General features: G+C 73.6%; 58 protein-coding genes and 1 pseudogene (2 of these 59 running past the window's edge). 20 read left to right on the forward strand and 39 right to left on the reverse strand.

Annotation, left to right across the window (positions count from 1 at the left end):
• Positions 1-98, forward strand: the end of a protein-coding gene (locus FHX31_RS20665; protein WP_091329141.1) for a hypothetical protein. Its footprint begins 607 nt before the window's first position; the window shows 98 of its 705 coding nt (coding positions 608-705); its start codon lies beyond the left edge, outside the window; it ends in the stop codon at positions 96-98.
• A 9-nt stretch (positions 99-107) separates the two neighbouring features.
• Here FHX31_RS20665 and FHX31_RS20670 read toward each other — a convergent pair whose 3' ends face one another.
• The 4 genes from FHX31_RS20670 to FHX31_RS20685 form a co-directional block, all read right to left on the reverse strand.
• The gene (locus FHX31_RS20670; RefSeq protein WP_123109577.1) at positions 108-590 is read right to left on the reverse strand and encodes a hypothetical protein; all 483 of its coding nucleotides are present in this window, start codon (positions 588-590) and stop codon (positions 108-110) included.
• Between the two features lie 57 nt (positions 591-647).
• Positions 648-1,601, reverse strand: a complete 954-nt coding sequence (locus tag FHX31_RS20675) for an FAD-dependent oxidoreductase (protein WP_184977033.1) — start codon at positions 1,599-1,601, stop codon at positions 648-650.
• Positions 1,602-1,671: 70 nt separating this feature from the next.
• Positions 1,672-2,586 (reverse strand): CU044_5270 family protein, encoded by a 915-nt coding sequence (locus FHX31_RS20680; protein ID WP_013285196.1) that lies wholly within the window; start codon positions 2,584-2,586, stop codon positions 1,672-1,674.
• Positions 2,579-3,193 carry an RNA polymerase sigma factor gene (locus tag FHX31_RS20685; protein ID WP_013285195.1) on the reverse strand — a complete coding sequence of 205 codons (615 nt, stop codon included), beginning with the start codon at positions 3,191-3,193 and terminating at the stop codon, positions 2,579-2,581. The genes FHX31_RS20680 and FHX31_RS20685 overlap by 8 nt, the downstream gene beginning before the upstream one ends.
• Before the next feature lie 178 nt (positions 3,194-3,371).
• Here FHX31_RS20685 and FHX31_RS20690 point away from each other — a divergent pair, with 178 nt between their 5' ends.
• From FHX31_RS20690 to FHX31_RS20715, 6 genes are read left to right on the forward strand one after another with little or no spacing between them, the layout of a single operon-like run.
• A complete protein-coding gene (locus FHX31_RS20690) occupies positions 3,372-3,785 on the forward strand; it encodes a YbaB/EbfC family nucleoid-associated protein (protein WP_114919886.1) in 414 nt (137 codons plus the stop codon).
• A complete protein-coding gene (locus tag FHX31_RS20695; RefSeq protein WP_013474680.1) occupies positions 3,782-4,111 on the forward strand; it encodes a hypothetical protein in 330 nt (109 codons plus the stop codon). The genes FHX31_RS20690 and FHX31_RS20695 overlap by 4 nt, the downstream gene beginning before the upstream one ends.
• Positions 4,112-4,114: 3 nt before the next feature.
• Positions 4,115-4,609, forward strand: coding sequence for a WXG100-like domain-containing protein (locus FHX31_RS20700; RefSeq protein ID WP_114919885.1), 495 nt, complete (start codon positions 4,115-4,117; stop codon positions 4,607-4,609).
• Positions 4,602-5,129, forward strand: a complete 528-nt coding sequence (locus FHX31_RS20705) for a hypothetical protein (protein WP_013285191.1) — start codon at positions 4,602-4,604, stop codon at positions 5,127-5,129. Before FHX31_RS20700 ends, FHX31_RS20705 begins: the two co-directional genes overlap by 8 nt.
• Positions 5,126-5,671, forward strand: a complete 546-nt coding sequence (locus tag FHX31_RS20710; RefSeq protein ID WP_114919884.1) for an SUKH-4 family immunity protein — start codon at positions 5,126-5,128, stop codon at positions 5,669-5,671. The genes FHX31_RS20705 and FHX31_RS20710 overlap by 4 nt, the downstream gene beginning before the upstream one ends.
• Entirely contained in the window at positions 5,668-6,204 is a 537-nt protein-coding gene (locus FHX31_RS20715) for an SUKH-4 family immunity protein (protein WP_114919883.1), read from the forward strand. Before FHX31_RS20710 ends, FHX31_RS20715 begins: the two co-directional genes overlap by 4 nt.
• A 2-nt stretch (positions 6,205-6,206) precedes the next feature.
• On the opposite strand, the gene FHX31_RS20720 is transcribed toward FHX31_RS20715, so the two are convergent.
• The 3 genes from FHX31_RS20720 to FHX31_RS20730 all read right to left on the reverse strand — a co-directional run bounded on the left by FHX31_RS20720 (position 6,207) and on the right by FHX31_RS20730 (position 8,379).
• Positions 6,207-7,097 (reverse strand): hypothetical protein, encoded by an 891-nt coding sequence (locus tag FHX31_RS20720; RefSeq protein ID WP_114919882.1) that lies wholly within the window; start codon positions 7,095-7,097, stop codon positions 6,207-6,209.
• Between the two features lie 47 nt (positions 7,098-7,144).
• A complete protein-coding gene (locus FHX31_RS20725; RefSeq protein ID WP_013474676.1) occupies positions 7,145-7,759 on the reverse strand; it encodes a dihydrofolate reductase family protein in 615 nt (204 codons plus the stop codon).
• Positions 7,760-7,842: 83 nt separating this feature from the next.
• The gene (locus FHX31_RS20730; RefSeq protein ID WP_013474675.1) at positions 7,843-8,379 is read right to left on the reverse strand and encodes a DinB family protein; all 537 of its coding nucleotides are present in this window, start codon (positions 8,377-8,379) and stop codon (positions 7,843-7,845) included.
• Between the two features lie 90 nt (positions 8,380-8,469).
• Between FHX31_RS20730 and FHX31_RS20735 the strand changes: the two are divergent.
• A pseudogene (locus FHX31_RS20735) lies at positions 8,470-8,577 on the forward strand (ADP-ribosylation/crystallin J1); the annotation flags it as partial.
• A 48-nt stretch (positions 8,578-8,625) separates the two neighbouring features.
• Here FHX31_RS20735 and FHX31_RS20740 read toward each other — a convergent pair.
• The gene (locus tag FHX31_RS20740) at positions 8,626-9,363 is read right to left on the reverse strand and encodes a VOC family protein (protein WP_184977034.1); all 738 of its coding nucleotides are present in this window, start codon (positions 9,361-9,363) and stop codon (positions 8,626-8,628) included.
• A gap of 144 nt (positions 9,364-9,507) precedes the next feature.
• On the opposite strand from FHX31_RS20740, the gene FHX31_RS20745 reads away from it, so the two are divergent.
• On the forward strand, positions 9,508-9,933 hold the full coding sequence (locus FHX31_RS20745) for an iron chaperone (protein ID WP_184977035.1): 426 nt from the start codon (positions 9,508-9,510) through the stop codon (positions 9,931-9,933).
• Positions 9,934-9,958: 25 nt separating this feature from the next.
• On the opposite strand, the gene FHX31_RS20750 is transcribed toward FHX31_RS20745, so the two are convergent.
• Together FHX31_RS20750 and FHX31_RS20755 are read right to left on the reverse strand one after the other, a co-directional pair.
• The gene (locus FHX31_RS20750; RefSeq protein ID WP_091329155.1) at positions 9,959-10,912 is read right to left on the reverse strand and encodes an FAD-dependent oxidoreductase; all 954 of its coding nucleotides are present in this window, start codon (positions 10,910-10,912) and stop codon (positions 9,959-9,961) included.
• A 70-nt stretch (positions 10,913-10,982) separates the two neighbouring features.
• Positions 10,983-11,705: a hypothetical protein gene (locus FHX31_RS20755; protein WP_091329157.1), complete on the reverse strand. Its 723-nt coding sequence runs from the start codon at positions 11,703-11,705 to the stop codon at positions 10,983-10,985.
• A gap of 215 nt (positions 11,706-11,920) precedes the next feature.
• On the opposite strand from FHX31_RS20755, the gene FHX31_RS20760 reads away from it, so the two are divergent.
• From FHX31_RS20760 to FHX31_RS20770, 3 genes are read left to right on the forward strand one after another with little or no spacing between them, the layout of a single operon-like run.
• Positions 11,921-12,253 (forward strand): ArsR/SmtB family transcription factor, encoded by a 333-nt coding sequence (locus FHX31_RS20760; RefSeq protein WP_013474669.1) that lies wholly within the window; start codon positions 11,921-11,923, stop codon positions 12,251-12,253.
• A complete protein-coding gene (locus FHX31_RS20765; protein WP_071095976.1) occupies positions 12,250-12,726 on the forward strand; it encodes an SRPBCC family protein in 477 nt (158 codons plus the stop codon). The genes FHX31_RS20760 and FHX31_RS20765 overlap by 4 nt, the downstream gene beginning before the upstream one ends.
• Complete coding sequence (locus tag FHX31_RS20770) at positions 12,704-13,072, forward strand: nuclear transport factor 2 family protein (RefSeq protein ID WP_013285180.1); 369 nt, start codon at positions 12,704-12,706, stop codon at positions 13,070-13,072. Before FHX31_RS20765 ends, FHX31_RS20770 begins: the two co-directional genes overlap by 23 nt.
• Here FHX31_RS20770 and ftrA read toward each other — a convergent pair.
• Positions 13,039-14,040, reverse strand: coding sequence for a transcriptional regulator FtrA (gene ftrA / locus FHX31_RS20775; RefSeq protein ID WP_145822750.1), 1,002 nt, complete (start codon positions 14,038-14,040; stop codon positions 13,039-13,041). The genes FHX31_RS20770 and ftrA overlap by 34 nt on opposite strands.
• A 62-nt stretch (positions 14,041-14,102) precedes the next feature.
• Here ftrA and FHX31_RS20780 point away from each other — a divergent pair, with 62 nt between their 5' ends.
• Positions 14,103-14,567: a rhodanese-like domain-containing protein gene (locus tag FHX31_RS20780; protein ID WP_013285178.1), complete on the forward strand. Its 465-nt coding sequence runs from the start codon at positions 14,103-14,105 to the stop codon at positions 14,565-14,567.
• A 54-nt stretch (positions 14,568-14,621) separates the two neighbouring features.
• Positions 14,622-15,200, forward strand: a complete 579-nt coding sequence (locus tag FHX31_RS20785; protein ID WP_091329161.1) for a dihydrofolate reductase family protein — start codon at positions 14,622-14,624, stop codon at positions 15,198-15,200.
• On the opposite strand, the gene FHX31_RS20790 is transcribed toward FHX31_RS20785, so the two are convergent.
• Positions 15,182-15,892: a helix-turn-helix domain-containing protein gene (locus tag FHX31_RS20790; RefSeq protein ID WP_184977036.1), complete on the reverse strand. Its 711-nt coding sequence runs from the start codon at positions 15,890-15,892 to the stop codon at positions 15,182-15,184. The genes FHX31_RS20785 and FHX31_RS20790 overlap by 19 nt on opposite strands.
• 21 nt (positions 15,893-15,913) lie before the next feature.
• Positions 15,914-16,789 carry a sulfotransferase domain-containing protein gene (locus FHX31_RS20795; RefSeq protein ID WP_184977037.1) on the reverse strand — a complete coding sequence of 292 codons (876 nt, stop codon included), beginning with the start codon at positions 16,787-16,789 and terminating at the stop codon, positions 15,914-15,916.
• A 243-nt stretch (positions 16,790-17,032) separates the two neighbouring features.
• On the opposite strand from FHX31_RS20795, the gene FHX31_RS20800 reads away from it, so the two are divergent.
• Positions 17,033-20,305 (forward strand): hypothetical protein, encoded by a 3,273-nt coding sequence (locus FHX31_RS20800; RefSeq protein ID WP_184977038.1) that lies wholly within the window; start codon positions 17,033-17,035, stop codon positions 20,303-20,305.
• A 45-nt stretch (positions 20,306-20,350) separates the two neighbouring features.
• On the forward strand, positions 20,351-20,776 hold the full coding sequence (locus FHX31_RS20805) for a VOC family protein (RefSeq protein ID WP_047891832.1): 426 nt from the start codon (positions 20,351-20,353) through the stop codon (positions 20,774-20,776).
• A gap of 3 nt (positions 20,777-20,779) precedes the next feature.
• Here FHX31_RS20805 and FHX31_RS20810 read toward each other — a convergent pair whose 3' ends face one another.
• The 3 genes from FHX31_RS20810 to FHX31_RS20820 form a co-directional block, all read right to left on the reverse strand.
• A complete protein-coding gene (locus tag FHX31_RS20810; protein WP_184977039.1) occupies positions 20,780-21,769 on the reverse strand; it encodes a BtrH N-terminal domain-containing protein in 990 nt (329 codons plus the stop codon).
• A complete protein-coding gene (locus FHX31_RS20815; protein ID WP_184977040.1) occupies positions 21,766-22,848 on the reverse strand; it encodes a DUF3800 domain-containing protein in 1,083 nt (360 codons plus the stop codon). Before FHX31_RS20815 ends, FHX31_RS20810 begins: the two co-directional genes overlap by 4 nt.
• A 77-nt stretch (positions 22,849-22,925) precedes the next feature.
• Positions 22,926-23,495 carry a DUF4240 domain-containing protein gene (locus FHX31_RS20820; protein ID WP_184977041.1) on the reverse strand — a complete coding sequence of 190 codons (570 nt, stop codon included), beginning with the start codon at positions 23,493-23,495 and terminating at the stop codon, positions 22,926-22,928.
• 93 nt (positions 23,496-23,588) lie between these two features.
• On the opposite strand from FHX31_RS20820, the gene FHX31_RS20825 reads away from it, so the two are divergent.
• Positions 23,589-24,530, forward strand: a complete 942-nt coding sequence (locus FHX31_RS20825; RefSeq protein WP_013285168.1) for a daunorubicin resistance protein DrrA family ABC transporter ATP-binding protein — start codon at positions 23,589-23,591, stop codon at positions 24,528-24,530.
• A complete protein-coding gene (locus FHX31_RS20830) occupies positions 24,527-25,273 on the forward strand; it encodes an ABC transporter permease (RefSeq protein ID WP_013285167.1) in 747 nt (248 codons plus the stop codon). The genes FHX31_RS20825 and FHX31_RS20830 overlap by 4 nt, the downstream gene beginning before the upstream one ends.
• Here the strand turns inward: FHX31_RS20830 and FHX31_RS20835 are convergent.
• Genes FHX31_RS20835 through FHX31_RS20850 form a run of 4 tightly spaced genes read right to left on the reverse strand, consistent with a single transcriptional unit; the run spans position 25,257 to position 30,286 of the window.
• Positions 25,257-28,394: a BTAD domain-containing putative transcriptional regulator gene (locus FHX31_RS20835; RefSeq protein WP_184977042.1), complete on the reverse strand. Its 3,138-nt coding sequence runs from the start codon at positions 28,392-28,394 to the stop codon at positions 25,257-25,259. The genes FHX31_RS20830 and FHX31_RS20835 overlap by 17 nt on opposite strands.
• Before the next feature lie 52 nt (positions 28,395-28,446).
• A complete protein-coding gene (locus tag FHX31_RS20840; RefSeq protein ID WP_013474656.1) occupies positions 28,447-29,133 on the reverse strand; it encodes an ABC transporter permease in 687 nt (228 codons plus the stop codon).
• Positions 29,130-29,951, reverse strand: coding sequence for an ATP-binding cassette domain-containing protein (locus tag FHX31_RS20845; protein WP_013285164.1), 822 nt, complete (start codon positions 29,949-29,951; stop codon positions 29,130-29,132). Before FHX31_RS20845 ends, FHX31_RS20840 begins: the two co-directional genes overlap by 4 nt.
• On the reverse strand, positions 29,948-30,286 hold the full coding sequence (locus FHX31_RS20850) for a PadR family transcriptional regulator (protein WP_013285163.1): 339 nt from the start codon (positions 30,284-30,286) through the stop codon (positions 29,948-29,950). The genes FHX31_RS20845 and FHX31_RS20850 overlap by 4 nt, the downstream gene beginning before the upstream one ends.
• A 146-nt stretch (positions 30,287-30,432) precedes the next feature.
• On the opposite strand from FHX31_RS20850, the gene FHX31_RS20855 reads away from it, so the two are divergent.
• Both FHX31_RS20855 and FHX31_RS20860 read left to right on the forward strand, forming a co-directional pair.
• Entirely contained in the window at positions 30,433-31,410 is a 978-nt protein-coding gene (locus tag FHX31_RS20855) for a hypothetical protein (protein WP_184977043.1), read from the forward strand.
• A 143-nt stretch (positions 31,411-31,553) separates the two neighbouring features.
• Positions 31,554-32,189 (forward strand): helix-turn-helix domain-containing protein, encoded by a 636-nt coding sequence (locus tag FHX31_RS20860; RefSeq protein ID WP_221488115.1) that lies wholly within the window; start codon positions 31,554-31,556, stop codon positions 32,187-32,189.
• 74 nt (positions 32,190-32,263) lie between these two features.
• On the opposite strand, the gene FHX31_RS20865 is transcribed toward FHX31_RS20860, so the two are convergent.
• The 19 genes from FHX31_RS20865 to FHX31_RS20955 form a co-directional block, all read right to left on the reverse strand.
• Positions 32,264-33,355 (reverse strand): alpha/beta hydrolase, encoded by a 1,092-nt coding sequence (locus FHX31_RS20865; RefSeq protein WP_396784556.1) that lies wholly within the window; start codon positions 33,353-33,355, stop codon positions 32,264-32,266.
• Between the two features lie 5 nt (positions 33,356-33,360).
• Positions 33,361-34,359: an LLM class flavin-dependent oxidoreductase gene (locus FHX31_RS20870; RefSeq protein WP_013474653.1), complete on the reverse strand. Its 999-nt coding sequence runs from the start codon at positions 34,357-34,359 to the stop codon at positions 33,361-33,363.
• Complete coding sequence (locus FHX31_RS20875; protein ID WP_013285158.1) at positions 34,356-34,685, reverse strand: TIGR04076 family protein; 330 nt, start codon at positions 34,683-34,685, stop codon at positions 34,356-34,358. The genes FHX31_RS20870 and FHX31_RS20875 overlap by 4 nt, the downstream gene beginning before the upstream one ends.
• Entirely contained in the window at positions 34,682-35,686 is a 1,005-nt protein-coding gene (locus FHX31_RS20880; protein ID WP_013285157.1) for a zinc-binding dehydrogenase, read from the reverse strand. Before FHX31_RS20880 ends, FHX31_RS20875 begins: the two co-directional genes overlap by 4 nt.
• Positions 35,683-36,096, reverse strand: coding sequence for a nuclear transport factor 2 family protein (locus FHX31_RS20885; RefSeq protein ID WP_114919870.1), 414 nt, complete (start codon positions 36,094-36,096; stop codon positions 35,683-35,685). The genes FHX31_RS20880 and FHX31_RS20885 overlap by 4 nt, the downstream gene beginning before the upstream one ends.
• Positions 36,093-37,358 carry an amidohydrolase family protein gene (locus FHX31_RS20890; RefSeq protein ID WP_123109557.1) on the reverse strand — a complete coding sequence of 422 codons (1,266 nt, stop codon included), beginning with the start codon at positions 37,356-37,358 and terminating at the stop codon, positions 36,093-36,095. Before FHX31_RS20890 ends, FHX31_RS20885 begins: the two co-directional genes overlap by 4 nt.
• A complete protein-coding gene (locus FHX31_RS20895; RefSeq protein ID WP_184977045.1) occupies positions 37,355-39,025 on the reverse strand; it encodes a hydantoinase B/oxoprolinase family protein in 1,671 nt (556 codons plus the stop codon). Before FHX31_RS20895 ends, FHX31_RS20890 begins: the two co-directional genes overlap by 4 nt.
• Positions 39,018-40,706, reverse strand: coding sequence for a hydantoinase B/oxoprolinase family protein (locus tag FHX31_RS20900; protein ID WP_184977046.1), 1,689 nt, complete (start codon positions 40,704-40,706; stop codon positions 39,018-39,020). The genes FHX31_RS20895 and FHX31_RS20900 overlap by 8 nt, the downstream gene beginning before the upstream one ends.
• Entirely contained in the window at positions 40,703-42,754 is a 2,052-nt protein-coding gene (locus FHX31_RS20905; RefSeq protein ID WP_184977047.1) for a hydantoinase/oxoprolinase family protein, read from the reverse strand. Before FHX31_RS20905 ends, FHX31_RS20900 begins: the two co-directional genes overlap by 4 nt.
• Positions 42,751-44,784: an ABC transporter ATP-binding protein gene (locus tag FHX31_RS20910; RefSeq protein WP_184977837.1), complete on the reverse strand. Its 2,034-nt coding sequence runs from the start codon at positions 44,782-44,784 to the stop codon at positions 42,751-42,753. The genes FHX31_RS20905 and FHX31_RS20910 overlap by 4 nt, the downstream gene beginning before the upstream one ends.
• Before the next feature lie 2 nt (positions 44,785-44,786).
• Positions 44,787-45,671: an ABC transporter permease gene (locus FHX31_RS20915; RefSeq protein ID WP_184977048.1), complete on the reverse strand. Its 885-nt coding sequence runs from the start codon at positions 45,669-45,671 to the stop codon at positions 44,787-44,789.
• Complete coding sequence (locus FHX31_RS20920) at positions 45,671-46,681, reverse strand: ABC transporter permease (protein WP_013285149.1); 1,011 nt, start codon at positions 46,679-46,681, stop codon at positions 45,671-45,673. The genes FHX31_RS20915 and FHX31_RS20920 overlap by 1 nt, the downstream gene beginning before the upstream one ends.
• Before the next feature lie 15 nt (positions 46,682-46,696).
• On the reverse strand, positions 46,697-48,352 hold the full coding sequence (locus tag FHX31_RS20925; protein WP_145822765.1) for an ABC transporter substrate-binding protein: 1,656 nt from the start codon (positions 48,350-48,352) through the stop codon (positions 46,697-46,699).
• A gap of 278 nt (positions 48,353-48,630) precedes the next feature.
• On the reverse strand, positions 48,631-49,419 hold the full coding sequence (locus tag FHX31_RS20930) for an ATP-binding cassette domain-containing protein (protein ID WP_013285147.1): 789 nt from the start codon (positions 49,417-49,419) through the stop codon (positions 48,631-48,633).
• Entirely contained in the window at positions 49,419-50,681 is a 1,263-nt protein-coding gene (locus FHX31_RS20935) for an alanine racemase (RefSeq protein ID WP_184977049.1), read from the reverse strand. The genes FHX31_RS20930 and FHX31_RS20935 overlap by 1 nt, the downstream gene beginning before the upstream one ends.
• A 19-nt stretch (positions 50,682-50,700) precedes the next feature.
• A complete protein-coding gene (locus FHX31_RS20940) occupies positions 50,701-51,681 on the reverse strand; it encodes an ABC transporter permease (protein ID WP_013474643.1) in 981 nt (326 codons plus the stop codon).
• Complete coding sequence (locus FHX31_RS20945; RefSeq protein ID WP_184977050.1) at positions 51,682-52,659, reverse strand: ROK family protein; 978 nt, start codon at positions 52,657-52,659, stop codon at positions 51,682-51,684. It lies immediately after the preceding gene.
• Positions 52,659-53,651 carry a phosphotriesterase family protein gene (locus FHX31_RS20950; RefSeq protein ID WP_071096016.1) on the reverse strand — a complete coding sequence of 331 codons (993 nt, stop codon included), beginning with the start codon at positions 53,649-53,651 and terminating at the stop codon, positions 52,659-52,661. The genes FHX31_RS20945 and FHX31_RS20950 overlap by 1 nt, the downstream gene beginning before the upstream one ends.
• 109 nt (positions 53,652-53,760) lie before the next feature.
• A protein-coding gene (locus FHX31_RS20955) for a substrate-binding domain-containing protein (protein WP_013285142.1) crosses the window boundary here: on the reverse strand, positions 53,761-54,625 show its 3' portion. The gene runs 251 nt beyond the window's last position; the window shows 865 of its 1,116 coding nt (coding positions 252-1,116); its start codon lies off the right edge, out of view; the stop codon is at positions 53,761-53,763.

Consider the following 54,625-nt stretch of genomic DNA (forward strand, 5'->3'; position numbering starts at 1 on the left):
ACGGCGCCGGGCACGTGCCGGCGATCGTGCGCGGGCTCTTCGAGCTGCACGGATACCGTCCCCGCGCCGCGGAATGGCTGACCGTCCTGGAGCGGTGAACAGAGCGCTCAGGCGGTGTCGGAGCGCCGGACGAACCCGGCAACAGCGAGCGCGCTGATCGTGGTCGCCACGGCCGCGGCGAGCACCAGAAGGGTGGTCTCCACCTGCACCGTACGCATGTATTCGCCGCCCTCGGCGGTGGCCGACGCGTAGCGCACGGCCGCCAGCGGGTTGAGCAGCACCGCGGCGATACCGGCGGTCCACGCCCTCGCCGGAAGCCGCTCGTCGTCGGGGCGGACGGTCCGCCGGACGGCCCACCGGCCGAGAGCCGCGAACGTGACGAGCAGCGTGACCGGCAGCAGCCAGAGCACGGCGGGCAGCAGGTCACGCAGGGGCACCACGGCGTCGAGCAGCTCCACCAGGAAACCGGAGCCGTCGTGGGTCACCAGGCCGATCCGGTGGCTGTAGGCCGCGAGCGCGACAAGCGTGCAGCCGATGTGGACGGCGATCAGGGCGACGAGGGCGAACAGTGGGGCGCGGCGGGCGGACACCGGGCCGAGGTTACCGCCCGCCGAGCCCCGACTGTGGACCGTCGCGCGCCGGGGCGGTCAGACGCCCAGGGCCAGGTCGGCCACCTCGGCGGCGCAGCCCCAGGACAGCGTCACCCCGGCGCCGCCGTGCCCGTACGCGTGCACCAGCCGCCCGTCCGCCGGGTCCACCTCCACCCGGGGGCCGCCGTGCCGGGCCGGCCGCAGCCCGATCCGCTCCCCCAGCACCGGCGCGTCCGCGAGCTGCGGCACCAGCGCCACGCACCGGCGCCGGATCGCCGCCGCCTCCTCCGGGTCGGGGCGGGTGTGTCCCACCCCGGCCTCGTAGGTGCCGCCGAGCACCACGTCGTGGCGGCGCGGATGCACGTACGTGACTCCTGCCGGGTCGTCCTCGTCGCGTACCGAGACGGTCAGGCCCGGGTTCGCCACCAGCAGGACGTGCCCGCGCGCCGGGTACACGGCCGGGTCGGCGGCGAGCCCGCCGGCGGCCAGGCCGGTCGCGTTCACCACGACCGGGGCGACCTCGTACGCCTCGGCGAGCGTGCCCAGCGCGCGGCGGACGACCCGGCCGCCGCCCGCCTCCAGGCGCTGCCGGAGCCAGGCGAGGTACGGGGTCATCTCCACCGACGGGGCGGTGAACCGCAGCAGCGCCGTGTACGGCGGCTCCGCCGGCTCGGCCGTCAGGTCGCCGCAGGCGTCGGCCCACCAGGGCGGCCCGGTGTAGCGGTGGCGCAGCCACATCCGGGTGGGCCGGTCGACCACCCCCGGCACCCCGTCGGCGGCCTGGCGGCGCAGCTCGGCGTGGGTGTCCCGGGCCCAGCGCAGCACCCGGGGATCCTCCTCGGTGTGGCTCGGGTACCAGACCGCGGCGGCCACCGTCGACACCGTGTCGGCCGGGTCGTGGGCGGTCAGGACGGTGACGTGTGCGCCCCGCCGCTGGAGCGTGAGCGCCGTCGTCATCCCGATCACCCCGCCGCCGACCACCACCACGTCCGCCTTCGTCATGACGCCCATGATGGCGCAGGCCCCGGACGGACGACCGGAGCGGGCGGGCCGCCCAGGGAGGCGACCCGCCCGGTGGGCGTCAGCCCTTCTGGCCGACCCGGTCCACGACGGCGACGGACAGCACCGCGGACGTGCCCGCCTCCCCGCCCACGCCGAGGAACGCGTACGTCCGCGGGTCGAACACCAGCACCATCAGAGCTGGACTGCGCCCCGGGGAGGGCCAGCTGACGCCCACACCGGAGCGGCCCGCGCCGTCAGTGGCCTTCTCCACCACCTCCAGGCCCGGTGTCGCGGCGGCGGCCTCGAAGAGCGCGGCCCGCGAGCGCGGCCTCAGGTACGAGTCGCCGAGCAGGGACAGCACGTCCTTGGCGGCGGCGTTGACGTCACCGGGCTCGCCGCTGCGGTGCTTGTCCAGGTAGGCGCGCATCGCTGTGGCGTCGGTGGGCACGGCCGGGTCGTAGGCCGGGCTCGGCACGCACGGTTCGGTGCCCGGCAGGAGCTGCCCGCCCTTGTACATCTTCGCGCGGCCGTCCCGGCAGCCGGGGAGCACGAACTCCTGGCGGCCGCCCGCCGGGTGCTCGACGACCAGGCCGTCCCTCGTCCCGTCCACCGACGCCCAGCTCTCCCGCAGCTGCGGACCGTCCTGCATCCGGGTGTAGACGAACTGGTCGGGCCGGGGCTCGACGTCCGGCAGCCGCAACGCCGCCGCCGCCGCGTCGCGCAGCACCTGCCGGGCGTCGGCCCGGGCGGCCGGCGCGCTGCCGCCGATCCGGTCCGGCGCCAGCACCAGCACCGCGGCCAGCGACGCCGCCACCGACGCCGTCGCGACGCCGGTGAGGACCAGCCGCCAGGCCGGCCGTCGTGCCCGCCGAACCGGCGCGGCCTCCGTCGTGGTCATCGCGCCGACCAGCCGGGTACGCGCCGCACCGAGCCGTTCGTCCGCCGGCAGCTCGGTCTCGTCGCCGAGCCGCTGGAGCAGTCTCATCTCATCCATTACTCAGTACCTCCTCGATGGTGTCGGCCGGTTCGCCACCGAGCCGTTCCCGCAGCAGCCGGCGCGCCCGGTTCAGCCGCGACCGAACGGTGCCGACCGGGATCGCCAGCGCGGCGGCGACCTCCTCGTACGTCAGGTCCTCCCAGGCGACGAGCAGCAGCACGTCGCGGTCGCCGTCGGCGAGCCCGGCCAGCGCGTCCAGCAGGTGCCGGCGCAGCGACCGCGCGGTCACCTCGGCGGCTACCCGGTCGGCGGGGGACGCCTCGGACGTCGCCGGGTGGTACGCCTGCCGCAGCCGGTACTCCCGTTCCTCGGTGCGCCGCTGCTGGGCGACGAGGTTGGTGGCGATCCCGTACAGCCAGGGGCGGGCGTTCGGGCAGCCGGTGTCGAACCGGTCCCGGCGCCGGAACGCGGCGAGGAACGTCTCCGCGACCAGGTCGTCGGCTGCCGCGGAGCCGAGGCGGCGCGCCAGGTAGCGGTGGATGTGCGGCGCGTGCCGGTCGAAGATCGCGGCGAAGGTCTCCGGTTCCCGTACGGACCGGGCGACGACCTCGGCGTCGGTGAGCGCGCCGACGTCGGCATCCGTCGCCCGTCTCAGTCTTCTCATGCGCGGCCTCTCGGCGAGTGGGGACGTGTCACCTGTTGTCCGCTGCTCGCGTCCGGACGGTTCACGCCCGTGACGGTAGGCCGGTCGGACGGTCCGTCGTGGACCGCGCGGTCGTACGGGGCGGAATCGCTTTGTCCCTCTCGGTTACGCTCGTGGCGTTTGGCCTTGGGGAGGGCTCATGAGTGCGGATTCTTCGATGAGCGGCGACTTCACCCGCATGCTCGACGCGACGATGGCGGCACTTCGGACGGTGGGTCCGCCACCGGAGGGTGAGGCGGAGACGCCCGCGGTCGGCGAGGCCGCCGACGGGCAGGTACGCGCCGAGATGGGCCGCGACGGCCGGCTCCACTCGCTGCACGTCGAGCCGCGGCTGATGCGGCTCGGCTCCGAGGAGCTGACCGCGCACATCGTCACCGCCGTCAACGCGGCGATCGACGGGCTGCGGACCGGCCCGGCTCCGCAGGTCGCGGACATGTCGCAGTTGCGGGAGCAGTTGCAGGAGGTACGGGACACGGCCGTACCCCGGCTCGGGTCGTTCCTCGACGCGCTCACCGAGGCGCAGGAGCGGCTGGCGCGCGGCGGGCAGCGATGAGCGGCGGCGGCTTCGAGGTGCACCCGCCGCTGATCCGGGCCGCCGGGCGCGGCGTCACCGACGTGGCCAAGCGGTTCACCGGCGAGCTGGAGGCGTTCGAGGCGCGGATGCAGGGCTACGGCGAGCCGTGGGGCGCCGACGACATCGGGTCGCTCATCGGCATCGCGTACACCGAGGTGGCGAACTACATCTTCGACTGCCTCGGCATGGCCGCCGACGAGTTCACCTCGGCGGGCGCCGACATCGCGGGGATGGCCGACTCGTACGAGCGGGTCGACGAGGACGGCGCGGGCACCATGCGCTCGCTGGCCGGCGGGCTGGGGTGAACCGTGGGACTGCAACTACCCGGTGAGCTGGTCACCGCGCTCGGCTGGATCGGCTACACCTGGCCGGCCGCCGACGAGGAGAAGCTCTTCGAGATGGGCCAGGCGTGGCTGGAGTTCGGCGGCCGGCTCGGGGCGGCGGCCGGCGAGGCGGACGCGGCCGCCGCGCAGGTGTGGACGCAGAACGTCGGCCCGGCGATCGCGGCGTTCCAGAAGTGGTGGGGCGGCGAGCAGAACGGGCCGCTCGTGCTGCACGACAGCATGCCCGCGGCGATGCTGCTGGGCGCCGGGCTGATCATCTGCGCGGCGATCGTGCTGGCGCTGAAGATCGCGGTGATCGTGCAGCTCGCCATCCTCGCGTTCCAGGTCGCCCAGGCGATCGCCACCGCCGTGGTCACGTTCGGCGCCTCGCTGGCCGAGATCCCGATCTTCCAGATCATCACCCGGGAGATCGTCGGCGCGCTCATCGACCAGGTCATCGGGAGACTGCTCGATGCCTAGCCCGAGGCGCGGCCGGGGCGCCGCCGCGAAACCGGCCGCCGGCAAGATCGTCCGCAAGGCGGTCGAGAAGCTGGAGAAGCCGATCGTCCGGGTCACCGGACCGAACCGGAGCCTGCCCACGAAGGTGGTCCGGGTGGAGCGCCGCGACTTCCACGCCACCGCCCAGTTCCGGCGCAAGATGGCCGCGCTGAAGAAGCTCAGCGACGAGGGCAAGCTCTACAAGGCCACCAACCCGGTGCAGCGCGACAAGAGCATCACCGACGGCTACAAGGACCGGATCCGGCAGAAGATCTGGGACAAGTACTGGCCGCACGACAAGGACCTCGCCAACCGGCTCAGTCAACGGCTCAGCGACTACCATCCCGACCACGTGTGGGAACTGCAGCTCGGCGGGCCGGACACCGTCGACAACCTCAAGCTGCTGCATGGTAGAACCAACACGGACATCGGCTCCCAGATCTGGGGGCAGATCCAGAATCTGCCGGACGGAACCCCGATCCGAATAGAGGTAGTGGATTGACTTCCGATCTCGCGCAGCTTCTCGACGAACTCCGCGCCGACCTGGCCGCGGACGAGCCGGCGAGTCTCGCGTACGCGCAGATCGGCGCGCCCGCCGACGCCGGTGACGTGCCGGCGGAGCTGCCGGCCGGCCTGCGTGATCTGCTGCTCGCCGCCGACGGCCTGCGGGCCGGGGCGTTCGAGCTGGCCTCGGCCGGCCGGCTCGCCGGGGTGCAGTACTTCCTCGACTACGCGCCCGACTTCTCCCCCATCCCGCAGGACAAGACCGGCTGGCTGGTCGTCGGCACGCGCAGCGACGAGCCGATCTTCCTGGAGCGGGCGACCGGCGGGGTGTGGTACTTCCCGCCGACCGGCACCGAGTGGTTCATGGGCGACGCGTTCGAGGAGCTGGCGCCCGACCTCGACTCGTTCGTGCACTACTACGTGCTCGGCCCCGGCTACGCCGAGCTGGTCACCGACGACGACGCGTGGTACGCGTTCCTCGACCGGCAGGGCCTGCTCGACGACGCGGACGAGGTCGACGAGGACGAGGCGCAGCCGTGACCGTGACCCGGGAGCAGCTCACCGCGCTGTGGGGTGAGCGGGGCGTCATCTACTTCCCCGACCAGCGTTTCGACGCGGTCCTCGGGCCGCTCGGGCCGGAGGTGTTCCCGCCCGACGGTGTGCTGCCGGTCGAGGTGCCGATCCTGTTCACGGTCGACGTCTCGGTCCCCGACGTCGAGCTGTTCTCCACGCTGTCGATCGAGCTGGGCGACCAGGGCCCCCGCCCGTACGTCGTGCTCGGCGCCTCGCCGGAGGACCCGGCGCTGCTGTTCTGCCTGGACGCGGGCACCGGCGCGGTGATCCTGCTCGACCTGGAGACGCCGAACCTGGAGACGGTGAACAGCACGTTCGCCGCGTTCGTGGAGTTCCTCTACCGGCTCGGGCAGCTCATCGCCACCGACCCGGGCGGGCGGGAACGGGCCGCACGGGCGGCGGCGATCCGCGACGACCTGCGCCCGGTCGACCCGGTGGCGTTCGCGGAGCCGGAGTCGTGGTGGAACATGGCCTTCGACGAGCTGGAGTCGACCGCCTGACGTCAACCGGCCGCCGGCGCGGGCACCGCCGGTGCCGCGCGGTCCGCGCCGGTCAGCCCGGCGACGAGCAGCAGGTACGCGGCCAGCTCCACCACCGCCGTGAGGGCCGTCATCGGTTGCGGCATCGCGATCGTGGGTGTGATGGCGTACCAGGCGAACAGGGCGGTGCCGTCGGCCGAGACCGGCAGGCGCACGGCCTCGATGGCCGCGTCGAGCAGCGGCAACGCGAGCACCGCCAGCAGTGCCGCGCCGGTGGCGGCGAGCCGCCGGCCCCGTCCGGCCAGCAGCGCGGCGAGCGCCAGCGCGGCGAGTGCGAGCGCCAGCGGCGGCAGCACCGCGAGGACGAGCGCGGGCACGACATCGGCCTGGTCGTACCCCGGGCTGTCCACCCTGATCAGCGTGTTCCGGCTGCGGGTCTCCACGACCCGGGTACCGGCGGCGACGCCGATGTCGGCGACCCGGACGGCCGCGTACCCGACGACGGGCGCGGCGGCGACCGCCGCGGCGATCAGGTGCCGCCGCCGTCCACGACCCCGGTACGCGAGCAGCAGCACCGCCACCGCGACCAGCGCCGCCCAGCTCCCGGCGAGCGCCGCGTCGAAGCCGGCCGTCCGGTCGACGGCGCTGTCGCCGCTGCCGTACACCGTCCAGCCGACGTCCCCGGCGCCCGGCTCGGCCGGCATGGTGCGGACCGCGTCCACGATCAGCGGTACGAGCGCCGCCGGCACCGCCCAGCGCGGCGCCGGCAGTCCGGCGGCGACGGCGTAGCCGAGCAGCAGCGCCAGGCTCAGCACCTCCGCGCCGCGCCAAAGCGGTGCGGCCGTCAGGACGCCGACGACGTGGGCGACGGCGGACACGGCCGCGAGGATCAGCAGCAGCGGGGCGCGACGCACGCGGCGGATCCTTTCACGGCATGCCGCCTGCCGCCGCCCCGTGATCGTCAGCTGCCGGCCGGCACCTGGTCCTTGACGTCGTCGTAGCCGACAGCGCCCGGCGCCGGGGCCGGGGTGTAGATCACCCGGATCACGCCGGTCGGGTACGCCTCGGTCGCGGCCACCCGCAGGTGGTACGGCGCGTCGCCCTCGTCGAACAGCCGGCGGCCCTTGCGGGCGGCGACCGGGTGCACCAGCAGCCGCAGCTCGTCCACCAGGCCCGCGGCGAGCAGTTGCTGCACCACCGAGATCGAGCCGGGGATGAGGACGCCCTTGATGCCGGCGTCGGCCTTGAGCGCGCGCACGGCGTCCACCAGGTCGCCCTGGATCAGCTCCGAGTTGCGCCAGGAGAACTCCAGCGGCTGGCGGGACACGACGACCTTGCGCATGTCGCCGAGCTGCTTGGCGAACGGCGCGTCCTCGCCGCCGGCTGCCTCCCGGTCCGGCCAGGCGCCGGCGAAGCTGTCGTACGTCTCCCGGCCGATCAGCAGCACGTCGGAGGTGTCGTAGTCCTCGGTGACGGCGCGGCCCATGTTCTCGTCGAAGTACGGGAAGTGCCAGTCGGGGTCGATCTCGGCGACACCGTCGGCCGAGATGAACAGCGTGGAGATGACAGTGGCCATCGCGGTGCTCCTTCGCAGTGGGTTCGACGGGTTGACCGCCGCACCGTGTCAAACTCATCGGCCCGCGACGACGTCACCCGGGATCAGAACGGGAAATCCGGTGGCGCGCCCTCGCCCACGCGCCCGTCGACCGCCTCGCGGAGGAGGTCCGCGTGACCGGTGTGCCGGGCGTACTCCTCGATCATGTCGAGGAGCATCCTGCGGACGGTGGGGGTCCGGCCGTCCGGCCAGGTGAACGACGACGGCCCGGCCAGTCCACGTTCGGCGACGACGGCGTCGACCAGCCCGCGCGACCGCTGCACCGCTGCCCGCCACAGGGCGTACACGTCGTCCGGTGCGGCCTGCGCACCGAAGCGCCAGTCCCAGTCGGGTTCGGCATCGAAGTCGACGCCGTCCCACGGCGATCCGTATGCCTGACCGGCCACCTTCACGGCCAGCCAGTCCGCCTCGACCAGGGCCATGTGCGCGATCAGGCCGCCGAGCGTCATGGTGCTGGCGGCGGTGACCGCGCGCAGGCCCGTCTCGTCGAGCCCGTCGGTCTTCCAGGCGAACGTCCGCCGGTTGCGCTCCAGGACGGCCAGCAGCGCCTCGGCCTCGCTCTCGGTGGTCGCATCGTCCATCGCCGAAGCATAGGCAGCCGGCGAAATCCATGGGGGGCGGCGACGGTCCGCCGGTACGGTTCGCGGGACGAGACGCGAGAGGGGTACGCGATGACGGAGACGACGACGCTGTGGCGCCCGACCGGCCCGCGGGAGCTCGACCTCGTCCGCGCCTCCGGCTGGCGGGCCTGGCCGCCGCGGCTGCCGGACCAGCCGGTCTGACCGGCGCCGGGCGGGTGGTCGCGCCCGCCCGGCACCGCCGGTGGGTCAGGCCGGGGTGAGGACGCAGAACTCGTTGCCCTCCGGGTCGACCAGCACCCGCCACGGGATGTCGGCCCCGCCCAGGTCCGCGTCGGTGGCGCCGAGGGACCGCAGGCGGGCGGTCTCGGCGTCCAGGTCGTCCGACGCGTACGGGCGGACGTCGAGGTGGACACGGTTCCATCCGGTCTTCGCGTCGGTGCTGCGAGCGAACCGCAGGTACGGCCCGACGCCCTTGGCGGAGCGCAGCACGGCCTGCTGGTCGGTCACCTCGTGCACGGTCCAGTCGGTGGCCCGGCTCCAGAAGCCAGCCATGGCCCGGGGATCGGCGCAGTCGACCACCACCTCGGCGATCGGCCCGGTGTCCGCGTGCCGCGGGTTCGGCTCCCGTACGCAGAACTCGTTGCCCTCCGGGTCCGCCAGGACCGTCCACGGCGCGTCGCCCTGGCCCACGTCGGCGGGGGTGGCGCCGAGCGCGGTCACGCGCGCGACCAGCTCCGCGTGGTGCGCGGCCGAGGTGGTCGCGAGGTCGACGTGGACGCGGTTCTTCGCCGTCTTCGGTTCGGCGGAGACGACGAGGTCGACGTAGAGGAAGCGGGGGTCCGGGTAGGTGAAGCCCTCGGGTTCGAGGTTCGTCACGCCGGGGGCCTCGCTGGAGATCTCCCAGCCGAGCACCTTCGCCCAGAAGCCGCCGAGCGCCACCTCGTCGTGGGCCTTCATGTTGATCTGCACGAGCCGCGTTGCCATGGCCGCGATGCTAGGGCCTGGGCCGTGCCGGCGTGGTCCCGGCAGGTGATCAGGAATCGAGAAGCGCACCGTGACCGCCGCGCCATAGCGTTGTCCTCGGGCGGTCGGCACCACGCGGACCGCGAGCCACGAGGGGGAATCGAGATGTCCGACGGGTTCAGCGCCGAGGAACGCGCCGCGATGAAGGAGCGCGCGGCCGAGCTGCGCGCCGAGGGCAAGAAGGGCGCCAAGAAGGCCGACGACCTCCAGGCCGTGCTCGACCGGATCGCGCAGATGGCGCCGGAGGACCGCGAGCTGGCCGAGCGCGTGCACTTGACGATCACCTCCGCCGCGCCGGAGCTGTCGCCGAAGACCTGGTACGGCATGCCCGCGTACGCCAACGCGGCCGGCAAGATCGTCGTGTTCTTCCAGGATGCGGGGAAGTTCAAGTACCGCTACTCGACGCTGGGCTTCCAGGAGGCGGCGAACCTCGACGACGGCGACATGTGGCCGGCGTCGTTCGCGCTGGTGAAGTGGAGCCCGGAGGTGGAGAAGAAGATCACCGAGCTGGTGCGGGCCGCCGTGTCCTGACGGGGCCGCCGGACCGGCGGCCCCGTCAGGCGGCGGGCGCCGGGCCGAGGGCGAGCGCCGCGGCGTCGCGGGCGCAGCCCCAGGACAGCATCACGCCGTTGCCCGCGTGGCCGTAGTTGTGCACGACGAGCGCGTCGCCACGCCGCTCGGCCTCCACGCGCGGCGCCGCCCGGCCGGGACGCAGCCCGACGCGGTGTTCGAGGACCTCGGCGGCGGCCAGGGCGGGTTCGATCGCGACGCACCGGGCGAGGACGTCGGCCTCCTCGGCCGGATCGGGGGTGGTGTCGTCGCTGCGCCGCTGGCCGCCGCCGAGCACCACGTGGTCGCCGTGCGGGAAGATCGACGCCCATGTCGGCGCCATCGGCGCCTCCATGAAGAACCGGTCCAGGCCGGGGTTGCGCACCACGATCCGAGGGCCGCGCACCGGGTGCAGGCCGGTGTCGCCGGTCAGCGTCCGCGCCGCCAGCCCGGCGCAGTTGACCACCACGGGGGCCGACGTCGCCGCCTCGTCGAGGGAGGCCACCGGCGCAACCCGCACCTCGCCGCCGGCGTCCCGGAAACGTTCCAGGAGGTACGCGAGGTAGACCGGCATGTCGACCAGCGGCAGCCGGACGGTGAACGCGGTGCCGAAGCCGGCGGGGCGCTCGTCGTCGCCCAGCGACCGGAAGCCCGGCGTCTGGTCGGCGAACGAGGGCGTCGCCCCTTCCGGCCGGGCGGCGAGCGTGCCGTCGCGCCACGCCACGCCCGGCAGGGGCTCGGCGCCGAGCACCCGCAGCGTCTCGTCGGTCCAGGCGCGCTGCGGGTCGCCGGGCGGGGACAGATTCGGGCCGACCATCGCCCCGGCCAGCGCCGACGTCGTGTGCGCGGGCGGCGCCGCGGTGCGGACGAGCACCCGGGCGCCGCTCTCGACCAGCCGGATGCCGGTGCTGAGCCCGCTCACCCCCGCTCCGAGGACGACGACGTCCGGACGTGCGGCCATGGCGGCTCCATCCACTCGACGGTCGCGGCGGTCCGTCCATTCTGCACCCCCGGGTGGCGCGCCGCCGTCGCTAGCGCTGCCAGGAGTCGAGGCCGCGGACCGCGGACCGGGCGACGTCGTCGGCCAGGCCGGGGTCGTTGCTGGTGCCCTCCCAGCCCTGGTCGTGCACGACAGTGACCGCGTCGGCGACCCGGATCACGAGGATCTGGCTGGTGGTCCGGCCCTCGGCCGGGCTGCCGTCCAGGCCGGTCGCCGGCCGACTCACGGTGACCAGCAGGGCCTCGTCCCCGGTCCCGGCCATCGGCTGGGACCGGACGGTGACGGTGCCGCCCGAGGCCTGGAACGACCGGCAGTCCGCGACCGCGCCGCGGACCCGGCGCAGGTAGTCGGCCGCGCCGGTGCTCTCGAAGGCGAAGACGGTCTGGTGCAGCGTGCCGTAGGGGACGTTCTCCGGCGGGTCCTTCGGCTGCTTGTAGGCGCTCATCATGGCGGCGCTCGCGGTGACCGACCGTCCGCCGCTGCGGAACTCCTGGTCGCACAACCCGGGCAGCGCGTCGGTGACCTCCATCGGTTGCGCGTCGGACTTGCGCAGTTCCGGCGGCAGGTCGGCGAAGGCGGACGTCGGGATCGTCACGCGCCCGCCGGACGACTGCGACGCCGACGGCGTGAGGGCCGTGGGCGCCGGGGCCGCCGAGGTCGCGCCCGGCCCCGCGTCGCCGCCGCCGTCGTTCTCTCCGCCGTCGCCACACGCGCCGGCCAGCAGCGCGGTGACGAGCAGGGGTACGCCAAGCATCCGCCTACGGCGGCCCGGTGTCCTCACGTCGACCTCCGTCTCGTGCCCGTCCTGACGACGTTCCCTATGCCACACCGCCCGAAACGGCCGTTCCCGTCCCCTGCTTCCCCAACGCCCACACCCCCTGCCACGTTCCGGCGCGGAGGCCACCCGCCTGACCAGCAATATGCAAAGACTTGTTTGCGCAAACGTATGTTTGCGATAGCCTGCGGGGCATGCCCTCAGATCCCGACCTCGACCTCGCCTTCGCCGCCCTCGGCGACCCGGTCCGCCGCGCCCTGGTGACCCGCCTCGCCCGTGGTGAGGCCACAGTCGGCGAGCTGGGTGAGCCGTTCGACCTGACGCCGCAGGCAATCTCCCACCACGTCGGCGTCCTGCGCCGGTGCGGCCTGGTCGAGCAGCGACGCGAGGGCACACGGCGACCGTGCCGGCTGCGCGTCGACCGGCTCACCCGGCTGAGCACGTGGATCGACGAGCAGCGCCGCGCCTGGGACGACCGCCTCGACGCGCTGGAGACGCACCTCTCCGCTCCGGAGGCGACCCGGTGAGGGCGGCTACCGAACGACACGGCGACGAACTGATCGCCCGCCGCCATCTGCCCGCCCTGCCCGACCGGGTGTGGCATGCCTTCACCTCACCGACCGGGATCGCCGCGTTCTGGGGCGGCTCGCACGCCACCGTGCCGCAGGCGTCGGTGACTGTCGACCTGCGACCCGGCGGGGAGTTCGCGCTCGACACCCGTGCCCCGGACGGCCGGACCGGGCGGCTGCGGTTCGTCTACGTACGCGTCGAACCGCCGAGCGAGCTGGTGTTCGACGAGCCGGTCACCGGCCTGCGCACCACAGTCACGCTGCGGCCCGCCGGACACGGCACCGACCTCACCGTGCACCAGCGCAAGCTTCCGCCCGAGCTGCGCACCGACCAGGCGGCCGACGGGCTCGCCTCGATCCTCGACGCCCTCGCCGCCCACCTCCGACACCACGACGATGGAGACAGCAGTGACCCGAGCAACCCAGCGTGACCTGGTCGCCGAATACTTCGACGGCTTCCGGGCGAGCGACCACGAGCGCATCCTCGCCACGCTCACCGACGACGTCGAGTGGGTCATCCACGGCCACCGCACCACCCGGGGCCGGACGGAGTTCGACGGCGAGATCGAGAATCCGGCCTTCACCGGCAGCCCGCAGCTCGACGTCGAGCGCGTGCACGAGGACGGGCCGGTCGTCGTGGTGACCGGCGAGGGCCGGGGCGTCAGCGTCGAGCACGGGCCGTTCCGCTTCGCCTTCAACGACCTGTTCACGTTCCGGGACGGGCTCATCGCCCGCGTCGACTCCTACGTCGTACCGCTGGGGTCTGCCGGGTCGTGAGCGTGGCGGCCGCCGGGCCGGGTGAAGGCCCGGCGGTACGCCGACGGCGAGGTCCGCATCGCGGCGGTGAAGTGGTGCCGGAACGTCACCGCCGTCTCGAACCCGACCGTCGTGGCGACCTCCTCGATCGGCGCGGTGGTGGTCTCCAGCAGCGGGAGGCTGGCCTGGACGCGCCGGTCGATCAGCCACCGGATCGGGGTGGTGCCGGTGGCCCGCGCGAAGTGCCGCAGGTAGGTACGGGCCGACATGTGCGCCCGCCGTGCCAGCCGGTCGACGGTGATCGGGGCGCTGAGGTTCGCCAGCGCCCAGGACATGCTGGCGGCGAGCCGGTCGTCCTCGGGGTCGCCGGGCACCGGCGCCTCGATGAACTGCGCCTGACCGCCTTCGCGGTGCGGCGGTACGACCAGCCGGCGGGCGACCGCGTTGGCGATCGTCGGACCGTGGTCGCGGCGTACCAGGTGGACGCAGAGGTCGAGACCGGCAGCGCTGCCGGCGCTGGTGAGGATGTCGCCGTCGTCGACGTAGAGCACGTCCGGGTCGACGCGTACCGCCGGGTGGCGCCGGGCGAGCAGGTCGGCGTACCGCCAGTGGGTGGTGGCGCGGCGGCCGTCGAGCAGGCCCGCGCCGGCCAGGGCGAACGCGCCCGAGCAGATCGACACGATCCGCGCGCCGCGCCGGTGGGCCGCGCGGAGCGCGTCGGTGAGCGCTGGTGACGGGTCGGCGTGCACATCGGCGACGCCAGGCACGATCAGCGTGCCGGCGGCGGCGAACGCGTCGAGGCCGTGGCCGGTGTGCAGCGTCGCGCCGCCGACCAGCCGCACCGCGCCGGGTGTCTCCGCGCAGACGGTCAGCTCGTACCAGCCGACGTCGAACTCCGGGCGGGGCAGGCCGAAGACCTCCGTGACGATTCCGGTCTCGAACGCCGACATGCCCTCGTACGCCAGCACCGACACGGTGGCACGGGTCATGGCGGGATCTTAGCGAACAGCGTCGCTCGCGCCACTGGAGCGACCGGACGGCGGCCACCACGATGGGTGCCATGTCGAACGTTCTGCGCATCCCCGCTGCCCGTCCCGCCGACGCCCTCGCCCACTTCGCGGCCCGGCTCACCTTCGAGGCCGACGTCAGCGACGTGCACGCCGACCTGGAGGCGGGCGTGACCGGCCTGGTCGTGATCGACTCGCGCTCCCTTCCGGCGTGGCGGCAGGGGCACATCCCCGGCGCCGTGCACCTGCCCACCGCGGAGATCGCCGGCCGGGCGGGCGAGCTGGTACCGGCGGACGCCACTGTGGTCACGTACTGCTGGGGGCCGGGCTGCAACGGCGCCACCCGCGCGGCGCGGGAGTTCGCCCGGCTCGGCCGGCCGGTCAAGGAGATGATCGGCGGGTACGAGTACTGGGTGCGGGAGGGCTTCCCGGTACGCACCGAGGCCGGGCTGGTCCGGCGGCCCGCCGACGACCTCACCGCCCCGGCCGGCGCGACGTGCGGCTGCTGAGGCGTGTCGGTTCCGTACAAGACGGCAGGTGGTGGCCGTTCCTAGCATGGCCGCATGCGTGATCTTGTCTACACCGGATTCATGTCGCTCGACGGCGTGGTGGACTCCCCCGGCGGCGGTCCGGGCGAGGAGCACCGCAGCGGCGGCTGGGTCTTCAAGGACGTCGAGTTCCTGCCGGAGGCGTTCTCGCTCAAGGGTGAGGAGTTGGAACAGACCACGGCGCTGATGTTCGGACGGCGCAGCTACGAGGCGTTCGCGCCGACCTGGCGCGACTCCGAGGACCACGCCGCCTACCGGGACCTGCCGAAGTACGTAGTGTCGTCAAGCCTGCCCGAGGACGCGCTGATCGACGGCTGGGGACCGCTGACCGTCCTGCGGAGCACCGCCGACGTCGCCGCGCTCAAGCAGGGCGACGGCGGCGACATCTTCATCCACGGCAGCGCCGAACTCGCCCGCCGTCTCGCCGAGGCGGACCTGATCGACAGGTACCACCTGCTCGTCTTCCCGGTGCTGCTCGGCGCCGGCAAGGGCCTGTTCAGCCAGGCGGACCGGGACCGGCAGACACTGCGTCTGCGCGACTCCGCCGCCTACCCCAACGGCGTCGTCAAGCTGATCTACGACGTGACCCGCTGAGCCGGGTCCAGCGCTATCGCACCACCGGCGCCCGCGCGCAGCTCACCGGCCGTCCGTCCGACGTACCGGCGCAGCGCGCGGGCCAGGTGCGGTTCGTCCACGTACCCGAAGGTGGTGACCGCGTCGGCGGGCGGGCCGCCGGCGGCCAGCAGCACGGCGGCGCGGCGCGCGCGGTCGATCTGCCGCACCGCGCCCCGGGTCAGCCCGGTCGCCGCGCGGAACCGGCGTTCGAGGGTACGCGGTGACGCCGGTGGACGGCCGCCGCGCAGCGTCTCGATGACGAGCGGGTCGCGGACCACCGCACCGGCACGGACCAGCCGGTCCACCAGGGCCTCGGCGTCGTCCGGGCCGGGTGTGGGCCACCGGCCGCCGTCGAGCCGGAACGTCCGGCGGCTCACGTCGGGCAGCTCGGCGCCGCTGTCCACCAGCTCGGGCGTGGGTACGAGCCGCAGCGAGGTGCCCACCGCGAACTCGATGCCGACGAATGTGGCGCCCTCGGGCACCGGCGCGGTGCCGGTCGCGGTCTCGGGGCCGGAGACGGCCGCGTGGGAGCGCCCGTCGCGCTGCCAGAACACGAGCCCCCAGCAGGGGGTCGCCACCGAGGTCATCTCGTCGACCCGATCGCTGGTGCAGGTCCACACGGTGTCGATCCAGGCCGAGTCGGACGCCCGGGTGGTGAACCGCAGCTCCACGGCAGGAGCATACGGCGACCGTCAGCGGGCGGCGGTCTCGTCCCGGGCGGGGTAGCCGAGGATCTCCGCGAGGTCACCGGCCGCCTTCGTGTACGCGGCGTAGATGTCGTCGTCGAAGTGGTTGCGCCAGTCGCCGGACGCACCCTTGCGGTAGTGGGAGATCCGCCCGGGGGTCTCCTTGGACTTCTTCATCCTGGTGAAGCTGTAGCGCGCCAGCAGGGCCTCCAGCTCGGCCGGGGGCAGCGTGATGCCGCAGTGCCGCAGGAGCTGGTCGACCTCTTCGGCCTGCCGCTCGCCGGTGAGGTCCTCGTAGCGGAACAGCCGGAACGTCTCGGCGCTCGGTGCGACCGCCCAGGACCGCATCTGCCCGAACTGCTTCTTGTCGCGCAGGCGGTCGATGACGTAGAGCATGCCCTCCTTCTTCGGCAGTTCCTGGAGGGCCTTGCGTGCCTGCGGGATGTCGCCCATCGGGGCGTGCGAGTTGCGCAGCGAGAAGTAGCTGGAGACGACAACGTCGCGCGGGTCGCGGATCACGAAGAACGCGCGGTAGCTGCCGGCCTTGGGCACTGCCTCGAACCGCTTGTGGGAGAGGAAGATCGCCAGGCCGATGCGGCCGACCGGCACCGGCGCGGTCGCCCCGCCGGAGTAGAAGCGCGGGTCGTAGGGCAGCATCCCGCAGTGGCGGTAGACGGCCGGGTCGCTGAACAGCGCCTTGATCCACTGGCTGCCGGTCTTGCGGACGGTGCAGTGGAAGATGTTGTCGAACTCGCTACGGGCCACCACCGGAACGGTGAGTCGCATGCGGGCGTTGCGCGCTTCCATCTGCGCCCGCCGGGCCTTGACGCGCAGAGAATTCGGCGAATTGTGCTTGGCGAATTCGACGGCCCGATTAATCATTTCCCAACCTCATCCGGACCCCGCGGAGCAGGGGCAGCACGAACACCTTTCCGCACGTCACGCAGGTGAAGTCCGCAGACCTCGCCTGCTCCGCCCCGCGCCCCGACGCGCCGCTAGGAATATCCCCGACGGTCCGATTGATGTCAATCCCGGACAGCTGGGAGTAAGCTGAAAATCTACAATTTCCATAGGAGTTGCGGAATAAGCGCGAGGGGCACCCGCGCGGAACCGCGCACCGGCACAATGAGCGCCGTGCTCACCGCCACCCGCGACCTGCTGACCGCCCTCGACCCGCTGTCCCACCGCGACCGGACGCGGCGTCTCGTGGCATGGGCACGCACCGCGCCCGACCGTGCGCAGGTCTGCGCCGACCTGCGCCGGCACGGGCCCTACGAGCGGCGTCTCGCGCTGCTCGCCGCGCTGGCCAGCCGGGACACCGCGGCCGTCCTGGCCGCGACGTTCGACCCGGAACCCTCGATCGCCGCCACCGCGCTGACCGCCGCCGTGCGGGCCGGCGTGACGCCCGCCGACCTGACCGACCGGCCGGCGAACGCACGGCGGCGCGTCTACCGGACGCTGCGCCGCCGGCCGTCGCCCGCCGTCGCCGACGCGCTGATCATCGGGGTACGCGAGCGGTTCGGCGACCACGAGGCCGCCGCGCTGCTGCCGGCCTGCGGCCCCGAGACGGTACGGGCCTGGCTGCCCGACCTGGAACACGCGCTGAACCCGGAACGGCTGATGCGGACGCACAGCGACATCGTTCTGGCGCGCACCGGTGAGCGGCTCGCCGCGGCCCCGCCCGAGTCGCGCGGGCGGATCTGGGCGGAGGCCGCCGGCGCGGTGCTGCGCGGTGAGCCCGCGCGGGCCCTGGACCTGCTCGACGCGTACGCGCCCGAGGAGTCGCTGCCCGGCCCGATCGTCGCGTACGGGCGGCTCGCCGCACACGACGCGCGCCGGGTCGTACGCCTGCTCACGTCGCCCGGCCGCGCGGCCTGGCTGGCCCGGACCGTGCTGCCCCGGGCGCTGCTGCTCCGCCTCACCACGCTGCCCACTGGTGAACTGGTCCCGCTGGCCGCCCGGCTGCGGGAGCACGACCGGGCGCTCGCCGCGTTGCTGCGCGCCGTGCCGCCGAACCGCCGCGCCGAGCTGTACGACGGAGCGCTGGCCGACACCGACACCACGGCGCTGCTACCCGGCGCCGCGGTGATGGAGGTGCTGCCGGCGGCGGTACGGGCACGCGAGGCGGCCCGCGTGCTGACCCTCCCGTCCGTCCGGGAGCGGGAGGAGCAGGTGCGGTTCTGGAGCGCGTACCTGCCGTGGCCGGAGGCGTCCGCGTCGGCGAGCGCGGCGCTGCGCTCCGGCGACGCGGACGAACGGGCGGACGGGTGGCGGCTGCTGGTGGCGGCCGCGCGCCGCTCCCGTGATCCGCGGACGGTGGCCCAGGTGGTGGTCCGGCTGGGCCGGCTGCGCAACGAGCAGGACCCGGTACGCGCCGCCGCGCTCACCGCGCTGGCCACTGTGGCGCCGCTGCTCACCGATACGAGCGCGGGCGGGCTGACCGGGCTCACCACCGACGCGGTCGACGCGCGGGACACCTCGGCGACCACCACCACGGCGTTGAGCCGGCTCGCCGTCGACGTCCTCACGCTTCACGTGGACGTGCCGGAGCTGACCGAGTGGGCACTGCGCACGATCGACGCGGTGAGCAGCGACGCGAACGTGCCGGTGCTGCGCCGGCTCGACATGGTGCTGCGCCACGGCCAGGAGAGGGTGGTGTTCGACCGGCTGCGCGGCCGGATCGAGGCCGGCATGGCGCGCGGCCGGTACGGACTGCTGTTCGCGCTCACCCCCGCGCTCGGCCGGCGCGCCTGGCGTCTGCCGGAGCTTCAAGACCTGCTGCGCCGGACGATCGGGCCGGACACCCTGCCCGCTGTGGCCCGTACGGCCGTCGGGCTGTGGCTCGCCGATCCGCGTACCCGCTCGCGGCGCGTCGCCGAGGTGCTCGACGTCGACGCGTCGGCGGTGGCGATCCACGAGGTGTGGGCGATCGTCTGCACGTCCCGCACCGACCTGCTCGACCGCGTGCTGGACCGGCCGCCGCGCGGCCGGTTCGTGGAGAACGGGAAGCGGTGGGTGCCCGGCCCGGCGCCGCGGGCACAGCGGTGGCTCCCCCGCCACCAGGAACGCTTCGTGGCGCTTCAGGCGCGCGTCGTCGCCGACTCCGGTCACCGGGTGTGGCAGCGGGCGGCGGCGATCCGGGCCGCCGCCGGGGCCGGCCCGGCCGGACGCGAGATGGTGCTGCGCCACGTCGACGCGTCCGAGGTGCCGGTCGCCGAGGCGGCGCTGGGCGCGCTGGTCTGGACCGACCGGCCGGACGAGGCGTTCCCGCTGCTGCTGCGGTACGCCGACGGCGACCGGGCGCGCGTCGCGCTGTACGCCGCCGGACGGGCCGCCCGCCACGTCCCGCCGGTCCGGCTGGCCGAGTTGCTGGGCGGGGTGCTCACCGGCGCCGCGAAGGTCACCGGCCGCAAGGAGGCCGCGCGGCTCCTGGCCCGCTACGCGCAGGTGGACGTGATGGTGGTGCTCGGGAAGGCGTACGCCGATCGGGGCACGCACCGCGACGTGCGCGCGGCGATCGTCTCCGCCGCCCGGCAGCGGCTGGGGACCGAGGCGGGCTGGACGGTGCTGCGCGCGGCGGTGCACGCCGGCCGGGAGGAGCGGCGGGCGGTGCTCGGCGCGTACCCGTCGGGGATCTCGGAGCGCCACCGCCGCGCCTACGCCGCGCTGGTGGTGCAGGCGTGCCGGGCCGACGACCGGGAGGTCCGGCGCGCCGCGTTCGACGCGCTCGGCGAGTGGTCGCCGTGGCTGACCGGCGTCACCGACCTGGTCGTGGACCGGCTCACCGACCCGGACGAGACGACGCCGGCCATCGGGGTGGCGAACCTGCTGCGGGCCGGTGGCGACACGGCGTTCCGGGCCGCGCTGGCCCGGCTGGTGGAGCGGGACGCGGCCGACGACGACCCGGGTGGCCCGGCCGCCGACCGGCCCGCCCGGCGGCGCGTCGAACTGCTCACGGAGGGCGCGGCCCTCTGGTCCGACAGCCGCCCCGCCGGCGCCGACCGGGCCGGGCTGGTCGAGGCGGCGCGGTGGCTCGCCGGCCAGGACGGCTTCCTGGGTACGGCCACCGGGCTGCTCGTCGAACTCGGCCGGCTCGACGAGCTGGACGAGGTCGCCGCACTCTGCGCCGGCCGGCCCGTGGTAGCGGTCCGCACCGCGCAACGCGTCGGCGATCGCCTGCTCACCATGCGGCGGCGGCCCGATCCGGCGGCCCTCGCCGAGACGGTGGACCACCTCGCCGGGCGCGGAGACCTGGCCGGTGGCCTGTTCGCGGTGGCGCTGGTCGCGCACGGGTCGGAGTTCGGCTGGAAGACGCCGTGGCGGGACCTGCTCGTCGGATTGCGCCGTCATCCGGACGCCGACGTACGGGAGGCCGCGTACACGCTCGACATGAGCTGACCACGCCGGGCGTCGCCCTATGCTCGGAGCGTGACGCTTCAGCGGATGGATCACGTCAGCGTCGTGGTGGACGACCTGCCGGCCGCGATCGCCTTCTTCACCGAACTCGGGATGGAGGTGGAGGGCGAGATGCCGGTCGAGGGGCAGTGGGTGGACCGGGTCAACGGCATCGACGGCGTGCGGGTCGACATCGCGATGATGCGGACGCCGGACGGCCACGGCAAGCTCGAACTGACGCGGTTCCGGGCGCCGGCACTCGTCGCCGCCGAACCGCCGGACGCGCCGCCGAACACGCTGGGCCTGCGGTCGGTCATGTTCGCCGTGGACGACGTCGACGACACGGTGGCCCGGCTGCGGGCCCACGGCGGTGAGCTGATCGGTGAAGTGGCGGAGTACGGGGACGTCTACCGGCTCTGCTACCTGCGCGGCCCGGCGGGCGTCATCGTGGCGCTGGCCGAGCAGCTCGGCTGACGCCTACCCGGCGTCGACGGCGGCCAGCACCGTCATCGCCTCGCGTTCGCGGACGGCCAGGTCGGCGAGGACCGCAGACGCGCGGGTCAGGTGGGCGGCGTCCCCGGTCCGCCCGGCGGTGGCGATGTGGTCGGCGACGGCGGTCCACAGCGGCGCGATGTCGGCGTACATCAGTTGTGCCCGGCGCAGGTGGGCGTCACCGGTGACGGTGGCGGCCTCGGCGAGGAAGTCCCGGTACATGGTGCGGAACAGCGCGCCGCCGGTGCCGCCGCGTTCCATCAGCGTCGCGGCGAGCGGAAGGTCGCGTGCCGGATCGGCGGCGCGGTCCAGCCAGCGGGTCACCCGGGCGGCGGCGGTGGCGATCCCCCGGTGGCCGAGGTTGGCGATCGGCGGGTCGAGGAACGCCCTGGCGTTGGCGCGTACCGCCGCGCGGACGGCGACGTCCAGGTCCGGCGGGCCGCCGGGCGCGGTGAGCGTGTACGACAGGTGGCGCGCGGTCATCGGCCCGCGCGCGGCGCGGGCCCGGGTCAGGCTGTCCAGCGTGGTGGTCACCGCGCCACCCTGCTGGGCGGTGTCGACCAGATGGGCGTGTGAGTCGTCGTAGCCGTACACGGCGACTGTGTGCCCGCCGAAGTGGACCCGGGTGGTGAAGTAGTCCAGGTGGTACGAGTCCAGTTGCAGGCCGACCGGATGCCCGGCGTCCAGCGCCTCGGTGACGTTCCGCCACGCCCTGGCCGCCGACGTCGTCTCCCGGACGCGCAGGTCCAACCCGAGGCGGCCGGCTGCGGCGCGGGTCACGCACAGCGGCTTGGTGCGCCCGCCGAGGAACGGCACGTCCATGCCCTTGGCGTCCCAGTAGACGAAGCCGAGCCCCTCGCCGAGACCGAACAGCATCGGCTCGGACAGGTCCAGGCCCGCGTGCCGGGTCAGCACGCCGAGCGTGGTGGTCTCGCAGTGCACCCCGCCGGTCGGCGTCACGTCGTCGAGAATCACGTCGCCTCCTGTTCCGCCGTCACGGCGCTCGGATCGTGCGTCGCGGCGACGGCGCCCGGATCGTGCGCTCCAGCGGCGGTGCCCGGGGCGTCCCCGGAGGGCGGGGCCAGCAGCGGGCGCAGCGGTCCGTCGCCGGGGATGCCGGGCATCCGGCGGGCCACCCCGGCCAGCAGGTCGGCGGCCTGGACGCGCGGGTCGTCGCGCGAATCGGTCATCACCAGCCCGGCCAGCGGTGACGGACCGGCCGGGTCGACCGCGGCCAGTGCCGCCTGGAGGCGGCGCAGCCGGTCCTGGGTGAGCGCGCTCTGCTCGTCGTGGATCACCAGCACCGGCCGCCGGCCGCCGCTCCAGTGCAGGACGGTCTCGGCCAGCGCCGGCAGCAGCGGCTCCAGCGGTGGCGGGATCGTCCGGTCGCCCGCGTACAACCTGGCCTGCACCTCAGCCACCCGGGCCGGATCGAGCGCGTCGAGGACCGCGCCGGCCGCCTCGTCGCCGACGTGACGCCGTAACGCGTCCCGCGCGGCGAAGAACCGTTGCATGCTCCGGTCGTCCGCCCGATCCCGACGCTTGGTGCGCAGCATCTCGACGACGGCGGCGAGGAAGACCGCCCAGCCGGGTCCGGCCGCCCGCCCGGCCCGGTGCAGCGCCGCCGCGGCCTGACGCCGGTCACCGGCGAGGCGGGTGCCCGCCGCGTACGACGGCTCGGCCAGCAGCAGGTCGACGACCCGGGTGGCGAGGAAGAACTCCTTGTCGACCAGGTGCACGTGCGCCCGGCCGCGCAGCGCGGACAGGAACCACTCCACCGCCTCGGCGGCCTCGCGGCGGCGCAGGAACTGCCGGGACTTGACCTCGTCGGGCGAGAACCGGAACCCGGACCGCAGCGTACGGATCAACGCAGCGGCCTCGTCACGGCTCAGGTCGACGCTGGCGTGGACGATCACCGGGGTGGCCGGATCGAGCAGGTTGGTCCCGGAGAAACCGGACTCGTCGCAGGCGATCTCCAGCACCGCGCCGGTCAGCGCCTCGCCGGGTGGCAGCCCACCCTGCAGCGGCAGCCTCGCACCCGTCGACCCGGCCATGCCGACCATGCTCGCCCACCCGGCCCGCGGCGGACCAGCGGTTAACCCGGATCGGGCCGGAGGCGGGTCGCGCCGGCTCATTCCAGCGGCCGGTAGATCGCGGTCAGGCGCGGCAGGCGGGCGCGCATCTGCTCGTCGTCGTCGAAGTCGAAGTCCTCACCGGCCGGGTCGGCCGGCGCCCGGTCGTCTGCAGCCCGGTCGGCGGCGTCGAGCGCCTCCCAGAACGCGTCGGTGCCGGCGCCGGTCGCCTCGGCGTAGGCGTCGCCCGCCGCGCTCAGCACCGCCTCGCACTCGACCGCGTCGTCTTCCGGGTCGACGCCGGCCCCGGCGAGCGAGTCGGGATCGGCGACGGCCCGCTCCCAGACCGCCCGCCCCTGCGCGACCAGCCAGCCGCGGAAGTAGTCGAACCCGTCGTCCGAGCAGCCGCCGCGCATGAGATAGGCGGCCGCCCACAGGTCCCAGCGCCACGCCTCCAGATTCACGTCGTCGTACGCCTGCTCGAAGCCCACGATCGCTGCCGGGCTCAGCGTCGACAGCTCCGCGACGAGGTGCCGGGCCACCGCGTCGGCCCCCTCGGCGGTGACCGTCTCGCGGCCCGCGGCGCCACGCGCCCGCTCCACGATGTCCCAGAACGTCTCCCGATCCACGGCGGGACCGTACGCCGGCCCACCGACAAGCTGTCAGCGGCCGTGTCAGCGCCGTGTCAGGGCGGTGGCGGTACGGCCGCCCATGGTGGTCGCATGACGAGTTCAGCGATAACGGTCTCCGGGCTGCGCAAGGCGTACAAGGACAAGGTGGTGCTCGACGGCATCGATCTGGACGTCCCCGCCGGGACGATCTTCTCCCTGCTCGGCCCGAACGGAGCCGGCAAGACGACAGCGATCAACATCCTGACCACCCTGATCCGCGCCGACGCCGGGTCGGTGCGGGTGGCCGGGCACGACGTCGTCACCGAGGCCAAGGCGGTCCGCGCGGCGATCGGCGTGACCGGGCAGTTCGCGGCGGTGGACGAACTGCTGACCGGGCGGGAGAACCTGCAACTGATGGTCGACCTCGGCCCGCGCAACCGCGTGCCCGGCAAGCGGGTCGTCGCGGAGTTGCTGGAACGGTTCGACCTGGTCGAGGCCGCCGACAAGCCGGTGTCGACGTACTCCGGGGGCATGCGCCGCAAGCTGGACCTGGCGATGACGCTGGTCGGCGAGCCGCGGATCATCTTCCTGGACGAGCCGACGACCGGGCTGGACCCGCGCAGCCGCCGCACCATGTGGTCGATCATCAGGGATCTGGTGGCAGGCGGCGTGACGGTCTTCCTCACCACCCAGTACCTCGACGAGGCCGACCGTCTCGCCGACCGGATCGCGGTGCTCGACCAGGGCCGGCTGGTCGCCCAGGGCACGCCGGAGGAGCTGAAGCGCCGGATCCCCGGCACGCACGTGCGGTTGCGGTTCGGCACCGTCGCCGAACTCGACGCGGCGGCGCTGGTGCTGCCCGAGGCGGTACGCGACGAGGAGGCGCTGGCGCTGCGGGTGCCCGCCGACGGCGGAACCGCGGCGCTGCGCGCCCTGCTCGACCGGCTCGACGCGCACGCGATCAACGCCGACGACCTGTCCGTGCAGACCCCCGACCTCGACGACGTGTTCCTGGCCCTGACGGGCCGTACCCCGGAGGTGGCCGCCAGATGAGCAGAAACCACTCGGTCGTCATGCTGCGCCGCAACCTGACGCACCTGCGCCGCAACCCGACCTCGGTGTTCAACGCGGTGCTGATGCCGATCATCGTCATGCTGATGTTCGTGTACATGCTCGGCGACGCGTTCTCCGTCGGCGTCGACTACGTCGACTACGCGACGCCGGGCCTGATGCTGCTGGCGGTCTGCTACGGCCTCGGCGGCACCGCGACGTCGGTGAACTCCGACATGACCAAGGGCATCATCAACCGTTTCAAGGTCATGCACGTCTCCCGGGGCGCGGTGCTGACCGGCCACGTCGTCGCCACCGTGCTGACGAACGTCCTCGCGGTCGCGGCCCTGGTCGGGGTGGCGTTCCTGCTCGGCTTCCGCCCGGCCGCCGATCCCCTGCACTGGCTCGGCGTGGCCGGCGTGGTGGTGCTGCTCAGCGTCGCCGTCAGCTGGTTCACAGTCGCGCTGGGCCTGTTCGCGAAGTCGCCGGAGTCGGCGGGCATGGCCTCCGTGCCGCTGGTCCTGCTGCCGTTCTTCAGCAGCGCGATCGTGCCCGCGGACAAGATGGGGCCGGGACTGCGGCAGTTCGCCGAGTACCAGCCGTTCACGCCGATCATCGAGACCCTGCGCGGCCTGCTCGACGGCGCGCCGTCGGCCGGCGACGTGATCCCCGCGGTCGTCTGGTGCGCCGGCATCGCGGTGGTCGGCTACCTGTGGGCGCGGTCCACGTTCACGAAGCGAGCGTGATCTCGACCAGCCGCTCCCAGCCGATCTCCCGGCCCTGTGCGACCGCCCCGGCGAACTCCGCGTCGCCGAGGCGGTCGCGCGCCGCCGCCTCGATCCGCGGCACGTCGGGGTGGGCGCGGTCGGGCAGCCCGCGTACCGCGGTGGCGGCGCCGAGCAGCCGCGCCGCGTGGTCCGGCCGGTCCAGCCGCAACGCCAGGTCCGCGACACCGACGAGCACCTGCGCGGTCAGCGGCGCGTAGCCACCCTCGCGCGCCGCGCGGCACGCCGCCGCCCGGTGGGTACGAGCCTGCTCGACGTCCTCGGCCAGGTAACCCAGCAGATCGTGGGTGCCCGCCCGGACACTCGCCAGGTCCGCCTCGTCGCCGAGCAGCGCCGACACCGACCGCAGCTGCGCGTACGCCTCGTCCGCGTCACCGTCGTGGCGGGCCAGGTACGCCCGGACCAGCGCCAGTTCGGCCAGCGCGCCCGGCCAGGCGACCCCCGCGGCGAGCCGGTGCGCCTCGGCCAGCGCGGCGGCGCTCGCCGTCTCGTCGCCGCCCAGCCGGTACAGCCAGGCCAGCCGCGCCCGCATCCGGATCACGTCCTCGACGGCGCCGACCTCGGTGACCGCCGTGACCGCCTGCTCGTAGTAGTCGCAGGCGGCGGCGACGTCACCGCGTACGGCGATCAGCTCGGCCAGCTCGCTGAGCGCGAACGAGATCCCGAAGCGTTCACCGACCGCCCGGAACTCGGCGAGCGCCTGCCGCAGGCACGCCTCCGCCTCCGCCGCCTCGACGCCGAGGATGACCCGCAGCTTGCCCAGGTGCAGCCGGGCCAGCGCGCGTACCCACGGGTCCTCGTGGTCGAGCAGCGACTCCCAGGCGGGCAGCAGCGCGTCCGGCTCCCGCAGCATGCGCTCCATCGGCACGACCAGGGCCAGCTCCGGGTGACCACCGTGGCCTTCGCCGCTCAACCGGTACGCCTTGTGGATCCACTCGGCCGCGTGCTGCGCGTCGCCCGGCCCGGAGCTGAGGAACAGCACCACGAGTCCGTACACCACGGCTCGGATGTCGTCGGGCACGTCGCCGGGCGCCTCGGTGGCCGCGATGATCAGTTCCATGCCCTCGGTCCGGTGGCCGCCGAGCCACCAGTACCAGCCGGCGCCGGCCGCGAGCCGCATCGCCTCGCGCCCCTCACCCGCGGCGAGCGCCCCCCGCACGGCTGCGGTGATGTTGTCGTGCTCGGCTTCCAGCCGGGCGAGCCAGGTGAGCTGGTCGGCGCGGCGCAGCCGCGGCTCGGCGGTCTCGGCCAGCTCGGTGAAGTACGCCAGGTGCGCGCGACGGGCGAGGTCCGCCTCCCCCGCCTCGGCGAGCCGCTGCGCGGCGTACTCCTTGATCGTGCCGAGCATGCGGTAGTGCGGCGCGACGTCACCGGCGGCGACCAGCAGCGACTTGGCGGTCAGCGCGGTGAGCAGGTCGAGCACGTCGCCCGGCTCGACGGCGCCGCCGGCGCAGACCCGCTCGGCCGCGTCCAGGCTCGCCCCGCCGGAGAACACCGACAGCCGGCGCAGCACCGCGCGTTCGGCGTCGCTGAGCAGTTCCCAGCTCCAGTCGACCATCGCGCGCAGCGTCCGGTGCCGGGGCAGGGCGGTCCGGCTGCCGCCGGTGAGCAGCCGGAACCGGTCGTCGAGCCGGGTGGCGAGCTGATCGACGGACATGGTGCGCAGCCGCGCCGCGGCCAGTTCGATCGCCAGCGGCATGCCGTCGAGCGCCCGGCAGATCCGCGCCATCGTCGTCGCGGTACGGGCGTCGAAGGCGAGGTCCCGGCGTACCGCCGCGGCCCGGTCCCGCAGCAGGCGCACGGCGGGCGACGACTCGACCTCGGCGATCGGGGCGTCGCCGTCCGGCAGGCCCAGCGGCGCGACCGGCCACAGCGCCTCCCCGGTGATGCCGAGCGGTTCCCGGCTCGTGGCCAGGATCCGCAGCCGCCGGCACTCGCCGAGCAGCCGGTGCGCCAGCGCCGCCGCCTGGTCGACGACGTGTTCGCAGTTGTCCAGGATCAGCAGCATCTCCCGGTCCCGGATCGCCGCGACGAGCCGGTCGGCCGGTTCCGCGCTGCCCGCGTCGCCGAGCAGCGCGTCGCGCAGGCCGAGCCCGGAGATCGTCGCCTGCACCACGTCCCCGCCGGCACTGACGGCGGCGAACTCCACCAGCCACACGCCGTCCGGCAGGTCGCCCGTCATCCGGCGCCCGGTCTCCGTGGCCAGCCTGGTCTTCCCGGAGCCGCCCGGGCCGGTGAGCGTGGTGAGCCGGTGCTCGGCCACCAGCGTGCCGACCGCGGTGAGGTCGGCGTCCCGGCCGACGAAGCTGGTCAGCTCGGCGCGCAGGTTGGTGCGGCGGGTGTCCTCCCGGCGGACCGTCTCGCCGCGCAGCAGGGCGACGTGCAGCGCCGACAGCTCCGGCGACGGGTCGGCGCCCAGCGCGTCGGCGAGCGCGTCGGCGGTGCGCTGGTAGACCAGCAGCGCCTCGGTGTCGCGGCCGGCCGCGACGAGCGCGCGCATCAGCGCCGTGGCGAGCCGCTCGCGCACGGGATGGGCGGCCACCAGGTCGGTCAGCTCCGGGATCAGGTCGGCCTCCCGGCCGAGCCCGATCTCGGCGTCGTACCGGTCCTCCGTCGCGGTCAGGCGCAGCCGTTCCAGCCGGGTGGCCGCCGCGTCGAGCGCCGGACTGTCGGGCAGGCCGATGTCGCGCAGCGCGTCGCCGCGCCACAGGCCCAGCGCCTCGCGCAGCAGCCGTACCCGCTGCGGCCCGTCGCCGTCGCGGGCCCGGCGGACGAGACGCTCGAACCGTACGGCGTCGACGGCGTCGGGCTCGACGGCGAGCCGGTAGCCGTCGGGCAGCCCGTCGACGGCGCCCGCCGGCAGCGCCTTGCGCAGCCGGGAGACCAGCCGTTGCAGCGCGTTCGCGGCGTCGGCGGGCGGCTGCTCGCCCCAGATCCAGTCGACGAGCGTCGCCTTCGGGACCACGCGGCCGGGCTGGAGCGCGAGGGCGGCCAGCAGCCCGCGCAGCCGCGCGCCCGGCACGTCGGCCGGTACGCCACCGTCCGTAGTGACCTGGAACGGCCCGAGCAACCCGATCTGCACCCGCCGATCCTGCCACGCCCGGCGACCGGGTCCGGTCCGCCGCCCCCGCCGGTCAGGTGGCCAGGCGCAGGTGGCGGCGCTGCCGCAGCCGCACCGCGGCGGCCGCCACGACCAGCAGCGTGAGCGCGACAGCGAAGGCCAGCCCGTGGGTCAGGCCGCGGTTGAGGTAGCCGCCGTCGGTGTGGTCGACGGCGTACGTGGCGAGCTCGCGGCTGAACCAGAACGGCAACGCGCGGGTGGCGCTGCCCGCCGGGTCCATCACCATCTGGAGACCGACCACTGTGAGCAGCACCAGCGTGCCCTCCAGCTCGCGCGGCAGCACGGCGCTCAGCAGCAGGCCGAACGGCACCGACACGAACACGGTCAGCGCCATGATCAGGGCGATCGCGCCGTACCGGACGTCGCGCTGGTCGGCCAGGACGAGCAGGAAGTACGGAGTGGAGAGGAGCACGCCGACGGTCCACAGCGCGAGCAGCCGGCCGAGCACCAGGTGCCGGCTGCCGTAGCCGGAGAGCCGCAGGCGGGGTTCGATGCCGCGCGCCGCGCTGCCCGCGAACAGCGCGGCGGTGCTGAGCGCCCAGCCCAGGCCGAGGCAGACGAAGCGGATCGACTGTCCGAGGTGGTCGCCGCGGCGGCTCAGATAGAACGCCAGCGGCATCAGCAGCAGGATGACCAGCACGGTACGGCGGCGCAGCAGCTCGCGCAGGGCGGCCTCGGCCACCACCAGGGTCCGGCTCACGCGTCACGCTCCCCGGCCAGGTCGAGCACGACGTCGACGCGGTCGAGCTGGTTGAGCAGGTGGGTGACGACCACGACGGCCTTGCCGGCGTCGCGCCAGCGCCACACCTCGTGCCAGAAGTCGAGGTAGGTGCCCCTGTCGAACCCCTGGTAGGGCTCGTCGAGGAGCAGCACGTCCGGCTCGCCGAGCCGGGCCAGCACCAGGTTGAGCTTCTGCCGCGTGCCGCCGGAGAGGTGCCGGGCCTGGATGCGTCGCGGCGGTGTCCACTCCAGCCCGGCCGCCTCCGCGCGACCGGCCCGACGGGCCGCCGTCCGGCCCAGCCCCCGGCCGGCGCCGATCAGCACGAAGTGCTCGTCCGGGCTGAGGAACTCGGCGGTGCCGCCGTCCTGCGGGCAGTAGCCGAGCGTGCCGTGCACCTCGACGGTGCCCGCCTCCGGGCTCAGCAGGCCGGCGCAGATCCGCAGGAAGGTGCTCTTGCCGGCGCCGTTGGCGCCGACCACCGCCGCGATCTGGCCCGCCCGGACGGTGAGGTCGACCCGGTCCAGGACGGTCCGCCCCCGGTAGCGCTTGGTGATGCCGCGCGCGGCGAGCCGCACCGGTCCGGGCTGGCGGCGCGGCGGTCGCACGTCGGGGCCGCCGAGGCTGTCGACCACCGCCCGGGCGTACGTCTCCGGCGCGCCGAAGACCCGCAGCGGCGACTCCCCGCTGTCGAGCAGGTGGGTGGCCGCCTCGGCGACGACGTGGCCGGTCAGGTCGGGCCCCACCCCGTGCCGGCGCAGCTCGCCGGTCAGGGCGGCGAGCCAGGGTTCGTGGTTCACCGCTTCGGCTCCTCGCGCAGTATCGTGCCCACGCTCGACGCGAAGGCGCTCCAGTCGATCGCGGCGGCCCGCAACGCCGCGCTGCCGGCCGGGCTGATCCGGTAGTACTTCCTCGCGGGCCCGGTCCCGCCCTCCCGCCAGTGCGCGGTGAGCAGGCCGGAGCGCTGCAACCGCAGCAGCACCGGGTAGAGGGTGCCGCCCTGCACGGCGCCCAGCCCGTGGGCCCGCAACGCCTGGGACAGCTCGTAGCCGTAGGACTCGCCCCGGCTCAGCAGCGCGAGCACGCAGAGGTCGAGCACCCCGCGCAGCCACTGCGCCCGCCGTTCCTGGTTCATCCCGCTCCGCACTGTCCCGATCGGACGACATCCGGCGATGACGGTAGCGCCGCTACCTAGGTAGCGCAACCATCTAGTGGGGCCTCCTCCGGCCCGGCGAGGCTGATAGGTTGCGCCCTCCGCACGGGTTCGACGGGGGAATGCGCATGTCCGACACGGGGGCCGGATCCGAGCAGGGACCGGCGGGGGACGCGGAACAGCGGGGAGAGACCGCCTGGATGCGGCCGGCCGGCGAGCCGCCCGGCGTTCCCGGGCCGCCACCACCGCCCGCCACCGGGCCGGATCACGGGTCGCCCGTTCCGGGTTACGGGCCGCCCATCGCTGGTCCGCCGTACGGTCCGGCCACGCCGGCTGCGCCGTTCGGGCCGTACCCGCCACCCGGCCCGCAGTCGTCCGGCCGCAGCCGCGGTCTGGTCGTCGCCGTCGCGGTGCTGAGCGTGCTGCTGCTGGTGGCGTGCTCGGGCCTGATCGGCGGCGCGTTCCTGCTGGGTTCCTCGCCCCGCGAGACGGCCGGGCGGGAGCCCGCCGCGCCGCCGGTGGCGCCCTGGCGGTCGTCCGGCGCGACGCCCACGCCGGGTGCGACGGCGAGCGCGGAGCCGTCGGCGCGCGGGCCGCAGCCGAGCGACTTCCCGGCGGCGCAGATCTCCGATCTCAACGACGTGTGCGACGGGGTTCTCTACTTCCCGCAGTCGCCGAGGCGCACCGGAGCGGCGCCGCACCCGGTGGCACTGCTCGTCGGCACCGACCTGGGCACGGGCAGCCGCCGCCACGACCAGGTCTACTACTACGACGAGGGCCTGTCGAAGCGGGTGGAGCGGACCTGGGCGTCGGAGGACCCGAAGACCGTGCAGATGGTCGCCTGCCTGGATCGCACGAGCACCGGCGCGACGATCCGCAAGTGCCGCTACGACGACCCGAAGCCGGACACGCTGACGCTGCTGAAGGCCACCTACCGCCTGCGGGTGTACGAGGTGGCGACCGGCCGCAGGCTGCTGGACAAGACCATGGGCGGGGACGACCAGCAGTGCCCGTACGTGGTCCTGTACGGCTCGGACAAGAAGATCTACGCCGAGGTAAGCCACCGATCGCTGCTCGGGGCGCTGCGCAACCTGGTGAAGCGGTAGGCGGGCGACGCCGGCCGCGGTCCACCCGGGACGATGTGGGGGAACCGGCCGCACGGCCCCTCGCGGACCGGCCGGGATGTTCGATACCATCGAACATCCCGGCGGACGTTCCGCCACCTCGACAGGAGGTCCTCGTGCGGCCCATGAACAGTCAGCCGCCGTCGGAGCAGGCCGGCTCCGGTGGCGCCGCGGACGAGAACACGCCCGCGGGCGTCGTCGGCGGCCGGATCCGGCGCTACCGCAAGGAGCGCGGGCTGACGCTGCGCGGCCTCGCCTCCCGCTCCGGGCTGTCCATCGGCTTCCTGTCCCAGGTCGAGCGGGGCATCTCCTCCATCGGGCTGACCGCGCTCGGCAGCGTCGCCAAGGCGCTCGACCGGTCGGTGGCCGACTTCTTCGACGCCGGCACCGCCGCACCGGACAGCACCGTCTCCTCGCTTCCCCGGCACTTCACGCTGACCAGGGCGGAGACGGCCGCCACGCAGTACGTGTCCGGGCAGCAGACCTACCGCATGCTCTCCGACCGCGGGCCGGACCTGGTGCTCGAACCGATGCTCGTGCACATCGCGCCGGGCGGGCGCCGGGAGAACGCGTACGGCCACCGGGGCGAGGAGTTCGCGTACGTCATCTCCGGTGAGCTGCTCTACGAGGTCGAGGGCGTCGAGCACCGGCTGTTCCCGGGCGACAGCGTGCACCTGCGCTCGTCGGTGCCGCACCAGCTCTACAACGACACCGACGCGGTGACGACTGTGGTCTCGGTGGTCACGCCCCGCCTGTTCTGACCCGCGCCTCGGGCACCACGAATCGCCCTCCGTGTTCACGTAGGTGAACCTGGAGGGCGATTCAGCGTCCGGCGTCAGCGGCCGAGGCGTGCGTCCACGGCTGTCATCGTGTCCTGCCAGACGGCCGAGGCCGGGTCGATGACGGCGAAGTGGTCCCCCGGCTGTTCGAGGTGGCGGATCTCGTCCCCGGCGGCTGCCGCCGCGGCGGCGTAGCGCCGGTTGGCGTCGACGAGGTCGAGGCTGTCCTCCGTTCCCTGCACGAGCAGTGTGGGCACCCCTGTCGGCAGGCGGAGCATCGGGTCGCTCTCGGCGTACCGGCGTGGTGCCGTCACCGGTGAGCCGCCCAGCGCCGCGGCGACCGCGCCGTCGCCGAGGTAGCGCCGCTCGCCCTCGGTGAGGTCGAGCACCCCGGCCAGCGACACCGCGAGCGCGACACGCGGCCCGCTCGTACGCGCGGCGAGGTCCGCCGCGGCGCGCAACGCGAGCTGCCCGCCCGCCGAGTGTCCCAGCACGACGATCCGGTCCAGGTCGACCAACCGGTCGCGGGCCGGTTCCCGCAACGCGAGGAGGCCCGCCTGCACGTCCTGTGTGGTCGCGTCCCAGCCGTGCCGGTCCGGACGCCGGTACTCCAGGTTCCAGCTCGCGTACCCGCGCCGGGCCAGGTCGACGGCGAGCGCGTCCATCAGGTCCGCGCCCCAGATGGACCGCCAGAACCCGCCGTGCAGCAGCACCGCGACCGGCGCCGGCCCGGCGTCCGGGGTGGACGGCAGCCGCAGGTCGCCCCACTGGTCCGGGTCCGGGCCGTAGGCGATCCGGGTGGCCGGCGCGCGGAGGCGGTGCACGGCGTGCCGGATCGCCCAGGTCAGGCCCCACAGTCCCCGCCCGGCCAGGTGGACCGCGCCGGGCACCGGCGGCTCGACTGTGAGGTCGTACCAGACCGCGCCGGACGGCTGCGCGCCGATCAGGGCACGGGCCGCAGCCGTGGGGCCGGGGAGCACCACCACCGGCTGGTCGGTCGCGGCGAGCAGCGCGCGCATCTCGTCGGCCGAGGCGGCTGTGACGACCCCGCCTGCGACGTCGAGTTCGGCGCAGGTGGCGGCGGTCGACGACGCCAGCAGGGCCGCGTCGGCCGCCAGGCCGGGGCCGACCAGGACGGTGAGCCGCACCTGACTCACCTGCGCAGCAACGGCAGGACGGCCGAGCCGAGCAGGTCGACGCCGCGCTCGTCGGTGAGGCCGTGCGGCGTGCCGAACTCGACCCGGCGCACGCCCGCGTCGATGAGCGCCTGGGCCTGCGCGGCGACCTGCTCCGGGGTGCCGGAGAAGGCGAACCGGTCGAGCACGTCGTCCGGGATCAGCCGGCCCGCCGCCTCGTCCTCGCCCGCGTCGACCAGCTCGCCGACGCGCTTGACCAGGTCGTCGGGCATCTCGACGGTCGGGTCCAGCTCGGCCACCACCGCCAGGTACATGGCCACCTCGGTACGGGCCTTGGCGCGAGCCGCCTCGCCGTCGGTGTCGACGACTGTGACAGCGCCGAGCACGATGCCGACGTCCGCGACGTCGCGTCCGGCCTTCTCCGCGCCCGTTCGCAGCCGTTCGCGGATCACCGGGACCATGTCCGGGTTGGCGCTGCCGCCCACCTTGATCTCGTCGGCGATCCGCCCGGCCAGCGCCGCGCCCTGCGGGCCCCACGCGCCGAGCAGCAGCGGCGGGTCGGGCCGCTGCACGTCGTAGCGCAGGGCGGTGCCGGGGGCGAGCGAGAAGACCTTTCCGGTGAAGCCGCCGCGATCGCCGCGCAGCAGTCGGTAGACGACCTGGACGGCCTCCTCGATCGTGGTCAGCGGCCGCGGCTGCGGCAGGCCGACAGCGCCCAGCCAGGTCCCCCGGGCCAGGCCCAGGTAGGCCCGCCCGTGCGAGGCCAGGTCCAGGGCGGCGATCTGACCGGCGATCTCGTACGGCGCCATCGAGTACGGGTTCAGGCAGGCCGCGCCGAGGCGTACCCGTTCGGTCGCCTGTGCCATCTCCAGCAGCGGGAAGATCGGCGGCTGGTACATCAGGTCGCCGAAGACGGTGAGCACGTCGAAGCCGTGCGCCTCGGCGGCGCGGGCCAGCCGGGCGTAGGCGCCGGCCGGCTTGTCGCTCTGGAGGCCGAGTCCGATCTCGACGGTCATGTCAGGTCCGCCGAGTTCATCGTGCGCCGGCAGGTCCGTTCCACCTTCATGACGAGCCGCTCCTCCGGGTCGGGGCAGATGAAGTGGGAGTCCTGGGCCAGCCAGTCCCCCGGCGCCAGGTCACGCTGCTTGGCGGCGAGGAAGGGCAGCACCGAGGCGAGCGCGTACACGCAGAAGTGCTTTCCCTCGGGCAGCCGCAGGTGCGCGCTGTTCGTCAGTTCGAAGTGGTCGCCCACGGCCATGCCGCACACCGACCGGCCCTCGATCCGGTCGACTGTCACCTTCAGGTCGTAGATCTCCATGTCGCCGTCGGCGCTGTCGCTCACGGCCCCTCCCCCTCGTCGATCCGTACGATGATCTTGCCGGTGGTCCGGCGTTCGGCCAGTTCGGTGAGCGCCGCGGGCGCCTCGTCCAGCGAGACGACGCGGCTGACCGGCGGCCGGACCGCGCCGGAGGCGCACATGTCGAACAGTTCCTGGTACGCGGCCTCGACGGCACTGGCCCGCCGCCACGGGTACTGCGAGCCCCAGGACAGGCCGACGAGCGTCGCGTTCGCCGCCATCAGCCGCAGCGGGTCGACAGGCGGCGGTGCGCCACCGGCGGCGCCCACCGCCACCAGGCGTCCCTCGAACGCGAGGCACTCCCAGGAGCGGGCGAACACGTCGCCGCCCACCGGGTCCACCACGACGTCCACGCCCCGCCCGCCGGTAGCCGCGAGCACGGCGGGCACGAAGTCGTCCGCCGTGTAGTCGATCGCCACCTGGGCGCCGTGGTCGCGGCAGATCGCGGTCTTGGCCGGACCGCCGGCGGTGGCCAGGACCCGCGCGCCGCGGGCGACGGCCAGCTGGATCGCGGCGATGCCCACCCCGCCGGCGCCCGCGTGCACCAGCACCGTCTGCCCGGCCGTGAGACCGGATCGTTCCAGCGCGAACCACGCGGTCTGGTAGGTGACCGGCAGCGCCGCCGCGGTGACCGGGTCGACGGTGGACGGTCGCGGCACCACCACCGCGGCGTCCACGGTCACCGTGCTGCCGAGCGCACCGCGCGGCAGCGCCGGGCAGGCGAGCACCTCCTGACCCAGCAGGTGCTCGGCCCCGGCGCCGGCGGCGACGACCCGGCCGGCCGTCTCCACGCCGGGTGTCATCGGCGGGTCCGGCCGCACCGGGTACTCGCCCCGGCAGAGCATGACGTCCAGGAAGTTCAGCCCGACCGTACGCACGGCGAGCTGCACCTCACCGGGCCCGGGCGGCGGGTCGTCGGGCAGGTCGGCGACCGACAGCACGTCCGCCGGCTCACCGGTCCGCCCGGCGACCAGCCGCCGGATCACGCCGCGCCCACCGGTTCCCGGACCAGCTCGGCGTGGTGGTGCACGATCACCCAGCGGCCGTCGATCCGGCGCACCACGTCGGTGACCCGGGTGATCTCCGGCTCGTCGTCCGGGCCGAGCTGCGCGACCAGCTCGTACCGGGCCACGCCGAAGTCGTCCCACACGTCGATGCGCTTGTCCCGCGGGGCGAGCACCGCCAGCCGGGGCCGCTGCCCGGCGGCGTCGCGCCGGGCGCGGTACTCGTCCAGTTCGGCCCGGGTCCGCAGCGGCCCGGGCAGGTGCGTCTCCCAGGTGGTCACGTCGGGGTCCAGGTGCGTGTCGAACCGCTGCTGGTCCCCGGCGAGGAACGCGTCGTACATGTCGTCGATGCCGGCGGCGATCTCCGCCGCGCCTGCCTGCGCGAACGTCATCGCGTCTCCTCCTGGTTACGGTCGTCGCGGGCGATCTGCCCGCCCTTCATCACCCACCGCACGTCCCGGAAGGCCGAGGTGTCGGCCAGCGGGTCGGCGTCCGTCGCGATCAGGTCGGCCAGCTTGCCGGCCTCGACAGTGCCGAGATCGGATTCCGCGCCGAGCCACCGGATCGGGCCGAGCGTGCCGGCGTGGATGGCCCGCGCGGCGCCGATCCGCTCGGACATGTACTCCAGCTCCCGGATCGAGGCGGTGGTGCCCTCGAACTCCCAGAACGGGGGGACGTCGCTGCCGAGCAGCACCTCCACGCCCGCGGCGATGGCCATGTCGAAGCTCTCCAGGTGCCGGGGGCCGGCGCCGAGCGACCGGCACTGCATCCACTCCGGCACGCCCAGCTCGTCGAAGAACTCCTTGCAGCGCGTCACCAGCAGCGTCGGCACGAGCGCCGTGCCACGCTCGGCCATCCGCGCCGCGACCTGCGGGGTGAGCTGGTAGCCGTGCTCCACGCAGTCCAGCCCCAGCTCCACGGCCGCGGCGATCACATCGGCGGGCCCGGCGTGCGCGGTCACCCGGCGGCCCCACGCGTGGGCGGTCTCGATCGCCGCCGTCATCTCGTCGGCGAAGAGCTGCGGCGTGTGGATGCTCTCGTGCTCACCGGCGATGCCGCCCGAGATCATCACCTTGATCAGGTCCGCGCCGGCCTTGATCTGGCTGCGCACGCCCTGTCGGAAGCCGACCGGGCCGTCGCACTCGAGCGTGTCGTTGCCCTCGTGGCCGTGCCCGCCGGTGCACACCAGCGCCCGTCCGGCGGTGTAGATGCGCGGACCCGGGACACGCCCGGCGTTGATCGCCCGCCGCAGCGCGAAGTCGGCGTGGTCCTTCTCCGCCACGCAGCGCACTGTGGTCACGCCGGTGTGCAGCGTGCGCCGTGCCCCGTCGGCCATGTAGTGGGCGAGGTCGTACGCGCCCATCCCCTTGACGTCGTCGCCGGCGGAGCCGGGCAGCGACAGCGAGAAGTGGGTGTGCATGTTGACCAGGCCGGGCGTCACGTACGCGCCGTCGAGGTCCACCTCGGTCAGCCGGCCGGCGGCCCGCGCCTGCTCGGCCACCTCGGCGTACGGCCCGACGGCGGCGATCCGGTCACCCCGGACCCACACCCCGGCGCCGGTCACGGGCGCCATGCCGTCCACCACGCGGGCGTCCAGCACTGTGCAGTTGCCGAGCAGCACGCTCGGCTGTTCGGGCGAATAGGCGGCACTCACGCGATCACTCCATAAACGTCTCGGGCGGCCCGCGCGGAGACGTAGCCCTCGGCCACGTCCCGTCGCACCGCCTCCGGATCCCGACTCCTCGGGTCACCGTGCCCGCCGCCACCGGCGGTCAGCAACGTCACCCGATCCCCCACCGCCACCGCGGTACGCCGTGTGCTCACCCGGTGCTCCCGGTCCGTGCCCGGGAAGACGACCACCTGGTTCGGCTCCGGCTGCTCGCCGCCGGCCAGCGCCCACGGCGCGCTCTTCGTCTTCTTGATCACCGACAGGAACTCACCCGGCGTCACGAACCGGATGTCCCGCCGCAGGCCGCAGCCGCCCCGGAACCGGCCGGCGCCACCGGAGTCGGTACGGATCTCCAGGCGCTCGAAGAACATCCCGGTCTTCGACTCCAGCACCTCAACCGGCGTGTTGCGCGCCTGGGTCTGGCACAGGTGGTTCGCCGGTCCGATGCCGTCGTGCTGGGGCGTGCCGCCCCAGCCGACCGGGTCGTTGTTGCTGACCGCGAACATGTCGCCGGTGTCCGGGTGCCGGCCGACCATCATGAACCCGGGCACGTCGCCCCCGGAGGAGGCGGCCAGCCGGTCCGGCATGCCCTGCGCCAGCGCCTTGAGGATCAGCTCCAGCGCGACGGTGCCGGTCCACTGGGTGAACGTGGCGGCCGGATACTGCGCGTGGAACAACGTACCGGGCTCGGCGCGTACCCGCAGGGGCGCGAAGTGCCCGGCGTTGGTCTGCTCGTGCGGCGTGGTGACGCCCTTGAACGCGACCCGGCAGGTGGCGATGGTCGCGCCCAGCGGCAGGTTCACCGGCCCGGGCACCGCCGGGGACGACCCGGCGAAGTCCACTGTGAACTCGCCGTCGGCGACAGTGACGGTGACCCGCATCCGGATCGGATCGTCGCTGACGCCGTCGTCGTCGAGCCAGTCCTCGGCGGTCCAGCTGCCCTGCGGCAGCGCGGCCACCGCCTCCCCGGCGCGCCGCGCGGCGGCGTCGATCACCCGGTCGACGACCGCGTCGGCCACCGCCGGACCGTAGTCGCGGTACAGCTCGGTCACCCGCCGCTCACCGGTACGCAGCGCGGCGATCTGCGCGTTGAGGTCGCCGAGGACGAGTTCCGGCATCCGTGAGTTGAACCGGATCAGCTCGTGGATCTCCGGCACCGGCTCGCCCCGGGAGTACACCTTCGTGCCGGGGAAGATGATCCCCTCCTGGTGCATGTCCGTGGAGTCGAGCACGTAACCGGGATCCTTGGCGCCCAGGTCCATCCAGTGCGCCCGGATACACAGGAAACCGATCAGCTCCTCGCTGTCCGGCAGCACCACCGGCGCGAACATCGTCGCGTCGTACGTGTGCGCCGCGTTCCAGTACGGGTAGTTGAGCAGCACCACGTCGCCGCGGTGCAGGTTCTCCACGCCGACGTACTCGACGCCCTTGCGCAGCGAGTAGTCGTTGGCGCCGAGGAAGCGGGACAACCCCGTGGACTCCGCGACCAGCCGCAGCCGCCGGTCGTAGACGGAGATGCCGAAGTCGTACACCTCGTAGATCACCGGGTTGAAGGCGGTGCGCACCAGCGCGGCCCGCATCTCCTCGGCGGCCGAGACGAGATGGCTGCGGACGACCTCGACGGTCGCCCCGTCGACCGTCGGCTCACCCATCGACGTCCACTCCGTAGACGTCCCGGGCCGCCTCCGGGGAGACGTAGCCCTCGGCCACGTCCCGCCGCACCGCCTCGGGGTCGCGCCCGCGCGGGTCGCCGTGCCCGCCGCCACCGGCGGTCAGCAGGGTGACCCGGTCGCCCGCCGCCACCACGGTGCGCTTGGTGCTCACCCGGTGCTCGCGGTCGGTGCCCGGGAACACCACGATCTGGTTCGGCTCCGGCTGCTCGCCGCCGTCGAGCGCCCACGGCGCGCTCTTCGTCTTCTTGATGACGGTGAGGAACTCGCCCGGGGTCAGGAACCGGATGTCCCGCCGCAGGCCGCAGCCGCCCCGGAACCGGCCCGCGCCACCGGAGTCCGCGCGGATCTCCCAGCGCTCGAAGAACATCCCGGTCTTGGCCTCCATGACCTCGATCGGGGTGCCCCGGCCGGTGCTGCCGGAGACGTGCGTGGCGGCGTCCATGCCGTCGTGCTGCGCGGTGCCGCCCCAGCCCACCAGGTCGTTGTTGCTGACCGCGAACATCTTCCCGGTGTCCGGGTGCAGGCCGACCATCATGAAGCCGGGCACGTCGCCGCCGGAGGAGGCGGGCAGCAGGTCCGGCATGCCCTGGGCCAGCGCCTTGAGGATCAGCTCCACCGCGACGATGCCGGTCCAGAGCGTGAACGTCGGCTGCGGGTAGACGGCGTGGAACAGCGTGCCCGGCTCGGCCCGCACCTCCAGCGGCGCCACGGTGCCGGCGTTCGACGGCTCGTCCCGGGAGGTGAGCGACTTCAGCACGACCTTGCAGATCGCCTCGGTCGCGCCGAACGGCATGTTGATCGGGCCGCGGGTGGCGGGCGCCGAACCGGCGAAGTCGACGACGAAGCGCCCGTCGGCGATGGTGACGGTGACGCGCATCTTCACCGGGTCGTCGCTGATGCCGTCGTCGTCCACCCAGTCCTCGGCGGTCCAGGTGCCCTGCGGCAGCGTGGCCAGCGCCGCGCGGGCGCGGGCCTCACCGTCGGCGATGATCCGGTCGATCGCCTGGTTCACGGTGTCCCGGCCGAACTTCTCGATGATCTCCAGCATCCGCCGCTCGCCGGTGCGCAGCGCGGCGATCTGCGCGTGCAGGTCACCCAGCACCGCGTCCGGCATCCGCGAGTTGAACCGGATCAGCTCGTGGATCTCGCGCACCGGCTCGCCCCGGGACACGACCTTGGTGCCCGGGAAGATCAGCCCCTCCTGGTGCATGTCGGTCGAGTCGAGCACGTAGCCCGGGTCCTTGGCGCCCAGGTCCATCCAGTGCGCGCGGACGCAGAGGAAGCCGACCAGGTCGCCGTCCGCGTCCGGGTCCGCCTCGTCCGGCCGGAACACCGGCGCGAACAGCGTCGCGTCGAACGCGTGCGCCGCGTTCCAGTACGGGTAGTTGAGCAGCACCACGTCACCGCGGTGCAGGTTCTCCCGGCCCACGTACTCCACGCCCTTGCGCAGCGAGAAGTCGTTCGCGCCGAGGAAGAACGTCAGCCCGGTGGCCTCGGCGACCAGCCGCAGGTCGGCGTCGTACATCGACAGGCCGAAGTCGTGCACCTCGTAGATGACCGGGTTGAAGGACGTACGGATGAGGGTGGCCCGCATCTCCTCCGCGGCCGACAGCAGATAGCTGCGGACGACCTCGACCTGGGCTCCGTCCAGCGTGGTCATGCGGCTTCCTCCAGGGTGACGAGCAGGTATCCGTGGTCGTCGACGGTGACCCGCTGGCCGCTGGGCACCACCGTGGTGGAGGTGCCCTCGTCGATCAGCGCCGGTCCGTCGAAGGTGTCGCCCGGCTCCAGGCGGGCCCGGTCGTAGACCGCGAACGGCACCACCGCCTGCTGCCCGAAGTCGTACGCGTCGCGGTGCGCCAGCAACGCCTGCGACGGGTCGCCGTCGCCGCGCGGCAGGGTCTCCAGCTCCGGCCGGTCGGTGCGCCCGATGCCGCGTACCCGCAGGTTGAGGATCTGGAGCGGGTTGCCCATGGTGTGGCCGTACCGGGTGCGGTGCGTCTCGTCGAACGCGGCGCGGATCGCGTCGCGGTCCAGCTCACGCCCGACGGTGACCATCAGGCTGTGCTCCTGGCCGAGGTAGCGCAGCTCGAACTGCCGCTCCAGCACCGCCTCGCCGGCCGGCACGCCCTGCGCCACCAGCGACGCGACCGCCTCGGCCTCGACGGCCTTGAACAGCTGCTCCAGCTCCGACAGGTCGGCGTCGTCGAGCGTGGCCATCACGGTACGGCTGAAGTCGTTGACGATGTCGGCCGAGAGCATGCCCCAGGCGGAGAAGCCGGACGGCGCGAACGGCACGACCACCTCGCCGATGCCCATCTCCCGGGCCAGCAGCGGTGCCAGCAGCGGGCCGGCGCCACCGAACGCGAGCAGCGCGAACTGCCGGGGGTCGTGCCCCCGCTCGACGGTGATCTGCCGGACCGCGCCCACGGTGCGGGCCAGCAGCACGTCGAACACTCCCGCCGCCGCGTTCTCCACGCTCAGGCCGAGCGGATCGGCGAGCTGCTCGGTGATCGCGGCGCGCGCCTCGGCGTCGCGCAGCCCCATGGTGCCGGCGAGGAACCGGTCCGGGTCCATGTAGCCGAGCACCACCGCCGCGTCGGTGACAGTCGGCTTGGTGCCGCCACGGCCGTAGCACACCGGGCCGGGGTCGGCGCCGGCGCTCTGCGGGCCGACCTTGAGCAGGCCGTGGTCGAGCCAGGCGATCGAGCCGCCGCCGGCGCCGATGGTACGGATGTCGTACGTCGGGATGAGCAGCGGGAAGTGCTCCAGCTGGGCCTCGTACGCGGCGACCGGGTTGCCGCGCTCGATCACGCAGGCGTCCAGCGAGGTGCCGCCGATGTCGAACGTGAGCACGTTGTCGCGGCCCAGCTCGGAGGCGACGTAGGCGGCGCCGACGATGCCGCCGGCCGGGCCGGACAGCACCGTGTGCGTGGGGGCGGTCTTGGCGACCGCGCTGGTCATCGAGCCGCCGCCGGAGCGCATGATCAGGAAGCGCCCGGAGAAGCCGCGCTCGGCCAGACCGGCCTCCAGCTCGTCCACGTACCGCTCGAAGATCGGCCGGATGTACGCCTCCAGCACCGTGGTGCTGGTGCGCTCGTACTCCCGGTACTCGCGCACGATGTCGGTCGACAGCGACAGGCTGACCTCGGGGAACTCCTCGTGGATCAGGCGCGCGGCCTCCCGCTCGTGGCTCGGGTCGAGGAACGAGTGCAGGAAGCAGATGGCGATCGAGGTGACCTGCTGGTCCACCACGAGCGTGCGGGCGGCCTCCCGGACGCTGTCCGGGTCCAGCGGCTCCACCACGCGGCCCCGGTAGTCCAGCCGGCCCCGCACACCGGCGGTGAAGCGACGCTGCACCAGGCTCTCCGGCCGCTGGTACTGGAAGTCGTACATGTGGTCGGACGGCACGTTGCCGCGGCCGATGAGGAAGACGTCCCGGAAGCCCTCGTTGGTGATGATGCCGGTACGGCCACCACGGCGTTCCAGCACCGCGTTGAGGCCGAGGGTGGTGCCGTGGATGAACAGCTCCACCTCGGACAGGTCGGTGCTGAGCGCGGTGATCGCGTTGAGGACACCGTCCGCAGGCCGGGCCGGGGTCGTGGCCGCCTTGCGGAACCGGACCCGGTTGGTGCGAGTGTCCAGTTCCATGGCGTCCACGAAGGTCCCGCCGATGTCGACGGCGAGCCGGATGGGGCGACGGGTCATGGCGTGACAGCCTGCCTTCCGATGAGGGCGGGAAGCTCGGGAACGCGCCAGCAGGCGGCCCGGCTCTCGCCGTACGACTGAAGCTCCTGCTGCTCCGCTCGGCACCGGTCGGTGACGAACGGGCACCGGGCGGCCAGTGGGCACCCGGTCGCGGCGTCGGCTTCCTCCAGGTCCTTGACCAGCTCGACGGCCTCGCCGTCGGACCCGGTCGTCCCGCCGAGGCGGGGGGCGCTGCCCAGCAGCGCGCGGGTGTACGGGTGCCGGGGCGTGTCGAAGACGACGTCCACCGGTCCCTCCTCGACGACCCGGCCGAGGTAGAGCACCACGACGCGGTCGGCGAACCCGCGCACCGTGGCCAGGTCGTGGGAGATGAACACCGAGGCGCGTTCCGCGTCGGCGGCCACGTCGGCGATCACGTCGAGGATCTGCGCCTGGACGGTGACGTCCAGCGCCGAGGTCGGCTCGTCGAAGACGATCAGGTCCGGCTCGCCGACCAGCGCGCGGGCGATGCCGATGCGTTGCGCCTGACCGCCGGACAGCTCGTGCGGGTAGCGCTGGAGGATCGACCGGTCCAGCTCCATCCGGTCCAGCACGGCGGTGACGCGCTCCTCCCGCTGCGCCGGGGACAGACCGGCGGCGCGCAGCGGCTCGGCGATGGAGTCGCCGACGGGACGGCGCGGGCTGAGCGAGCCGATCGGGTCCTGGAACACGAGCTGGGCCCGGGTCCGTGCCCGGCGCAGTGCCCGGCCCCGCGGACGGGGGCGGCCCGGCTGCTTGACCAGTGCCTGCCCGGCGACCGTGACGGTGCCGGACGTGGGCGCGACCAGGCCCATCACGAGCTTCGCGAGGGTGCTCTTGCCGCAGCCGCTCTCGCCCACCACGCCCAGCGTCTCGCCCGGCCCGAGCCGCAGCGTGACGCCGCGCAGCGCGTGGTGCCCGCCGGAACCGAACCGGCTGCGGTAGACGACGTGCGCGTCCTCGATCTCCAGCACGGCGGGCTTCGCGTCCGCGCCGGCCGAGACCGCGCCGGACGCTGCCGGCGTGTGCGACGCCTGCGGCACGTCGGCGTCCAGCGGCCGGGTCTGCGGGTGGAAGCAGGCGAGCGACCACTCGCCGCCACCGGGTACCGGCACTGTGGCCGGGCGCCGGGACGAGCAGGTGCCGTCGGCGTGCGCGCACCGGGCGACGAACGGGCAGTTGTGCGGCTCCTGCGTCAGCAGCGGCATGGCGCCGGGGGTGGCGACGACCGGCCGGCCGCCGACGTCCGGCACCGAACGCAGCAGCGCCCGGGTGTACGGGTGCGCGGGCTCCCGCAGCACCTGCGCGGCCGGTCCGCTCTCCACCACGGTGCCGGCGTAGAGCACCACCACCCGGTCGCAGACCTCCGCGATGGACGCCAGGTCGTGCGAGATCAGCAGGACGCCCCGGCCGTCGGTGTCGGCGGCGTGCCGGAACTGACGCAGGATCTCCCGGGTCAGGGTCACGTCCAGGCCGGTGGTCGGCTCGTCGGCGATCAGCAGCTCCGGCGCGCAGCCGGTGGCCAGCGAGATCATCACCCGCTGGGCCATGCCGCCGGACAGCTCGTGGGCGTACGCGTCGAGCCGCCGCTGCGGACTGCGGATGCCGACCGCCTCGAACAGCTCGCGCGCCGCCTCCCGGGCCCGGTCGCCGGACATCTCCTGGTGGGTGGCGAGCCGGTCGACGAGCTGCTTGCCGATGGTGCGGGTGGGGCTGAGCGCGCCGCGCGGGTTCTGGAAGCAGATCGCCACCCCGCGTCCGCGGTGGGCGGCGAGCGCGGCGTCGTCCATCCGCAGCACGTCCGAGTCGCCGAACAGCACCCGGCCGGTGGCGTGCGAGCCGCCGGGCAGCAGCCCGACGATGGCGCGGGCCACCATGCTCTTGCCGCCGCCGCTCTCGCCGACCAGGCCGACGACCTCGCCGGGCCGGACGGCGAAACTGACGCCGCTGAGCGCGGCGACCTGCCGGCCGGGCCGGCGGATCGTCACGGAGAGGTTCTCGATCGACAGCATGGTCACCGCCGCTTCGCGTTCGCGCGGTCCTGCAGGCCTTCGCCGAGCAGGCTGAACCCCAGGACGCAGACGAACAGGGCCAGGCCGGGCGGGACCGAGGTCCACGACCGGCCGCCGACCACGTCCGCGGCACCCAGGCTGATCATGGCGCCCCACTCCGCCTCGGGGATGCTCACGCCCAGGCCGAGGAAGGAGAGCCCGGCCAAAGTGAGCATGGCCCAGCCGCAGTTCAGCGGCGCGATCACCCGGACCGGGGTGAGGCTGTTGGGGAGCAGGTGCCGCCAGAGCACGCCGATCGGTGACGCCCCGGAGGTGATGGCGGCGTCCACGAACGGCAGTTCCCGCAGCGACCGCACCTCGGCGCGGACCAGCCGGGCGTACGCCGGCGCGTTCACCGCCGCGATCGTGATGATCAGGTTGATCGTGCCGTTGCCGAGCAGCGCGGCCACCGCGAGCGCCAGGATGAACGTGGGGAACGACTGGAAGATGTCGACCACCCGCATCAGCACGTCGTCGAGCCAGCCGCCGAAGTAGCCGGCGACCAGGCCGAGCAGCGTGCCGACGACTACCGCGAGCGCCACGGCGGCCAGCGCGATGCCCAGGTCGAGCCGGGCGGCGTAGAGCACCCGGCTCCAGATGTCCATGCCGTTGCCGTCGGTGCCGAGCAGGTGGCTGCCACCCGGCGCGACGAGCGTGTTCGCCGCGTCGATCTCGGTCTCGCCCCACTGGCTCAGCAACGGCGCGAACACCGCCAGCAGCGCGACCACCGACAGGATGCTCGCCCCGGCGATGATCATGCGGCGGGCGAATCGGCTGTCCCGGTCGCCGCCGGGCACGACCACCGGCGCGGCGGCGGGACCGTCGGGGACGGTTCGCAGCTCGGCCATCAGAGCCTCACTCTCGGGTCGAGGATCGCGTGGACCACGTCGGCGATGAGGAACACCAGCACGTAGCACAGCGCGATGACCAGCACCGACGCCTGCACCACCGGGTAGTCCCGGTAGAGCAGGCCGCGCAGGGCCCACTGGCCGAAGCCCTGCCACGAGTACACGTACTCAACGAGCACGGTGGAGCCGATCGCCGTACCGAAGACCAGCGCGGCGAGCGACGGCAGCCGGACCAGCGTCGCCCGCAGCAGGTAGCCGTAGTGCAGCGTGCGGTCGCGCAGCCCGTGCGCCTTCGCCGCGGCGTACGACTCCGAGTGCAGCACCTCCAGCGCGGAGGCCCGGACGCTGCGCAGCAGCGGGGCGACCACGCCGACCACGAGGGTCAGCACCGGCAGCACCAGGTACGCCGCGGCCGAGGCGATCGCCGGCCCGTTGGCGGTGAGGACGGCGTCGACGAGGTCGGCGCCGGTGAGCGGGGTCAGGCCGGTGTCCGGGTCGACCCGGCCGTTGGGGGCCGGGAACCAGCCGAGGATGCTGTAGCCGACGAGCACCAGCACCAGGCCGAGCCAGAACTCCGGTACGGAGTTGCCGACCAGCGCGAAGATCCGGACGCTGTGGTCGCCGGCCCGGTTGGCCCGCTTGGCCGACCAGATGCCCAGCACCGTCGCCACCACGAGCGCGATGCTCACCGAGATGACGACGAGTTCCAGGGTCGGACCCACCCGCAGCGCCATCTCCGAGCCCACTGAGCTGCCGCTCTGGATCGACGTCCCGAAGTCACCGGTGAGCAGCCCGCCGAGGTAGTCGAGGAACTGCTGCCACAGGGACTGGTCCAGCCCGAAGCGGGCCCGGGCCGCGGCGGCGTCCTCCTCTGTGGCGTTCTGCCCGAGGATGCTGCGGACCGGGTCGCCCGGCAGCACTCGGACCAGGAGGAAGGCCAGGACGACCACTCCGAGCAGAACGGGGATCAGCTGGAGTAGTCGCCTGACGACGAACCGGAAGATACGCATGGGTGGGTGAGGTCCCTAGGCCGAAGCGCTCAGGTAGCGCAGGCGGGCGAGGCCGTCCATCGGCTGCACCCAGCCGGCGACGGACTCCCGGACGGGCAGGTTGAAGTTGGGCTGGCAGATGACCACCCACGGCACGTCGGCGGCGAGGATCTCCTGGACCCGCTTCCACAGCGCGTTGCGGGCGGCCGTGTCGACAGTGGTGTGCGACTTCTCGTAGATCTGCTCGATCTCCGGGTTGCTGTAGTTCGAGTAGTTGAGGTTGGCGCCCTTGACGAAGCTCGTCGCCAGCATGTACTCGACGTCGTCCACCCAGAGCTGCCCGGAGGTGATCTGGAGCGGGATGTTCTTCTTCGTCCGCCGCTCGCCCAGGGTGGCCGGGTCCAGCGGGGTCAGCTTGAGCCGGATGCCCGCCTTCGCCGCCTCGCCCTGCACCTGGACGGCGATCTTCTGCTGCTCCTCGTTGTCGGCCTCGAAGACCAGCTCGGAGTCGAGCGACGCCCGGCCGGCGGCGGCCATGGCGGCCTTCGCCTTCTCCAGGTCGTAGGTGAACGGGTAGCCGCTCTCGTCGTAGCCGGGCATGTCCAGCGGGACCGGGCTCTTGGCCGCGCGGGCGTCGCCGCCGTACACGTTGTTGATGATCTGCTCGTAGGGCACCGCGTACGCGAGCGCCTTGCGGATGTTCACGTCGTTGAACGGCGCGGCGGTCACCGACATCTGGATGGCGACCTGGCGGTTGCTGGCCGCCGAGATGACCTTGATGCCGGCCGCCTTCTTGAGGTCCTGGATGTCGCGCTGGCTGATGCCCAGGGCGATGTCGATGTCACCGGCCTGGAGCTGGAGCCGCTGGTTGGAGGCGGCCGGCACCACGGAGATCCGGATGGTCGGCGTCTTGGCCGGGTCCGGGCCCGGGTAGCCGGTGTTCGCGCTGAGCTCGATCTCCTGGCCTTGGGTGGCCTTGGCGACGTTGAAGTAGCCGCCGGTCGGCGGGTTCTTCGCGAACCACTCCTTGGCCCAGGGGTCGCTGCCGCTGGCGTGCTTCTTGGCCTCGACGGAGTCGAAGACGTACAGCGAGATCGCCTGGATCTGCCGGGTCAGCGCGCTCGGGAACGCCTGGTGGAACTCCACCGTGTAGTCGTCGACGACCTTGACCTGGTCCGCGCTGGTCAGGCCGATGGTGCGGTAGACGCCGGCCACGTTGGCCTGGGCGGCGAACGCGCGGTCCTTCGACCACTTCACGTCGGCGGCCTTCATCTCGTTGCCGCTGGCGAACTTGACGCCGCGACGCAGCTTGAGCGTCCACACCTTCTGCTCGGCGTCCGGCTCGAACGACTCGGCGAACGTCGGGGTGATGTTCTGGGTGTCGAGGATCTGGCTGCCGCCGGCGTTGGTGACCCCGTAGTCGATCAGGTACGGGAAGACGTTCTTGTAGAGCATCAGCGCGGTCAGGTCGAAACCGACGAAGTCCTGGTCCCAGCTCGACAGGTAGCTGGAGACGGCGATGCGCAGCGTCTTGGCGGAGGCGCCGCCGGACTTGCCGTCCGTGGACTTGCTGCCGCTGTCCGCGGCGCAGGCGCCGGTGGCGAACAGGAGCGCGACGCTGCCACCCAACTGCAGGACGCCGCGGCGGGAGAGCGCGGGCGAGGAGGCGCCCGGACGGGGTGAACGAGCCATGAGAAGCCCTCCTAGAAGCACGAGGCGAATGGCCCGAGCTGCGGACCTACCTGGTGTTCTACCGGATTAGGCACGAGTGAACAATAGGGTGAACGGTGTTCACTGAACACGCCCGCGCTGTGAAACTAGAGCGCTCCCGAAGTGCGGGATGACCCCGGTGTCAGCGTTCACATGGGTTCACCGAAACGTTACGTACGACGGATCGAACGGGGCCGGAAAACGCCGATGACCCCGGGAGGGACACCCGGGGTCATCGTGCGCGCGGCGGTCCGCGCGGATCAGGGGCGGCCGGTCTCCTCGGACGCGCCGGTGATCATCGAGACGATCTCGTTGCGACTGGTCCCGGTGATGTCGCGGACGCCGACCTGGCGTCCCCGGCGCAGCACCGCCACCCGGTCGGCGATACGGAACACCTGGTCCAGGTTGTGGCTGACGACGAGCACGGCGGCGCCCCGCTCGCGCAGCTTCAGGATCAGCTGCTCCACCTTGGCGGTCTCGGCCACGCCCAGCGCCGCTGTCGGTTCGTCCATCAGCACCAGGCCGCTGGCCCAGTGGGTGGCGCGGCAGATCGCCACCGCCTGCCGCTGCCCGCCGGACAGGTCCCGGATCGTCGCCTTCGCACTGGGGATGCGCACGTCCAGCGCGTCCACCAGCTCCTGCGTCTCCCGGGCCATCCGGCGCCGGTCGAGCAGGCGCAGCGGACCGCGGGTCAGCTCCCGGCCCAGGAACATGTTCATGTAGACCGGCTGCGAGTCGGCCAGGGCCAGGTCCTGGTAGACCACCTCGACGCCCTGCCGCCGGGCGTCGGAGGCGTCCCGGAACGTCACCGGGCGCCCGTGCATCTCCAGCTCACCCTCGGTGGGCTGGTACACCCCCGAAATGATCTTCACGAGGGTGGACTTGCCGGCGCCGTTGTCGCCGACCAGCGCGGTGATCTGCCCGGCGGCCAGTTCCAGGTCGAAGCGCTCGATCGCGACCACGCCGCCGAACTGCTTGCGGATGCCGCTCAGCCGCAGCGGCGGGGCGCCCGCCCGGGTCGCGTCGTCCTTGTGGATGACAGTGCTCATCATGCCCTCCCTGCGCTGCGAGCCGCCTGGTTACCAGTACCGGGGCCGTCGCCCGCGTCGATGTCGTCCAGCCCGATCGGCGCCGAACCGTCGGCGGCGTACACACCGGCCACGGCCGGGGCGCCCGACCGCACACCGGTGACGCCGGCGGTCAGCGCCCGGGTGACGAACGCCTGCGGCCGGAACCCGAACAGGACCGTGTCTCCGGGTGCGACGCCCGGCGCGGCCGTCACGTCGGCCGTCGCGTAGTAGTCGATCGCCTCGGGCGCGGGCATCTCGACGTCGACCAGGTACGCGTCGTCGAGACCACCGCCCCGGGGCACGATCAGCGCCCGGGTGCCGCCCAGGCCGAGCACCGGATCGACGTAGAGGCCGCCGCCGAAGACGTACGCCCGCCCGTCCCACAGGTGGGACACCTCGCTGACGTAGAGCACGGCGGGCTCCTCGACCAGGTCGGTGACCGCGTGCCAGGGCGTCGCGCCGGTGAGCCCGTGGCCGGGTTCGACCTGCGTCACGCCCGCCTCGGCCAGCATGGCCAGGATCGCCGCCGACGTCGTACCCGGGGCGTTGATCTCGACGTGCGACCACCCGGCGGCGCGCAACGCCACGGCGGCGGCCCGCAGGGTGCCGAGGTTCGGGGTCGGCACGACCCGCCCGGCGGCCGGATCGAACAACTGGGTCGGAAAGCTCGTGACACCGGCGAACCGGGCGCCGTCGAGGGCGTCGAGCCGGTGGGCGACAGCGACGATCTCCTCGGCCGCCCAGCCGCCCTCGTGGCCCCGGTAGAACCGGTCGCCGGGCGCCGCGATCCGGGCGAGCAGCGCCTGCTCCCGCCCGGCCGCCGCGCTCGCGGCGGCGGCCTCCGCGGCCTTGGCGTCGTTGAAGACCGTCCAGTACGCGGGCGCGAGCGCGGCGGCGACCGCGGCCTCGTGCCGGGGGATCTGCACCAGGTGGCCGAGGTGACCGATGCCGAGCCCGCCGCGCCGGTCGGCGAGCGCGCACTGGAGGTCGACGCCGACCGCCTCGGTGATGCCCGCGTCGCGGACCGTCCGGCAGAAGTCGGGGTTGCGCCCGACCTGCTTGGTCATGGCGTAGACCGACAGCCCGTGCCGGTCGGCCTCGGCCCGGATGGCGGCGGCGTTCGCCGCTACCGTGTCGAGGTCCAGCGCGTAGCAGTTGGCGGGCAGGTCACCGCTGTCGTGCAGGTTCGCGGCGGCGGCGAGCAGGCCCGGGTTGCGGCGTCGCAGCAGGTCCAGAAACATGCGGTTGTTTCCTTCCGGGTCAGCTTCGCCGCTCGCGCAGCGAGAGGGAGACGGCCACCAGGATGATCGCGCCACGCGCCATCATCTGCTGGGACACGGACAGGCCGGCCAGGATCAGGCCGTTGTTGAGCATGCCCATCAGCAGGCTGCCCAGCACCGCGCCGACGATCGAGCCCTTGCCGCCGAAGAGGCTGGTGCCACCGACGATGACGGCGGCGATGACGGACATCAGGTCGGCCTCGCCGAGGGTGTACCGGGCGCCCTGGAGGCGGCCGGCGTAGAGCAGGCCGGCGAGCGCCGCGCACATCGCGCTGCCCATCAACACCATGATCTTGACGCGGATCACCTTGATGCCGCTGACCCGGGCCGCCGCCACGTTGTCGCCGATGGCGAGCGTGTGCGCGCCGTACCGGGTCTGCCGCAGCACGAGGTAGCCGACCACCGCGGCCGCCACCGACCAGAGCACCAGGCCGGGGATGCCGAGGATCTCGCCCTGGCCGAAGAAGGACAGGAACGCGTCGTTGCTGACCGGCACCGACTGGAGGCCGGTGACCTCGCGGGCCAGACCGGCCACCGCGCCCATGGTGGCGAGCGTGACCAGGAAGCTGGGCAGCCGGACGAGCGTCACGAAGACGCCGTTGACCAGGCCGACCGCCGCGCCCGCGGCGAGGCCCGCCGCCACGCCGAGCAGCATACTGTCGGTCTCCCGCATCGTCACCGCGCCGACGAGCGCGGAGAGCGCGACGACCGAGCCGATGGACAGGTCGATCTCACCCGCGGCCAGGACGAAGACCAGCCCGACCGCCATGATCGTGATCGGCGCGGTCTGGATGACGATGTTGGTGAGGTTGCTCGTGGTCAGGAAGCCGTTGCCGCCCTGGGTGATGGCGAAGAACAGGAACACGACCGCGAAGCCGATGTAGACCACGTAGTCGCGCCAGTTGATCCGGCGCCAGGCCGGGACGGCGCTGGTCTTCACCGCCGCATCGGTGTGGGTCATCTATCGTCCCTCCGCTGTCTGGAAAGAGGTGTTCCGGTGGGCCGGTGCGTCGTCGCGGACGCCGGCCTCCCGGCGGGCGACCGCGACGGCGCCGAGCAGGCCGGCCCGGTCGCCGAGCCGGCTGGTCTTGATCAAGGGGGCGTCCGCGCTGAGCGCGGCGACCCAGCGCCGGACCGGTTCGACGAGTTCGGCCCGGGAGCCGATGCCGCCGCCCAGGACGACCGCCTCCGGGTCCAGGACGGCGGTGACCGCGACGACCGCCAGGGCGATCAGGCGGGCCTCCTCGTCGATGGCCGCGAGGGCCCTCGGGTCACCGGCCGCGGCCCGGTCGAAGACGTCGGGCACACTCGCCTGTTCGCCGGACACCGCGCGGTAGCGGGCGGCGAGGGCCGCGCCCGCGACCGCCTCCTCCAGCGCGCCCTTCACCTGGTTGTCCTTGTCGAACGGGTCGGTGCCCAGAGGCAGGTAGGAGATCTCCCCGGCCGCGCCGCGCGCGCCGCGGACCAGTTCGCCGTCGAGCACGATGCCCATACCGACGCCGGTGCCGACCGCCACGAACACGAAGTGCCGGTGGGTGCGACCGCTGCCCAGCCACCGCTCCCCGGCGGCGGCCATGTTGACGTCGTTGTCCAGCACGACCGGGTGGCCCAGCCGGCGGGTCAGCTCGGCCCGCACGTCGAGGGCCTCCAGGTCGGAGACGTTGGGCGACAGCTCGATGGCGCCGGTGGCCGGGTCGGGGACGCCGGGCAGGCCGATCGCGCTGGCCCGCACGTCGGACCAGTCGACGTCGGCCCGCACCGCCAGCTCGCGCAGCAGCGCGTCGATCTGCGCGGCGACCGCCGTACCGCCCCGGGGGTCGGTCGGCTGCACCTGCTCGGCCAGGACGAGGCCGTCGAGGTCGGCGAGCGCGGCCCGCAACTTGGTGCCGCCGAGGTCGACGCCGGCGACGTAGCCGCACGGGCGCGGATGCGCGGCCATCAGCCGACCGTCAGGAGCCGGGCCGGGTTGGCCGTCAGCATCTGGTCGATCGCCTCCGGCGGCACACCGAGCCGGGCGAGACCCGGCACGATCTCCCGGCCCAGGTACGAGTACCCGAGGCGGCCGTGCGTGCCCGGGTTCAGGTACGCCTCGGCGCCGGTCAGGTCCATCGAGAGCAGGATCCGGTCGGCGTACCCGTCCCGGACCAGCCCGGCGAGCATGTCCAGCCGGGCCCGGTCGGGCCGGTGGTACGCGCGCTTGGCGAACTCGCCCTCCGGCGGGTCGGCCGGCAGCGGGGCGAGTACGAAGTCCCAGAACTGCTTGCCGAGCGTGTCGAAGGCGATGTTGACGCCGGTGGCCAGTACGGCCCGCAGGTAGTCCGGGTCGGGGTTGATGTCCAGGTGGCCGATGACGACGCGGGAGAGGTCGGCCTTCTCCTCGCGCAGGATCTCGACCTGCTCCAGCGCCATCGTGCCGTGGGTGGTGTGGGTGTTCACCGCCAGGCCGGTGGCGACGTGGGCGCGGGCGGCGGCCCGCAGGCACTTCTCCTCGTGCGGGGTGATCTCGTTCAGGCCGGTGGCCTGCTCGCCGAAGATGCCGACCTTGATCCCGGTGTCCCCGACGCCGATCGTGGCGTCGGCGACGAAGCGCTCCCGCATCTCGTCCACGCTCGCGGACAGCGCCCAGCCCGGGGAGTACGGCTCCAGGTAGATCGCCGACCCGGCGACCACGTGCAGGCCGGTACGCAGTGCCACCTCACGCAGCAGCGTCACGTCGTGACCGACCACCTCGTACGGGGACAGGTCCACGACCGTGCCGAAGCCCAGCTCCGGCAGGCCGCTCACCGCGCCGGCGGCGAGGTCGGCGCGGTCGTCCCCGGCGCCACCGGACAGCCACGGCCCGGGCACCAGCGCGCCGAGGTGCTCGTGGCTCAGCACCCGGCCGAGCGACTCGGGAGGCACCGGCCCGAGGACTGTCTGGACGTACCCCATGTGCTTCTTCCTCTCGTCTCGCGGTGGTCGCGGTCCCGGCGGTGGGCCGGGCCGCGTCCGGCGAGGTCCGGGGCCCGTTCGGGGAGGCCCCGGACCTCGCGGCCCGGCGTCAGTTGCCGAGCACCTCGGCCGGGGGCTCCTGGCCGTAGTCGTCGCGCCAGGCGTCGGCGATGTTGTCCTTGGTGGCGGCCATCGGCGATCCGACGACCAGCTCCGGGGCCTTCTTGCCGAGCAGGCCGTACGCGGCCACGATGCCCAGGTTCTCGCCGAGGCGGGTCGAGCCGTTGGCGACGACACCGGCGACGTTGCCGCCCTTGACCATGTCGGCGGCGAGGTTCGCCTCCAGGTCGTTCGTGACGATCTTGACGTCGGTACGGCCCTGCTGCCGGGTCGCGGCGAGCACGCCCTCGGCGGCGGTGGCCCAGGCGACGTAGACGCCCTTGAGGTCGGCGTGGCGGGTCAGCATCGCGGTGGCGATGTCCTCGGTGCGCGCCGGGTCGGAGAACCCGGCCTCCTCGACGATCTCGATGTCCGGGTAGAGGTAGCCCAGCCAGTCCTTGAACGCCTTGTCCCGCTGGTTGGTGAACCAGAAGTCGGCGTCGTGGTAGACGTAGCCGACCTTGCCCTTGCCGCCGAGCGCCTTGCCGAGCATCTCCGCGTTGGCCTTGCCGAACGCGGTCAGGTCGGCGGTGACGATGCCGACGATCTGCTCGCCGGACTTGTAGCCCTTCGGCGGGGTGGTCATCACGACGAGCTTGACGCCGGCGTCCACAGCGGGCTTGAAGGCCGCCGCCGCCGCGGTCGGGTCGACGGCGATGGTGACGATCAGGTCGGGCTTGAGCGCCAGCACTGTCTGCACGTTGTTGGCCTGCCGTGCCGCGTCGAACTCGGCGCTGGTGCTGGCCAGCACCTTGATGCCGAGCTGGTCGAACTCCTTGCGGACGCCGGACTCCACGGCCTTGGTCAGCGCGGAG

The sequence above is a fragment of the Micromonospora sp. CNZ286 genome (assembly GCF_014207755.1).

Excerpts from the sequence above, each read along its gene's own strand:
- FHX31_RS20675 (WP_184977033.1), bottom strand. The coding sequence starts at position 1,601 with ATGGGCGTCATGACGAAGGCGGACGTGGTGGTGGTCGGCGGCGGGGTG.
- FHX31_RS20680 (WP_013285196.1), bottom strand. The coding sequence starts at position 2,586 with ATGGATGAGATGAGACTGCTCCAGCGGCTCGGCGACGAGACCGAGCTG.
- FHX31_RS20685 (WP_013285195.1), bottom strand. The coding sequence starts at position 3,193 with ATGAGAAGACTGAGACGGGCGACGGATGCCGACGTCGGCGCGCTCACC.
- FHX31_RS20690 (WP_114919886.1), top strand. The coding sequence starts at position 3,372 with ATGAGTGCGGATTCTTCGATGAGCGGCGACTTCACCCGCATGCTCGAC.
- FHX31_RS20695 (WP_013474680.1), top strand. The coding sequence starts at position 3,782 with ATGAGCGGCGGCGGCTTCGAGGTGCACCCGCCGCTGATCCGGGCCGCC.
- FHX31_RS20705 (WP_013285191.1), top strand. The coding sequence starts at position 4,602 with ATGCCTAGCCCGAGGCGCGGCCGGGGCGCCGCCGCGAAACCGGCCGCC.
- FHX31_RS20725 (WP_013474676.1), bottom strand. The coding sequence starts at position 7,759 with ATGGCCACTGTCATCTCCACGCTGTTCATCTCGGCCGACGGTGTCGCC.
- FHX31_RS20730 (WP_013474675.1), bottom strand. The coding sequence starts at position 8,379 with ATGGACGATGCGACCACCGAGAGCGAGGCCGAGGCGCTGCTGGCCGTC.
- FHX31_RS20740 (WP_184977034.1), bottom strand. The coding sequence starts at position 9,363 with ATGGCAACGCGGCTCGTGCAGATCAACATGAAGGCCCACGACGAGGTG.
- FHX31_RS20745 (WP_184977035.1), top strand. The coding sequence starts at position 9,508 with ATGTCCGACGGGTTCAGCGCCGAGGAACGCGCCGCGATGAAGGAGCGC.
- FHX31_RS20750 (WP_091329155.1), bottom strand. The coding sequence starts at position 10,912 with ATGGCCGCACGTCCGGACGTCGTCGTCCTCGGAGCGGGGGTGAGCGGG.
- FHX31_RS20755 (WP_091329157.1), bottom strand. The coding sequence starts at position 11,705 with ATGCTTGGCGTACCCCTGCTCGTCACCGCGCTGCTGGCCGGCGCGTGT.
- FHX31_RS20760 (WP_013474669.1), top strand. The coding sequence starts at position 11,921 with ATGCCCTCAGATCCCGACCTCGACCTCGCCTTCGCCGCCCTCGGCGAC.
- ftrA (WP_145822750.1), bottom strand. The coding sequence starts at position 14,040 with ATGACCCGTGCCACCGTGTCGGTGCTGGCGTACGAGGGCATGTCGGCG.
- FHX31_RS20780 (WP_013285178.1), top strand. The coding sequence starts at position 14,103 with ATGGGTGCCATGTCGAACGTTCTGCGCATCCCCGCTGCCCGTCCCGCC.
- FHX31_RS20785 (WP_091329161.1), top strand. The coding sequence starts at position 14,622 with ATGCGTGATCTTGTCTACACCGGATTCATGTCGCTCGACGGCGTGGTG.
- FHX31_RS20795 (WP_184977037.1), bottom strand. The coding sequence starts at position 16,789 with ATGATTAATCGGGCCGTCGAATTCGCCAAGCACAATTCGCCGAATTCT.
- FHX31_RS20800 (WP_184977038.1), top strand. The coding sequence starts at position 17,033 with ATGAGCGCCGTGCTCACCGCCACCCGCGACCTGCTGACCGCCCTCGAC.
- FHX31_RS20805 (WP_047891832.1), top strand. The coding sequence starts at position 20,351 with ATGGATCACGTCAGCGTCGTGGTGGACGACCTGCCGGCCGCGATCGCC.
- FHX31_RS20815 (WP_184977040.1), bottom strand. The coding sequence starts at position 22,848 with ATGGCCGGGTCGACGGGTGCGAGGCTGCCGCTGCAGGGTGGGCTGCCA.
- FHX31_RS20825 (WP_013285168.1), top strand. The coding sequence starts at position 23,589 with ATGACGAGTTCAGCGATAACGGTCTCCGGGCTGCGCAAGGCGTACAAG.
- FHX31_RS20830 (WP_013285167.1), top strand. The coding sequence starts at position 24,527 with ATGAGCAGAAACCACTCGGTCGTCATGCTGCGCCGCAACCTGACGCAC.
- FHX31_RS20850 (WP_013285163.1), bottom strand. The coding sequence starts at position 30,286 with ATGAACCAGGAACGGCGGGCGCAGTGGCTGCGCGGGGTGCTCGACCTC.
- FHX31_RS20855 (WP_184977043.1), top strand. The coding sequence starts at position 30,433 with ATGTCCGACACGGGGGCCGGATCCGAGCAGGGACCGGCGGGGGACGCG.
- FHX31_RS20860 (WP_221488115.1), top strand. The coding sequence starts at position 31,554 with ATGAACAGTCAGCCGCCGTCGGAGCAGGCCGGCTCCGGTGGCGCCGCG.
- FHX31_RS20870 (WP_013474653.1), bottom strand. The coding sequence starts at position 34,359 with ATGACCGTCGAGATCGGACTCGGCCTCCAGAGCGACAAGCCGGCCGGC.
- FHX31_RS20885 (WP_114919870.1), bottom strand. The coding sequence starts at position 36,096 with ATGACGTTCGCGCAGGCAGGCGCGGCGGAGATCGCCGCCGGCATCGAC.
- FHX31_RS20895 (WP_184977045.1), bottom strand. The coding sequence starts at position 39,025 with ATGGGTGAGCCGACGGTCGACGGGGCGACCGTCGAGGTCGTCCGCAGC.
- FHX31_RS20900 (WP_184977046.1), bottom strand. The coding sequence starts at position 40,706 with ATGACCACGCTGGACGGAGCCCAGGTCGAGGTCGTCCGCAGCTATCTG.
- FHX31_RS20905 (WP_184977047.1), bottom strand. The coding sequence starts at position 42,754 with ATGACCCGTCGCCCCATCCGGCTCGCCGTCGACATCGGCGGGACCTTC.
- FHX31_RS20910 (WP_184977837.1), bottom strand. The coding sequence starts at position 44,784 with ATGCTGTCGATCGAGAACCTCTCCGTGACGATCCGCCGGCCCGGCCGG.
- FHX31_RS20915 (WP_184977048.1), bottom strand. The coding sequence starts at position 45,671 with ATGGCCGAGCTGCGAACCGTCCCCGACGGTCCCGCCGCCGCGCCGGTG.
- FHX31_RS20920 (WP_013285149.1), bottom strand. The coding sequence starts at position 46,681 with ATGCGTATCTTCCGGTTCGTCGTCAGGCGACTACTCCAGCTGATCCCC.
- FHX31_RS20925 (WP_145822765.1), bottom strand. The coding sequence starts at position 48,352 with ATGGCTCGTTCACCCCGTCCGGGCGCCTCCTCGCCCGCGCTCTCCCGC.
- FHX31_RS20930 (WP_013285147.1), bottom strand. The coding sequence starts at position 49,419 with ATGAGCACTGTCATCCACAAGGACGACGCGACCCGGGCGGGCGCCCCG.
- FHX31_RS20935 (WP_184977049.1), bottom strand. The coding sequence starts at position 50,681 with ATGTTTCTGGACCTGCTGCGACGCCGCAACCCGGGCCTGCTCGCCGCC.
- FHX31_RS20940 (WP_013474643.1), bottom strand. The coding sequence starts at position 51,681 with ATGACCCACACCGATGCGGCGGTGAAGACCAGCGCCGTCCCGGCCTGG.
- FHX31_RS20945 (WP_184977050.1), bottom strand. The coding sequence starts at position 52,659 with ATGGCCGCGCATCCGCGCCCGTGCGGCTACGTCGCCGGCGTCGACCTC.
- FHX31_RS20950 (WP_071096016.1), bottom strand. The coding sequence starts at position 53,651 with ATGGGGTACGTCCAGACAGTCCTCGGGCCGGTGCCTCCCGAGTCGCTC.